We start from the raw sequence: 56,209 nt of genomic DNA on the forward strand, positions 1-56,209 counted from the left end.
ATGGACTTCTTAGAAGTCCATGCCGCCCATGCCGCCCATGCCGCCGCCGCCCATGCCGCCAGGCATGCCGCCGCCAGCCGAGTCCTTCTTCGGAGCTTCGGCGATCATGGCTTCGGTGGTGACGAGCAGGCCGGCGACCGAGGCCGCGTCCTGGAGAGCCGTGCGCACGACCTTGACCGGATCGACGATACCCATGGTGATCATGTCGCCATATTCGCCGGTCTGGGCGTTGTAGCCGAAGGTCGCGCCCTTGTTCTCGAGGATCTTGCCGGCAACGATCGAAGCTTCCGCACCAGCGTTCGACGCGATCTGACGGGCCGGAGCCTGCAGCGCACGACGCACGATGTTGATGCCAGCGGCCTGATCGGCGTTGGCGCCGGCCGACTTGATGTTGGCCGAAGCGCGCAGCAGGGCAACGCCACCGCCAGCAACGATGCCTTCTTCCACGGCCGCGCGGGTCGCGTTGAGGGCGTCATCGACGCGGTCCTTCTTTTCCTTGACTTCGACTTCCGTCGCACCGCCGACGCGGATCACGGCAACGCCGCCGGCGAGCTTCGCCAGACGTTCCTGCAGCTTCTCCTTGTCGTAGTCCGAGGTGGTCTCTTCGATCTGCTGCTTGATCTGGGCGACGCGGCCCTGGATCTCGGCCTTCTTACCGGCGCCGTCGACGATGGTGGTGTTCTCCTTGGAGATCGACACCTTCTTGGCGCGGCCGAGCATGTTGAGGCCGACGTTCTCGAGCTTGATGCCGAGGTCTTCCGAGATGACCTGGCCACCGGTGAGGATGGCGATGTCTTCCAGCATGGCCTTGCGGCGATCACCGAAGCCCGGCGCCTTGACGGCGGCGATCTTCAGGCCACCACGCAGCTTGTTGACGACCAGCGTGGCCAAGGCCTCGCCCTCGACGTCTTCCGAGATGATGAGCAGCGGCTTCGAAGTCTGCACAACGGCTTCGAGGACCGGCAGCATGGCCTGCAGGTTGGAGAGCTTCTTCTCGTGCAGGAGGATGTAGACGTCCTCGAGTTCGGCGACCATCTTGTCGGCGTTGGTGACGAAGTAGGGCGAGAGGTAGCCGCGGTCGAACTGCATGCCTTCGACGACTTCCAGTTCGGTCTCGGCGGTCTTGGCTTCCTCGACCGTGATGACGCCTTCGTTGCCGACCTTCTGCATCGCTTCCGCGATCATCTTGCCGACCGACTCGTCGCCATTGGCCGAGATCGTGCCGACCTGGGCGACTTCCTCGGAGGTCTTGATCTTCTTGGCGGCCTTGCCGAGCGCAGCGACCACTTCGGTGACGGCGAGATCGATGCCGCGCTTCAGGTCCATCGGGTTCATGCCGGCGGCAACCGACTTGTGGCCTTCCTGGACGATCGACTGCGCCAGAACGGTCGCGGTCGTGGTGCCGTCGCCGGCGATGTCGTTGGTCTTCGAAGCAACTTCGCGGACCATCTGCGCGCCCATGTTCTCGAACTTGTCTTCAAGCTCGATTTCTTTGGCGACGGTGACGCCGTCCTTGGTGATGCGCGGGGCTCCGAACGACTTGTCGATGACGACGTTGCGGCCCTTGGGGCCGAGCGTGACCTTCACCGCGTCGGCGAGGATGTTGACGCCGCGCAGCATGCGCTCACGGGCGTCGCGGGAGAATTTTACGTCTTTGGCAGCCATGTTTTAGCTCCTGGCAGGGGCTCGGATAGAGCCCGAAAAATTCAAGTTGAGGGTGAGGCCGATAATCAGCCGATGATGCCCATGATGTCGGATTCCTTCATGATCAGAAGGTCTTCGCCATTGAGCTTGACTTCGGTGCCCGACCACTTGCCGAACAGGATGCGGTCGCCCGCCTTGACGTCCAGCGGGACCAGCTTGCCAGCTTCGTCGCGGGCGCCGGAGCCGACGGCGATGATCTCGCCTTCCTGCGGCTTTTCCTTCGCCGTATCCGGGATGATGATCCCGCCGGCGGTCTTGGATTCGGATTCGACCCGGCGAACGACCACGCGGTCATGAAGCGGGCGGAACTTCGACTTTGCCATTTTTTCTTCCTCGAATGAGAACGGTGAGAACAGTTCCTCCGTCCGGCGGTGCCGGACACGTGGTTAGCACTCACCAATGGCGAGTGCTAACGTGGCGCTGAAATAGGCCGCCGACCCGCGAGAGTCAAGGCGCGCGCAAGTGCTCGATCGCGCGAAATTTTGCTCTCGCTGCATCGTGGCGAAGAATGCGGCGGTTACCGGTCGCAAAAGCGAAGAATTTCATTAGGTCGTTCAGCCCCTCGGCGACCGCAGCACCAGAAGCGGGCATCGCTCGGCGAGCCCGTAGCTGCCGGTTGGAACAATGCGGACGTTACTGAAGAACGCTTCCGCCTCGCTGATGAGCGCCATGGGCGGCGCAAAACTGTAGATGGCCGGCGAGTTCCGATAGACATCGATAGTGGCGATGACCGGCAATTCCCAGCCCGTACGCGCGGAAAGCTCCTGGCGGTCAGGGAAGAGTGCATCGAACCTTTCCGCGATCGTCCTGACTGGAATCGCATGGTCGGTAGCGCGGCCTGTCGCGGTCATGGCGACGCGCCATTTGAGCTCGTGGAAAGTGGAGACACCGCCAGAAAGCGCAAGCGCCTGCACCGCTGCCGGATCGTCCGGTGTCTCGGGACCGGCGAAGAGACGCAGGCCCGCGCGGCCATCAGGGCGCAGCACGCGGGCGATTGCCGCGAACAGCGCTCGGCGCGCGGTTGAAAGCCCGAGCACCGACAGGCAGCCGTCGCCGATCACCGCATCGACGCTTGCATCGGAAACCGGCAGGTCGAGCCAGTCGCCTTTGACAGCCTTTCGCGACGCAGTGTCGCCTGGCCAGATTCCAGCGATCATGTCGGAGGATTCGTCGACGGCCATCATGGTCGCGCCGAGCCCGGCGAGTTCCGGAGTCACACCGAGCAGAACGACATGCGCCTCCGAAAGGTCGAGCTCGCGATGGTAGGTTTCCACCGCTTCCGTGGGGGGGCGCAGCGGCGGTCCGAGCAACTTCCAGTGCCCTCGAATGGCATTCCAATGATCAGTCATCCCTGGCCCCAAGCCGGCATTGTATTCAAATGCATAATCGAGGACGCTAATGAAACCAAGTGCGGGGGGCGCATGACACGCATCGCGGTTATTACACATGAGTTCGACAGGTTCGAACGCCGGCGCGGCCCGCTGTTGCGCCGCGACAGTCCCTACATGCTCTTTGATTTGCTGGAAGAACTGAAACGGCGCGGCCATTCCGTCCGCATACTCTCAGGAACGTCGGCGAAGCCGGAGGCCGATATAGCGGTGCTGCATGTCGATGCGACCGTGACGCCACCCGAATATGTCGAATACGCGCGCGCTTTTCCCTTCTGCCTGAACGTTGGGGCAGCCGACATCTCCAAGCGCCGTGTCAGCGGCGCCGTGATCGGCAGGGATGACGACTGGCCAGGGCCGGTCATCGTCAAGAGCAATCTCAACAATCTGGGAATGCGTGAGCAGTCGCTTAACCGGCGATCGCGACGTGCCGGAAAGCCGGAGCCATTTCCCGGCGTCGAGCTTATCGAGGGCTACCACGTCTGTACGTCCCTTTCGGATGTTGCGCCTGCGGTGTTCGACCGAAGGGATCTCGTCGTCGAAAAGTTCATTCCCGAGCCGGAACCGGACGGCTTTGGCGCCCGCTTCTGGACATTTTGCGGGGAGCGCGAGCGCTGCACCCGCCATGTTTCGCCACAAAGCCTGGTCAAAGGCGACGACACGATCCGTCGTGAGCCGGTTCCGGTTCCCGAGGAGCTGCGCGCGCTGAGGCGCGAACTTGGCTTTGACTATGGCAAGTTCGACTTTGTCATGCACGAGGGCAGGGCGGTGCTGCTTGACGCCAACAAGACACCCGGCGGCGCCCGCAATCTTTCTGCCTTTCTCGCCGCCGGCAATGCCAATCTTGCCGACGGCTTCGAAGGCCTCATCCGCGAGTTTACATAACCGGCGTCCTGACATTCATGTCGGCAGTCACCCTCTTATTCGGCGTGGCTTCACGACGATCATCAGGGCTTACAAGAACACCCGCAACTGGGTGTGGATGATCGACCGGTAATCCTCGATCGTGCGCCGGCCTTCTTCCTCATCTTGCGTCAGGGCCAGGCGCACGACGCCGCCGGCAAGCTGGAAGATGAGAAAGACCAGGCGTGCGAATGCCTCGCGCTGCTCCGCCTGAAGCATCGGACCGACATGGTCGCAGAATATCTTCGACTGATGCCTCGTCTCGGCGATGTCGAGATGTTGCAGTGCCTTATCGGCCTGGATGGCATTCTGCAGGTCCTGAATGGCCGGGTCAGCCGCGACACGGCTGTAGTAGTCGTTGAGCAGGCGGTCCGCGGCGCCGGTCACGTCGCCCAGCCCCTGGATTTCGGCGATGATCGCGCCGAAGCGCGCCCGGCTGACCTCCGAGAACCGCTCATAGAGCATCGCCAGGATCGCCGACTTGTTGGGAAAGTAGTGGTAGACGGTGGCGATCGGCCCGCCCGCCAGCATGCCGACCTCCTTCATGGTGACGGCGTCGATGCCCTTTTCGCCGATCAGCCGCATGGTGGTCGACAGGATGGCGTCGATGCGTTCGCGGCTGCGCTCCTGCTTGGGTCTGCGCCTGGGCTCGGTGGCCGTTCGACTTGCTTCCGTCATGCACCGATCTTTCGCACGGGTTCCCGAATTCCGGTTGACAAAAAATATGATCAAGTATCAGTTTCTTAAATGCTGACAGATTGTCAGCTTTTCTGCCGCGCGGCAAGGACGTTGGGAGGCGCCTTTGACTTCGACAAGCACCGGTCTTCAGGGCGATGGTGACTGGCTGGTCGGCAATCCGACCGGCGGCCAGCTTGCCTCGGCCTTGTGGATCGGGTCGGTCGGCCTGCTCATTTTAGGTCTGCAGCCCGTCCTGCTCGGCGCGCTCTATACCGAGGGCCATGTCAGCGGCGACGAGCTGGCACTGGTCGCCACCGCCGAGATGATCGCTATCGCGATCGGCTCGGCGATCGTTGCGATGCTGCTCTCCGCCGGCAAGATGCACTGGAAAAGCGCGGCCCTCCTGCTGCTCCTGGCGTTGGCCAATGTCTGGACGGCCTATACCGCCGGCGCCAACACGCTGATGGCGGCGCGCGCTCTGGCCGGCCTTGCCGAAGGTGGCCTTGTCGCTGTCGCCACCGAACTGATCGCCCGTTCGCGGCGCGCCGAACGCATCGGCGGTTTTTTCGTCACCATGCAGACGCTGGCGCAATGCGCTCTTGCCTTGCTGCTGGCGCTCTATGTCATCCCCGCCGCCGGATCGGCGGGCGGCTTCCTCGTTCTCGCGGTCGTCTGTGTCGTGTCGTTGGTAATCGCCTTCGCGGTCCCCGCCGACTATGCCGACCTGCCGAAGGACGAGAACCTCGCCAATGTGCTGACGGGTCCCTCGATCACCGCGCTGTTGTCGGTCTTCTGCTACTTCATGTTCTTCGGCGCGGTCTGGGCGTTTTTGGAACCTCTCGGCGCCCAATTCGGCATCGATGGCCGCACCGTCGGGCTGATCGTCTCGGCCAGCCTCGCGGCGCAGGTGCTGGGCGCGATGACGGCGACCGTGTTCGAGGCGCGCATCGACTATCGCCTTGCCATCGCGGCGATCGGCATCGTCGCGCTTGCCGCCTCCCTCGTGCTTGCCAGCGGACCTGGCCTTACGACATTCTGGGTCGCCGCCCTGGTCATGGGTTTCATCCTGCTGTTCATCGTGCCCTACCAGATCCGGCTGGCGATCACCGCCGACGAGACGCGCACCGCCGTGCTGCTGGTACCGGCCGCCCAGCTTTTCGGACTGGCGATCGGGCCGGTCGCGGCGTCGCTGCTCATCGACGGCAAGGATTTTCGCCCGGTTCCGGCATTCGCCGCCGCGAGCGCCGTCGCCAGCGTGGCGCTGCTCGGCCTGTTTGTCCTCGTGGCGCGGCGTCGCCGGGCTATTGCGTGAGCGGCATGTCGAGCAGCTGGAGCAACTGGTCGGGCTTCGTCACCGCCGAGCCGCGGCTGCTTGCCAGCCCGGCCGATGCCGGCGAGCTCGGCGATCTCATTCGCACCGCGCCCGGTCCGGTCCGCGTCGTCGGCGCCGGTCACTCCTTCACGCCGCTGGTGAAGTCGCAAGGCACCATCCTGTCGCTGGAGAAGCTGGAAGGGCTGGTCTCGCATGACGCGAAAAAACATCAGGCGCGCGTGCGGGCAGGGACGCGGCTTGGTCCGCTCATGCACATCCTGCAAGGCATCGGCCAGGGCCTGCCCAACATGGGCGACATCGACCGCCAGGCGATAGGCGGAGCGCTGGGCACGGCTACTCACGGCTCGGGGCCGACGCTCGGTGCCTATCACACGCAGCTGGAAACGGTGCAGATCGTCGATGGGCTTGGCAAAGTCCGCGAGTTCAAGCGGGAAGGGGATCAGGAGACGATCCATGCCATCGGCGTCACGCTCGGTGCCTTCGGCGTCTTGAGCGAAGTGACGCTGAACAACATCGCGACCTACCGGCTGCGCCGCCGCAAATGGGTGCTGCCGATCGGCGACATGCTGCGCGATTTCGAAACGATGATGGCCGCGCATCGCTCGGCCGAATTCTACTACATTCCATTTTCCGGTTACGCGCAGTTCATCGCCAGCGACTTCAGCGCCGGGGCCACGACGACGCGCCCGACCGACGATGATGAGGGCTCGTTGCGCACGCTGCGCCGCTTGCGCACCGGGCTTGCCTGGCTGCCGTCGCTGCGCCGCCGGCTGATCCTGGGCGCGGTCGCCAAGGTGCCGGCCGAGGATTATGTGCAGGACTGGCTCAACGTCTATGCCAGCGACCGGCAGACCAGGTTCAACGAAATGGAATATCATCTTCCCTTCGACGAGGGGCCGAAGGCGCTGGCCGAGATCATCGAACTGACCGAGAAGCATTTTCCGGAAGTCTATTTCCCGATGGAGGTGCGGTCGGTGGCATCGGACGAATTCTGGCTCTCGCCCTTCCACAAGAGGCTCACCTGTTCCATCGCCATCCACCACGACGCGGCGAACGATCCGTTGCCATTCATGCGCGCGGCCGAGCCGATCTTCCGCAGATATGGCGGCAGGCCGCACTGGGGCAAGATGCACAGCCTGAAAGCGGCCGACCTGAAAAAGCTCTATCCGCGTTGGGACGATGCGATTGCGGTGCGCCGCGACATCGACCCGCACAACCGTTTCGTCTCGCCCTATATCGCCGATCTCTTCGGCATCGACCAATGAAAGCCTATTTCGCCTCGCTTTCGGATGCGCTGAAGCAGGCGGGCATCTTCCAACCCTGCCTGTTGCTCGACCGCGACCGGCTGGACAGCAACATCGCCCTGGTGAAGCAAAGGCTCGATCCCCGCCTCGCCGTGCGGCTGGTCGACAAGTCGATCGCTTGCCTGCCGTTGCTTGCCCATATCGGCAAGGCGCTTGGTACCCACCGCTTCATGACCTTCCACCCGCCGATCAGCGAGGCGGTGCTGAGCGCGTTTCCGGATGCGGACCTCCTCTACGGCAAGCCGATGCCGGTCGGCGCGGCAAGGGCGGCGCTTTCCAAGGGGAACGCAGCCGGGTCGAGGGTATGCTGGCTGATCGATACACAGCAGAGGCTGACGGAATATGGCGCGCTCGCCGACGAACTCGGCGTCGAGCTGCGCATTGCTTTCGAAATCGATGTCGGACTGCATCGCGGCGGCTTCGCCGAACCGGAAGCCCTCTCGCAGGCGTTGAAGGCGCTGCCGGCCCACAAACGGCTGCGCTGCGAAGGCGTCATGGCCTATGAAGCGCATGCGCCGCATATACCCGGCCTGTTCGGCGGGCCGGCGAGGGCATTGGCGCAAGCCTCGGAACGAGCCGCCGCTTTCGTGGCGCGCCTCGGCATGGACCAGCGCCATATCTCGAACATTGGCGGCAGCAAGACAGCGCTGCTTCATCATGGCGGCGCTGCCAATGAAGTGTCGATGGGCTCGGCCTTCGTGCTGCCCGGCGATTTCGACACGCCGGGCCTCGGTGGCTTTCAGCCGGCGGCCTTCATTGCGACGCCGATCCTGAAAGTGGTCGAGCCGATGCTGCCCGGCCCGCCGGCGGTTTCGCGTCTGCTCCAGGCGCTCGGCCGGTTTCCGCGCAAGGGTTGCTATCTCTATGGCGGCAAATGGATGGCCGAACCGGTGTTTCCCGAAGGCATGACGACGAACGACCTGCTTGGCCTGTCCTCCAACCAGCAATTCATGGGCCTGCCCGCCGAGGCCGTTGTCAGGCCCGGCGACCATGCGTTCCTGCGGCCGACGCAGAGCGAAGCCGTGCTGCAGCAGCTCGGACCGATCGCGGTGCTTTCCCGTGGCAGGATCGTCGACCGCTGGCCGGTGCTGCCGATGGGGTGACGTTTCGGCGTTCGCCATTGGCGCCTGCATTTGCGATGTCGTGATTCTAGGGGCTGCGCTCCTCTTCGCTCCTTCTCCTAGAATGACGAAGTTGTGAAGCGCCTCGTTGCAATGACTTTATTGACTAAGTCAACTAAATGATTGATCCTGTCCACGACAGGAGGACTGCCATGACGATCCACGACCACCCCGGCACGGAACGCATCGACGCAGTGCGCGCCTTCAACCGCTTCTACACCCGCCAGATCGGTGTGCTCGACGAAGGCTGGCTGAAAAGCACCTTTTCGCTTACCGAGGCGCGGGTGCTCTATGAGCTTGCCCATCGCGACGGGCTCGTCGCCAGCGACCTGGTGCGCGATCTCGGCCTCGACCCCGGCTATGTCAGCCGTTTGCTCAAAAAATTCGAAGAGCGCGGTCTGGTCGAGCGCGAAGCCACCGAAGCGGACGCGCGCCGCGCCTCGATCGCGCTGACGCCGGCGGGCAGGGAAGCCTTCGCGCCGCTCAACCAGGATTCGCACGACCAGGTGCGAGCGCTGCTCGATCGACTGGCGCCCGTCGACCAGGATCGGCTGGTCAAGGCCATGCGCATCGTTCAGGACCTGCTCGGCGACAGACCCGAACCCAGGGTGCCTTACATCCTGCGGCCGCTAGAGGTTGGCGACATCGGCTGGGTCACGCGCCGCCAGGGCATGCTCTACGCGCAGGACTATGGCTGGGACGAAACCTATGAGGCGCTGGTCGCTGAGATCCTCGGCGAGTTCGTGAAGAAATTCGATCCGAAATGGGAGCGCGGCTGGATCGCCGAGCGGGAAGGCGAGGTCGTCGGCTCGGTCTTCGTCGTGCGCAAGTCGGATCAGGTGGCCAAGCTGCGGCTGCTCTATGTCGAACCTTCGGCGCGGGGCCTGGGCATCGGCAAACGGCTGGTCGAGGAATGCATCGGCTTTGCCCGCGCCAGGGGGTACAAGACGCTGACTTTGTGGACCAACGACATTCTGACCGCGGCCCGGCACATCTACCAGGCGGCCGGTTTCAAGCTGACCGAGGAAGAGCCTCACCATTCCTTCGGCAAGGATCTGGTTGGCCAGAACTGGGATCTGGAGCTGTAGCGGCGCCTCTATGCCTTGACCGGCACCCAGATCTCCAGCCCGCCATTGCCGGTGCGGGCATCGAATTCGGGCCCATAGCGCTCGAATTCCGGCGCGTCGGCGATTTCATGGCCGGAGGCCGGGAGCCAGCTGTTCCAGATCGTGTTGATCGTGCGCCGGATGGTCGAGATGTGCTCGCGATGCGTGAAAACGGCGTATTTCCGCGCCGGCACATGCACCCGGTAGAATTCCTTCGGCAGGTCGGAGAAGTCCGACACCTCGACGCCGACGACATAGTCGAAATTGCCGGCATCGTCGCCATTGAGGCAGACACCGTAGAAAACGCCTGGGACTTCGCCGGGGATGTTGCCGATATAAGGGCTGAAACGCTGCCACTGCATCGGAATGCCGGCGCTCGATTCGCAGCTGTAGCGCTCGCCGAAGCCGGCGATGAGGAAGGCTCGGCTGGTCTCGAAGCGCGGTGGTTCAAGGCTGGTGAGCAGGGAATGGTCCATCAGGATAGGCTCCACGAGATCGAGTGTCTTGGTCGAACCTTGCGCGCGCACCAGTTCCGGCGTGGTGCCGAACTGGTCGCGGAAGGCACGGGTGAAAGCCTCATGCGAGTTGTAGCCGGCGTCGAGCGCGACGCACAGTATGTCGGGCGCGCCGCCGGCGAGCCTGCGCGCCGCCTCGGTCAGCCGGCGCGAGCGCATGTAACCCATGACGGAACGGCCGGTGGCGGCGCCGAAGGCGCGCGTCACATGAAAGCGCGACACGCCGCTGCTGTGGGCGACGTCGTCGAGCGTAACAGCCTCCGGCAGATGGCTTTCGACAAACCATAGCGCTTTCTCGGTCGGGTTCATGTGCTCCTCGCATGTGGCGTCTTCACTCTGGCGCCTCGTTGCCCGGCCAGTTTGATCGAAATTGCGCATGGCGCAAAATCGAAAACGGCAACGCTGACAGGCGTGGACGCAAAGTCCGTCCGCGCCCATGCCGACGGCAGGCTTGCTCGGGCCATGACGGCGGGCGCGGTGGCGCTCGTCGCTCTCGCGCTGCTGTCGATCGCTTATGGCTCGACGCTGATACCTCTGAGCGATGTCATTGCCGCCCTTGGCCGTGCCGTCGGACTGGACGAGCCTGAGATATCGGGCCCGGTCGGCAAGATCGTCGTCGACCTGCGGCTGCCGCGCACGATCCTGGCGATCTGTGTCGGCGGCGGGCTGGGCATCGTCGGCGCGCTTTTGCAGACGGTGACCCGTAACGATCTTGCCGACCCCTTCCTGTTCGGCCTGTCGTCGGGGGCCGCCGCCGGCGCGGTTTCCGTCATTACCGTGTTCGGCGACAGTTTCGGCATCTGGACCTTGCCCGTGGCTGCGTTCACTGGCGGCATCCTCGCCGCCTCCATAGTGCTTTTGCTGGTGGCGCGGGTGAGGGGGCAAGGTCCTGAGCGGCTGATCCTCGCCGGTCTTGCCGTTTCCTTCATGTTCACGGCCTTGACCAATTATCTGGTTTTTGCCGGTGACCAGCGCGCGGCTCATTCGGTCCTGTTCTGGACCATGGGCGGGCTCGGGCTGGCGCGCTGGGACAATGTATGGCTGGGGGCGGTGGGCGCCGGCACGATCGCGGCCTACGGGCTGTGGAGCCATCGCAGCCTGGACGCTTTCCTCGCCGGTGAGAGCGCCGCCGAGAGTCTAGGCGTGCCGGTGGCGCGCATGCGCAGGACGACTTTTCTCGTGGCCGCTTTCTCGACGGCAATCCTCGTCTCGGTCGCCGGCGTGATCGGCTTTGTCGGATTGATGATACCGCATCTGTCGCGGCCGCTGGCCGGTCCACTGCATCTGCGCCTGATCACAAGTTGTGCGCTGTTCGGGGCGGTGCTGCTGCTGGCAAGCGATCTCCTGGCCCGAACCTTGCTGCCGCCGCAGGAACTGCCGATCGGCATCATCACCAGCTCGCTCGGCGCGTTCTTCGTCGTCACCATGGTTGTCCGAAACCGCCTGTGAAGACGTGCCCTCCGAGCGTTGTTACGCACGGGTACACGTTCATCTGCCGCTAACCAGGATCGGATTGCAGGCCTGCCATGCGCATTTTGCCGGCTTTCATCGCGCTGTGGCATCTTGAATAGTAAGCACGCTTATTATATCTATCGCTCATGGTTTCAGATGGCATCGACAGATTGGGATTTTTGATCCACGACGTGCAGCGCCTGATGCGCAAGCGCTTTGAGGCGCGCGCCAGCGGGCTCGGCCTGTCTTCGGCGCAATGGCGGCTTCTGGTCCGCGTTGCCAAGGAGGCGGGCGTAGCACAGGCGCGGCTCGCCGAACTGCTCGAAATCGAGCCGATCAGCGTCTCACGCCTGGTAGACCGGATGGAGGAGGGCGGCTGGATCGAACGCCGCTCCGACGCGGCCGACCGGCGCGTGCGCATGATCTTCCCGACCGAGAAGGCGAACGCGGCCTATGCGGACGTCAAGAGCCTTGCTGGCGAGGTCTATGAGGAATCGCTCAGCGGCGTTTCGCCCGAAGATCGACGCGTCCTGATCCGGGCGCTGGATGTGATCGTACAGAATCTGACGGACGGCGAAGCATCGTCGCTCGAAAAGATCAAGAGTGCGGAAGGTGCGGCAGCATGAACGCGGTAGCCAAGGTCGAAGAAAACGCTCCCAAGGTGGAGATGGAAGCGCCTGCCCAGCCGGCCGCCGCTCCCGTCGCGGTCGCTCCTCCCGTGCAGCCGGCCCCGGCGCCGAAGAAGAAGCGCCGCATCGGCCGCTTCTTCCTGATGTTCGCCTTGCCGGCGGCATTGGTCATCGGCGGCGGCTATGTCTGGGTGACGGGCGGGCGCTACCAGGAAACGGAAAACGCCAATCTGCAGCAGGCCAAGGTGTCGATCGCCTCCGACACGGCCGGTCGTATCGTCCAGGTCGCCATATCGGACAATCAGACGGTGAAGAAGGGCGATCTCCTGTTCGCCATCGATCCCGAGCCTTACCGGATCGCGCTTGGGCAGGCCGACGCAGCGGTGGCTGCCGCGCGCCTCAATGTCGAGCAGCTGCGCGCCGCCTACAGCCAGGCGTTGGCGCAGGAAAAATCCGCCAGCAGCGAAGTTGCCTATGCGCAGTCGCAATATGACCGTGCCGCCGATCTTGCCCAGAAAGGGATCAATGCCAAGTCTTCGCTGGATGAGGCCAGGAATGATCTCGACAAGGCCAAGCAGCAGCTTGCCGTTGCCGATCAGGGCATCGTCAGCGCCAAGGCGGCACTTGGCGGCAATCCCGATATCGAGACGGACAAGCATCCGACCGTGATGTCGGCACTCGCCGCGCGCGACAAGGCTGCCTATGACCTGGCGCAGAGCACGGTAAGGGCGCCTGCCGATGGTCTTGTCTATCAAGCCGCATCCTTCAAGGTCGGCCAGTATGTCGGCTCCGGCACTCCGTTGTTTGCGCTGGTCGAGACCGGTGACACCTGGATCGACGCCAATTTCAAGGAAACCCAGCTCACCAACATGAAGCCGGGTCAGAAGGCGGAGATCGTGGTCGATACCTATCCGGGCAGGACCTTCGAGGCGACCGTCAAGGCTATCGGTGCCGGCACCGGCGCGGACTTCTCGCTGCTGCCGGCCCAGAACGCCACGGGCAACTGGGTCAAGGTCACCCAGCGCATCCCGGTCCGCCTGGAACTGACCGATCCCGACGCCAGGATGGCGCTGCGCACCGGCATGAGTGCTTCGGTTACCGTCGACACCGGCATAGCGCGCGGCTGGCCGTCGATCTTCGGCCACGCCACGGCCGGCGAGCCCGCGCGGTAAGACAGCGGAAGCCCGCAGGGACCGGGCGGGTCGAAGCGAGTTTGCAGGATTGGTCTGATGGAGGGGTGGGAAGGATCAGTGTTTGGGCGAGCCGCATGGCAGCTGTCCAAAGGTCTGAAATCTTCGACACGGTCCCGTCGGTCCTCAAGTTTCCGGGCGGCAGCGTCCGCTCAGCTGGAGACATTCGGTCGATGTAACCCCCACATCGACAATCGCGTCCCACCGCGATGAAGGTCTCTCGACGGAAGGCTTCGCCGCCCGGAAACCCGTTGTACACGTTTCTGTTACTGTCTGGAAGTTCTTCGCCATGAGCACGCCTGAACCGTTCAAAGAAGTGCCACATCGTGGCCTGATCACGGTGGCGCTCATGCTGGCGACGGTCATGCAGGCGCTCGACACCACGATCGCCAACGTCGCGCTCCCGACCATGACCGGCGATCTCGGCGCTTCGCCCGACAACATCAACTGGGTGCTGACCTCCTACATCGTCGCCGCCGCCATCATGACGCCGGTCACCGGCTGGCTCGCCGATCGCTTTGGCCGCAAGGAGCTGTTCCTGGCGGCGGTGGTCGGCTTCACCATCTTCTCGATGTTGTGCGGCCTGGCGTGGAGCCTGGAAACCATCGTGCTTTTCCGGCTGATGCAAGGTGTGTTCGGCGCCGCGATCGTGCCGCTGTCGCAGACCTTCCTGCTCGACATCAACCCCAAGGAGCGCCACGGCCAGGCGATGGCGATATGGGGCGCCGGCATCATGCTGGGCCCGATCCTCGGCCCCACCCTCGGCGGCTGGCTGACCGAGAATTTCAACTGGCGCTGGGTGTTCTTCATCAACCTGCCGGTCGGCATCCTCGCCTTCCTTGGCATGGCCGCCTATCTGCCGGCTGTTGCCCGGCGGGTGCGCAGCTTCGATTTCTTCGGCTTTGCCATGATATCGCTCGGCGTCGGCGCGTTGCAGCTGATGCTCGATCGCGGTGGCGAGGTCGACTGGTTTTCCTCGGTCGAGATCTGGATCGAGCTTGGTCTTTCGATCACCGGTTTCTGGGTGTTCATCATTCACACGGTGACATCGGAACATCCCTTCATCGATCCGAAGATTTTCCTCGACCGCAATTTTGTCACCGGGCTGGCGTTCATCTTCGTCATGGGCGTGCTGATCCTGGCCTCTATGTCGCTGCTGCCGCCAATGCTGTCGACCATCTTCGGTTATCCGACCGTCACCATCGGCATCGTCATCGGGCCGCGTGGCGTCGGCACGATGATTTCCATGCTTGTCGTCGGGCGCATCATGGGCAAGATCGATGCCCGAATTCTGGTCGTCATCGGCTTCCTCCTGACCGCGCAGTCGCTCTACACCATGGCCAGCTTCACCCCGCAGATGGACAACTGGCTGATTCTCAGCTCCGGCGTGATCCAGGGCCTGGGCATGGGAATGGTGTTCGTGCCGCTGTCGACGGTTGCCTTCGCCACGCTCGATGCCCGCTACCGCACCGATGCAACCTCGTTGTTCAGCCTGGTGCGTAATCTTGGCTCGTCGATCGGCGTCTCGGTCGTGACGGTGCTGCTGGTGCGCAACACGCAGATCAACCACGCCGAGCTTTCGGCCTTCATCAACCCGTTCAATCCCAATCTCTGGGCTGTCTCGCCGGCGGCCGCCGGCGGCGACCCGACGGCGCTGTCGCAGGTCGATCGCATGGTCAATCTCCAGGCGATGATGATCTCCTACGTCAACGACTTCAAAATACTGATGATGATGACGCTGGCCGCCATCCCGTTCGTGCTTCTGTTGCGCAAGCCGAAAACGGCACCGGCCGGCGGCGGCGCGCCTGCCGCCCATATGGACTGATGGAGCGGCCGCTCGCCAGGGGATGTCCGCCGGCGATATCTTTGCTACCTGCCGAGCACCAGCGACCAGTAGCGCAGGTTGGGGTCGCGGCCGTCGCGGACATAGGCAAGCCCGAAGCGGCTGAAGTCCGGATCGAGTATGTTGCGCCGGTGTCCCTGCGAATGCATCCAGATATCGAACAGCTTCTGTTGGTCGAAGCGGCCGGCCGCGATGTTCTCGGCCGCGGCACCGTGTACGCCGTTGTCCTTCATGCGCGAGGCGAAATCCTTGCCCCAGCCGGTGGTGTGGCTCATGTTTTCACGCTGCGCCATGTAGCCGGCCTGCTGGAGTGCTGCTTGCTCAAGCTGTGCGTCGGAAACAAGCGGCCCTAGCCCGGCGGTCGCGCGCAGGCTGGCCAGCGTGCCGGTTGCCGAGGAGGAGACCCCGGCGCCTTGCCCGGTCGGCAGCGAAACGGTGCCGCAGGCGGCCAGCCCGAGCAAGGCCGCGAGGCCGGCCGTCTTGAGCCAGGTGCGCCTATTCAGGTTTGCGGTCGGGTCGCTTTCGAGTCTTGAAATGGTCATGCCTGCCTGAGATAGTCGCGATCGTGGCTTTTGCCGGGCAGGGTGATGAAAATCTGAAATCGAATGGCGGTTAGCCGCTTATTTCACAAGCGTGATGAGGCGGCCGGCATACATCTCGCGATTTCCGAACACGGCCGTGCAGTCGGTTTTGATGGACGAGTTGCCTGTCATCTGCACGGTCAGGCCAACAAGCCTCAGACAGTCGCCCTGACCGCTCATATCCGAGTTGCCGGCAAAGGAAATGGCCGCGTCAGGCGCATAGACGAACCCGCTGATCACGGAATTCGCGCCGCCATTCAGCGTCAAGGCCGATGTGTTGCCATGGTTCTCGAAAATGGTGATGCCTGCATAGGGGCCGCTGGTGGCCGGGGAAAGGTCCACCTTTTCATTGGCATTTATGTAGATCTGTGCGCCCTCCATCAGGAATATGGTGACGCCGTGGCCGGTCAGGCTGCCGTTGCCGCCCGGTTTCAGGGTCACGCCGCGCAAAATGTAGACGCCCGGGTTGAGCGTGATATTTCCCGACAATGTCTTGTCGCAATAGGTGCCGGGCGACAGCGTGTAGGTTTTGCCGTTCGGGACCGGCAGGCAGAATGTGTAGGGGGGAGGCACGATGTCGGCCAGGGGATCGAAGGACGCATATTGATGTTCGAGCGGCGCGCCGCAGGCGAGATTGGCACTGGGCGGTAAAAGCCCGGAAGTGCCGCCGACGGTCGAGACGCAACCCGCCGAAACCTGAGCGGAACCGCCTCTGCTGACGGCATCGGACGCGTCCGAGTTTGCCGCGATCACGCAATTGCTCATGGCGACGTCGGTCGAGCCCTGCAGGCTTGCCGCGGCCGACGCATGCGGATCGAGCGCCAGCACGCAGGCCTGTGCGCCCGGGTGCATCTTGACCGTCGCCGACCGGCGCGCTGGCCAGGGGGCCGCGCCATTGATGAAGCTCGGACGGTTGATGCCTGACGAAAGCGAGATGTAATAGGCGCTCGGGTCGCCGCTGGCTGTGGCCGAAAAAGCGGAGATGCTGTCTGAATATTCCTGTTGATCGGCGACGCTCATATTGGCCGCAAAGAATGTCAGCCCAAGCCCTTGGACATCACTCGCGCTCATGCTGGGCAGGTACTTCGTGCCGACGGCAAGCCCAGCCGCGTCCAGCGAGTTCTGCAATTGCGCGGCGTCATCGCTCGTGCCTGTCAGGTCGAGGGTGCCGGCGACGACGGCCATTATCGGCAGCAGCGCTATGGCGGTCGCCATGGCAAAATTGCCGTGCTCCGAAGACCAGAAGCCCTTCAACGTGAACATCGCCCCTCGCCAAGGTTTGAAAAGCTCAGGTGATACACCTTGGGGTCTCTACGAGTAATTTAAGCAATAGCTAAAATGCATAGATTCTAAGATGAACTCGGTGGTTCGCCAAACCAAGGCCGCCCAGCAGGCATAACGAGACGCGGCGACAATCCCGGGAAGATCGGATATGATGCCAGCGTTCTTGAAGTGGCAGCTACGGGCGGCCACCCTAGGCGGTGACCGCCCCCCGAGAAAAACGGAGGTAGGTTATGGCCGGCTTTCATGTCATGGCGGACGCGCACGGGATGCATGTGCAACCCGCGGTCCGCCGCATTTCCACGCCAGACCTCTGGGACGCATTGAGACTTGGCGCCGAGGACTTCTGGGCCAAGCCCTCGCATTACGTGTTCCTGTGCCTGATCTATCCGGTTGTCGGCCTGATCCTAACGCGGTGGACCTCCGGCTCCAACGCCATCCAACTCGTCTATCCCTTGATGTCGGGCTTTGCCCTTGTCGGCCCGTTCGCCGCGATCGGACTCTATGAGATCAGCCGCCGGCGCGAGCTGGGCATGAACACCAACTGGCGGCACGCCCTGGATGTGCGCCGCTCACCGGCGCTGCCCTCGATAGCGGCCATCGGCATCATGCTGTTCGCGCTGTTCCTGCTGTGGCTGTTCACGGCGCAGTCGATCTACACCAGCCTTTTTGGCAGCGAGCCGCCGGCTTCGATCGGGGCCTTCCTACGCGATGTGCTGACGACCAAGAAGGGCTGGACACTGATCCTTCTCGGCAACGCGGCCGGCCTAGTCTTCGCGGTGGTCGTGCTGGCGACCACGGTCGTTGCCTTCCCGCTTTTGCTTGATCGTGACGTCGGCGCCGTTTCGGCGATTGAGACCTCGGCCCGGGCGGTCATGGCAAATCCGTTGCAGATGGCGCTCTGGGGTCTGATTGTCGCGGTGCTGCTGGTGATCGGCTCTATCCCGCTGTTTGCCGGTCTCGCCGTCGTCATGCCGATCCTCGGCCACGCGACCTGGCACCTCTACCGCAAGGTGGTCGAGCCCGCGCAGATCCGGCCCCCGCGCCGTCCGATGTGATGCCTCAACGCTGCGCGTCAGTCGCCATCTTCAGCGCCAGCGCCGTCAGCACGGTTCCCATCATCCAGCGCTGGATCACCAGCCATAGCGGCCGCCCGGCGAGGAAGGTGGCGATCGAGCCGGCGGTCAGCGCGATGATGGCATTGACGCTGAGGCTGATCGATATCTGCGTCGCGCCCAGCACTAGAAGCTGCGACAGGACATGGCCCTTGCCGGGGCTGATGAACTGCGGCAGCAGCGAAAGATAGAGAACGGCCACCTTGGGATTGAGCAGATTGGTCATCAATCCCATGGCGAACAGCTTGCGCGGCCGGTCCTTCGGCAGGTCGCGCACCTGGAACGGCGAGCGTCCGCCGGGTTTCACCGCCTGCCAGGCCAGCCACAGGAGATAGAGCACGCCGGCAAAGCGCAACACATCATAGGCATAGGGCACCGCGATCAGCAGCGCCGTGATGCCGAACGCGGCCGACAGCACGTAGAACAGGAAGCCGACCGCAACGCCGCCAAGCGAGATCAGTCCGGCCTTCGGCCCTTGCGACAGCGAGCGCGAGATCAGGTAGATCATGTTGGGGCCTGGCGTCAGCACCATGCCGAGGCAGACCAGCGCGAAGGCGAGATGGTTGGCGGTGTCGGGCATTGTTCGTTCCCCAGCGTGCCGCGATGGATGAGGGACCGCGCGGGCGGTCAATCTGTGCCCGTCACGGCGGCCGTCTGCAAGGGCTTGACGCCGCCAGGCGTTGCGCCAGGAACGATCCTGGTTAGCCGACCACGCGCAGGTTCGACAGTTCGTTGCCGATTTCCTTGAAATCGTTTGCCAGGCTGGCGCCGGTCGCATTCCAAAACAGCTTCGCCGGTTTGCTCGGATCCGTCGCATCCTTGCGGAAGCGCGAATTCGACGAGCAGGATTTCAGCGCATCGATCGCCAGCTTGTCGCTGGCCTTGGTCGTCGACAGGTCGAGCGCCACCGTCATCACCATGATGTTGGCTGCCTTGGCGTTGTTGCAAAGCGTGGCCATCTGCTCGTTGAGCGCGTTGGTGTAGTTGCCGTTCGAATAGTCCAACTGACCGATGGCGCTCGACGTTCCCATGAACAGGCGGCCGACCGAAGTGCCGTTGTAACCGGGGTTGAGATAGCCGTAGGACGCATAGGTCGATTTCGAATTGGCGGGATCCGAGTAGCCCAGCGAGGAAGGTGTATAATAGGTGTTGGCGCCGTCGGTCAGCACGATCACCACCTTGTCGTTGCCTCTTTCGGTTTCTGGGCGCCCTTGCGTGAACGGCTCTCCGCTCGAAACCACCCGCCAGCCCCAGGCCATGCCCTCGGGGACGTTGGTGCCGCCATTCGGCTGCATCAGGTCGATCGCCGCCTTGATCGAGGTGAGCCCGTCGGCGACGCTGACATCGGTCAGCGGCGTGATCGGGTTGGTGGTGCAGCTGTAATTCGGCCCGTTCCCGGCGGGCAGCGCCGGCGCATCGATCGGCCGCGGCTGGAAATACTTGGCCATGTTGCGCAGCCGCGATTGGCCGCTGCTGCTCGATGGATCGTCGTTCCACCAGCTGTTGACGGCGCCATAGGTTGCCGGCGCGGCCTCGTCGGGATCCTGGGTGAGCTTCCAGTGATTGCCCGGTTCGTCGGGGGCGAACATGGGCACGAACATCGTTGCCGGATCGCCGACGCCGATGCCGGTGTTGGCCGAGCCACCGGACGGCGTGGCGTCGTTGATGTTGTAGGGGTAGGGCCTGGCCTCGACGCAGCCTTGCCAACTGGCGAACGGACCATAGGAATCGATATAGTCATATTCGTCGTGGCTGCTTTTGCAGGTGTTGTTCGAATTGTATTGGTCGCACACGACCCGTTTGCTGTTGACGACCCGCTCGTGGTTGGTGACGACCTGCATGTCGCGGTAGAGCGAGAACCGGGTCAGCATCTGGCCTTCCCCGGTTCCCCAGCCGGTCCCGCGCTTGTACCAGATGCCGTTGGTTTGCTGGGCGTACTTGTTGGCGGCGTTCAGCGTCGACCAGTCGAAATTCTCGTTCGACACCGGCGACAACCCTTCGGTGTCCATCCACGATGCGTTGCCATTCCTGGGGCCGACATTGACCGAGGCGGCAAAAGGGACGAGGCCGAATTGCACCGGCTTGTCGACCTGCTTGATCATGATCGCCTGCTGGGCCAGCGTGTCGACCAGCTGCTTGGAGGCAGTCTTGAGAAGATCGATGCGCTTTTGCCCCGAGCCCGTGCCAAGCGTGGTCATCGATCCGGAATTGTCGAGCACCAGGGCAACTTCCAGCGTGTTCTTCAGCCGCACCTGCGAGGTGACGTTGAAGCTGAGCCTCTGGTTCGCATCGGTCGCCGATTTGCCGACGAATTGGGCGAAGGCGGGGTAGAAATAGGGTTTGTAGTTGAGCTGGGCGGTCATGGTGAGCAGGCCGCCGCCGCTGGTGTTGCTTGGCAAGATGACGTTGAGCGTGGCGCTGGCGGGATCGATATCGTTCAAATTGGCGTTGAAGAAGTCGAGCGCATAGGCTCTCAACTGGTCGTCGGTCGCACCTTCCGTCAGCCGGCGGGCCGTAGCGAAGTTGGCGGCGTCCAGCGCGTTCATCAACATCTGCTTTTCGCGGTTCATTTCCGTGAAGTCGACAGCGAGCGCCAGACCGCCCATCAGCGGCACCATCGCCACAACCGTCATAAGAGCATAGTTGCCGCGCCTGTCGCGGCGGAACTGACGCCAGATTTTATGCATGTCTTGAAGCGGCCCCCGCCGACGGATTCTCGGTCGGCGCGAGCTTCCCACAGAACGCTGAAGGACGGGTTTGGGAAACCGCTCTATTGCTTGGTTGGCGCTTCACCAACCGCTAACCAATCAAAGGCCGCGGCTTGCGCCGCAATTCGTGCCGATGCGGGTGAAAGCTGGTGACAGCATGGGCCGGTTCGGATAATTCGAACCGGCTGCGGCGAACCGTCGGCCGCCGCACCCGCAACGATCATACTGAAGGAAACGGCATGGCGGATTCGCCCGAAATCGTCGGCTCGCTCGAAGACGTGTCGAAAGCCTATTCGGCAATTCTCTGCGACGTCTGGGGCGTGGTGCACAATGGCGAGTGGCATTTTCCGGCGGCCGCGGCCGCGCTGGCGGCGGCAAGGGCGACCGGCACTCCTGTCGTTCTGATCACCAATTCGCCACGCCGCAGTGCCGATGTCGTGGCACAGATGAGCGTGATCGGCGTTCCGCCGTCAGCCTATGACCGTGTGGTGACCTCGGGCGACGTGACCCGCGACCTGATCGCGGAGGGCCCACGCAAAGTCTTCCACATCGGCGCCGACCGCGATTTGACCCTTTACGATGGCCTCGATGTCGAACTCGTCGAGGAATTCGAGGCCGCCGGCGTCGTGTGCACCGGGCTGTTCGACGACGAGGTTGAAAAACCCGAGGATTATGCCGACTTGCTGCGCCGGTTGCGCGCCAGGAACTTGCCATTCATCTGCGCCAATCCCGATATCATGGTTGAACGCGGCGAACGGATCATCTGGTGCGCCGGTGCACTCGCACGCGACTACGCGCAGCTCGGCGGCCGCACGCTGATCGCCGGAAAACCCTATGCGCCGATCTACGAGGTCGCGATGAAGGAGGTGGCCGAGATCCTCGGCCGGCCGGTTGAGCGTTCGCAAATACTGGCGATCGGCGATGGCATGATGACCGACGTCAAGGGCGCGGCCGACAATGGTTTCGACGTCCTCTATGTCTCCGGCGGCATTCACGCCCGCGACTACGGCGATCCATCCCGGCCGGATCCGGCAAGGCTTGGGCTCTTCCTGGAGCGGCACGGCTATCGTCCGGTGGCCGTCATCGCAAGGCTGCAGTAGGTGGCAATGGTCGCGTTCCAGCATCTTGCGACAACCGCGCCGCTGCCCGCCGATCTGCGAGGCGGCGTCGTTGCGATAGGCAATTTCGATGGCGTCCACCGTGGCCACCAGGCCGTTCTCGAACGGGCGTTGGCGGAGGCCAAGCGGCGTGGCGTGCCGGCCCTGGTGCTGACCTTCGAACCGCACCCGCGAACGGTTTTCAAGCCTGATTTGCCGCTTTTCGTGCTGACGCCGCCGCCGATGAAGGCGCGGCTCTTGTCGCTGCTGGGCTTTGCCGCGCTCGTCGAGCAACCTTTCACGCGCGATTTCGCCTCGCTGTCGGCGGAAGCCTTCGTCACCGATGTGCTGGAGAGGACGCTGGGCATCACCCATGCCGTGACCGGATTCGATTTCCATTTCGGCAAGGACCGCCAGGGCGGGCCGGCCTATCTGATGGCTGCCGGCGAGCGCCATGGCTTCGGTGTCACACTCGTCGACGCCTTTCGCGACGAAGGCGCCGATGTGGTTTCGTCGAGCCGCATCCGTGCCTTGCTTTGCGAGGGCGAGGTGGCCGGGGCCGCCGGTCTGCTCGGCTATCGCTTCACGGTGGAAAGCGAGGTTGTCGGCGGCCAACAACTCGGGCGAACGCTCGGCTTTCCCACCGCCAACATGAGGCTTCCGGCGGCAGCCACGCTCAAGGAAGGTATTTACGCCGTCCGCTTCCGGCGCGCCGCCGGCACGCTGCACGACGGCGTCGCCAGCTTTGGCCGCCGCCCGACCGTCGACGACAACGGCGCACCGCTCCTGGAAACCTTCGTCTTCGATTTTTCCGGCGATCTCTATGGCGAGACTTGCGAAGTGTCGTTCTTCGGCTTCCTGCGCAGCGAGATCAAGTTCGACGGGCTCGATGCGCTGGTGGCGCAGATGAAGCGCGATGAAGCCGAGGCACGCGCGCTGCTTGGCGGCGTCAAGCCGCTGTCCAGCCTGGACGCCGCGGTGGCGTTCTGAAGCATGACCCCGAAATGGGGAAGGCGAGTTCCTACCTCTTCAATGCAAGACCGACGGCGATGAAGGTCCAGCCCTGGAAGATCAGGTCGATCGCCAGGAACAGTCCGAGCACCCACAGGCTGTTGACCGGCCAGCCCATGGCGATGATCAGCCCCGCGAGCACGCTGATGAGACCCGCCGCGACAATCCAGCCCCAGCCGCGCTCCGGGCGGTGGCTGTAGCCGACCCAGGCCCGCAGCGCGCCGGAAGCGACGAGCGCGACGGCCAGCAGGAAGGTCAGCACCGCCGAGGCCAGCAGCGGATTGTCGAAAGCGAAGAATCCGGCGACCGCATAAAGCAGTCCGCTGAGCAGCCAGTAGAAGAAGCGTCCCCAGGTCTTGACCCCGAAAGCATGCATGATCTCGATGATGCCGGCCACCAGCATCAGCCATCCAACGACATAGACGGAAGCCACCGTGGCGATGAACAGATTGCCGAAGGCGATGCCGCCGAGGATCAGCAGCACCACGCCCAGGCCGACGAACCATCCCCATTTGTCGCGCGTCTGGCCGATCGCGTTCTTCAGAGTATCGCCGTGCAAGGTCATGTCCATGCCTCCATTGAGGGCCGCCAGCATGCAAGGACGTTACCCTCGGCGCCAACCCGCGTCCAGCCGGTCGCGGACGCGATGGTGCAGGCAATGCGAGCCGGTTGTCTCGTCCTTAAATCAAATTTTACCAAAGCCTCGTCAAAGCTGTCGCCGTATCGCGTTAGTGGAGTGGCCATGAGTCCGGTCGGGAAGATTTCTGCAGCCTTGGCTACCGTCATGCTGGCTACGTCAGGCGCGGCCGAGGCCGGCGATGGCGCTTTCGGCTGGCTGTCCGGCGATTGGTATCTGATGGTCGGCGCGACCGGCATGGTGGCGCCCAATTTCGAGGGCGGCAAGAAGTACATGCTGAGCGCCCAGCCCATCATTTCGCTGGGCAAGGCCGGTCCCCAGGCGCGTTTCACGTCCCGCAACGACAATATTTCGCTGGCGCTCGTCGACGATGGCGGCGTCCGCGCGGGCCTGACCGGCAAGTTCCTGTTCTCGCGTGACGATGGCGATGCCGACGAACTCAAGGGGCTGGACCCGGTGCGCTGGGGCGGCGAGGTCGGCGGCTTCTTCGAATTCTACCCGACGGACTGGATGCGCGCACGTGCCGAATTGCGGCACGGCATCCGTGCCCATAATGGCTTTGTCGCTGATATCGCCGCCGATGCTTTCTACGACGTCACGCCGACGGTCAGGATTTCGGGTGGCCCACGCGTGTCTTTTGCCTCGGCGAACTATTTCGATGCCTACTATGGCGTCAACGCGCAGGAAGCCGTGGCCTCGGGGCTGAGCCAGTACAATCCCGGCGGCGGCCTGAAATCCGTCGGCCTCGGCGGCGCCGTGACCTGGAAGGTGACCGATCCGATGACCGCCAGCCTGTTTGGCGAATATTCGCGCCTCGAAGGTCCGGCGGCCGATTCCAGCCTGGTCAAGGAGCGCGGCGACCGCAACCAGTTCATGGTCGGCGTGTCGACCACCTATCGCTTCGACTTCAAGATGTAAGTGAATCGAACGAGACGCTTTATTCCTGCGCTCTTCTCCGCTAAAAGCCCAGCAATGACGAGCTTTTCGCGCCTTCGCGCGCCGACGATACGAATTACCAGCCCGGTGTTCCCGGCAGCCTGAAGGCTGTTGGAGCAGCCGGGACTATTGCGCGCGGCCTCTCGCGCTTTTCCAGATCATCAAGGCATGTCGCCCAGAAGTGGCCCGGTTTGGGAAAACGGCATGCGTATAAAGTAAAATTCCAAGCCGCAAGCCACGTGGCCCGGCATGCACATGGCAGACCAATGACCGACCAAAACCAATTAACGATCGACTATTCCAAGACCCTTTACCTGCCGCAGACGGAGTTTCCGATGCGCGCCGGCTTGCCCGAGAAGGAGCCCGTGCTTGTCAAGCGCTGGCAGGACATGGACCTCTACCGCAAGCTGCGCGAGAGCGCGGCCGGGCGCACGAAATACGTGCTGCATGACGGCCCGCCCTACGCCAACGGCAACATCCACATTGGCCACGCGCTGAACAAGATCCTCAAGGATGTCATCACCCGCTCGTTCCAGATGCGCGGCTATGACTCCAATTATGTGCCCGGCTGGGATTGTCACGGCCTGCCGATCGAATGGAAGATCGAGGAACAGTACCGCGCCAAGGGCAAGAACAAGGATGAGGTGCCGGTCAACGAATTCCGCAAGGAATGCCGTGAATTCGCCGCGCACTGGATCTCGGTGCAGGGTGGCGAGTTCCAGCGGCTTGGCGTCATCGGCGACTTCAAGAACCCTTACACGACCATGGCCTTCCACGCCGAGTCGCGCATCGCCGGCGAATTGCTGAAATTCGCCATGTCTGGCCAGCTCTACCGCGGTTCGAAGCCGGTGATGTGGAGCGTCGTCGAGCGCACGGCGCTCGCCGAGGCCGAGATCGAGTACCAGGATTACGAGTCCGACACGATCTGGGCGAAGTTTCCGGTGGCCAATCTCGTCCTCGCCAGTGTTGTGGACGGGCAGCCGGCGGAGCTCGATCCGGACCTGAGCGGGCGCTCGCTTGACCTGCTGGATGCCCATGTCGTCATCTGGACGACGACGCCATGGACCATCCCTGGCAACCGCGCCGTCAGCTATTCGCCGCGCGTCGCCTATGGCCTCTACGAGGTGACGGCGGCCGAGAATGCGTTTGGCCCGCAGCCGGGCGAGAAGCTGATCTTTGCCGATGCCCTGGCCGAGGATAGCCAGGCCAAGGCCAAGGTCACGTTGAAGCGCCTTCACGGCATCAGCGCAGAACAGCTTGGAAATCTTGTGCTTTCGCATCCCTTCAAGGGCCTCGGTGGCGGCTACGAGTTCCCGGTTGCGATGATCGCCGGCGAGCATGTCACCGATGATGCCGGCACGGGCTTCGTGCACACGGCTCCCGGCCATGGCCGCGAGGACTTTGATGCCTGGATGGATGCCGCGCCGGCGCTGCGCCAACGCGGCATCGACACCGAGATCCCGTTCACCGTCGACGATGCCGGCTTCTTCACCAAGGACGCGCCGGGCTTTGGCCCGGACCGCGAAGGCGGACCAGCGCGCGTCATCGACGACAACGGCAAGAAGGGCAACGCCAACCAGGCGGTCATCGACGAGCTGATCAAGCGCAACGCGCTGTTCGCGCGCGGCCGGCTGAAGCACAGCTACCCGCATTCATGGCGTTCGAAGAAGCCGGTCATCTTCCGCAACACGCCGCAATGGTTCGTCTACATGGACAAGGACCTCGGTGATGGCACCACGTTGCGCAGCCGCGCGCTGAAGGCGATCGACGAGACGCGCTTTGTCCCGGCCGCCGGCCAGAACCGTATCCGCGCCATGATCGAGGAGCGCCCCGACTGGGTGCTGTCGCGCCAGCGCGCCTGGGGCGTGCCGATCGCCGTCTTCGCCGACGAGGACGGCAACGTGCTGAAGGACGAGGCGGTCAACCAGCGCATCATGGACGCCTTCGAGGCGGAGGGCGCCGACGCCTGGTTCGCGCCCGGCGCCAAGGAGCGCTTCCTCGGCAATCACGATGCCTCCAAATGGCGGCAGGTGATGGACATTCTTGACGTCTGGTTCGATTCGGGCTCGACCCATGTCTTCACCCTGGAAGACCGGCCCGACCTGAAGTGGCCGGCGGATGTCTATCTCGAAGGCTCCGACCAGCATCGCGGCTGGTTCCACTCCTCACTGCTCGAAAGCTGCGGCACCAGGGGCAGGGCGCCTTACGACACCGTCGTCACCCATGGCTTCACCATGGACGAGGATGGCCGCAAGATGTCGAAATCGCTCGGCAACACGGTCGTGCCGCAGGATGTGATCAAGCAGTCCGGCGCCGATATCCTGCGGCTCTGGGTGGTGACGACCGACTATTGGGAAGACCAGCGGCTCGGCAAGAACGTGCTGCAGACCAACATCGATGCCTATCGCAAGCTGCGCAACACCATCCGCTGGATGCTGGGCACGCTCGCCCATGACGATGGTGAGGACGTGCCCCTGGAGACGATGCCGGAGCTGGAGCGGCTGATGCTGCACCGGTTGGCGGAGCTCGACGAGGTGGTGCGCCAGGGCTACGACGCCTTCGAGTTCAAGCGCATCACGCGCGCACTGCTCGATTTCATGGTGGTCGAGCTGTCGGCCTTCTATTTCGATATTCGCAAGGACGCGCTCTATTGCGATGGCCCGTCGAGCGTGAAGCGCAAGGCCTCGGTCCAGGTGGTGCGCCATCTCTTCGACTGCCTGGTGAGATGGCTGGCGCCGATGCTGCCCTTCACCATGGAAGAGGCCTGGCTCGACCGTCATCCCGATGCGGTCTCGGTACATCTCGACCAGTTCCCGCACATCCCTGCGAATTGGAAGAACGAGGCGCTGGCGGAGAAATGGCGCAAGGTCAGGCAGGTGCGCCGCGTCGTCACCGGCGCGCTCGAGATTGCGCGTGCCCAGAAGGTGATCGGCTCCTCGCTGGAGGCTGTACCGGTGGTCACGATCAACGACGCGGCGCTCGAGGCGGCGATATCGGACGTCGACATGGCTGAAATGGCGATCACCAGCGATCTGGTCATTGCCCATGGCCAGGCGCCGCAAACCGCCTTTGCCCTCGACGATGTCAAGGGCGTCGCCGTGGTGGTCGAGAAAGCGGAGGATCGCGGACTGGTCAAATGCGCGCGTTCCTGGCGCTACACGGCCGATGTCGGGCAGGATCCGGAATTCCCGGATGTTTCGGCACGTGATGCCGCCGTGCTGCACGAGTTGAAGGCGCTGGGAAGGCTCTAGTGCCTGTCGCCCAAAAGTGCGTAGCGGTTTTGGGATAAACGACAGGCACCAGATCAAGCGCGTGCCTGTCGCCCAAAAGTGCGCAGCGGTTTTGGGATAAACGACAGGCACCAGATCAAGCGCGTGCCTGTCGCCCAAAAGTGCGCAGCGGTTTTGGGACAAACGACAGGCACCAGATCAAAGAAGTGCACAAATGCCACGCCGAACGGTGGAGATCCGGCCGCGCGTTGCCCTTAACGAGTGGTTGAGGTAAACACGCGAAACTCCGGAAGACAAATTGTCGCCGGATTTCCGTCGCAAGTGCTTGCAAGATGGGGACCGGATACAAAGCCGGTGCGATCGAGAGGCTGTCTAGAGTGGGACTTTTTGGCATGACCGAGAGATATAACGCGCGCCTTGCGCTGTTGGCGCCGCTTGTCGTATCGGGCCTCGCTTTGTCCGGCTGCATGGGCTCTCCGACCTATGGCACCGACAAGACCGCTGCCGAACAGTTGGCCGGCGATCTGACAGGCGCCGTGTCCTTCGCGCCGAAGCACAAGGACCCGATCGACTACAAGCCGCGTCCCACTCTGGTGAAGCCGGCACCCGGCCAGAAGGAAGCGCTGCCTGCCCCGCAGGAAAGCATTCAGACGGCGAACGCCGGCTGGCCCGAGTCGCCCGAGCAGCGCCGCGCGCGCCTGCGCGCCGACGCCACCGCGCACCAGAATGACCCAGCCTACCAGGCGGAGATCGTCGACGACGTGCAGACGGATCCGGCTTCGGTGAAAAGGGCGATGGCTGAATCAGGATCTAGCCACCCGCCGGCGTGGAAACCCGCCGATTCCGACAAGGGCCGCGCTGCCGAGATCCAGCGCCGCCTTGCCGAAAGCAAGCAGGGCGACCCCAATACGCGTAAATATCTCAGCGAGCCGCCATTGCCCTACCGTGTCGCCTCCGATGCCGCGCCGCAGAACGAACTCGGCGAAGACGAGTACAAGAAGGAGCGCCGCCTCAAGGCAAAGGCCGAGGGCAAGAAGGGCGGCTGGTTCGACTGGTTGCCGTCGCTGTAAGAACAGTCGCGCCGCCTTGTCGTGCGCGGCCTTGGCTCAGTCTCGACGCCCCCTGAAAAAATCCTTCAGCAGCAGGCCCGCTTCGGTTTCGGCCATACCCGGATAGATATCGGGTGTGTGATGGCAGGTCGAAGAAGTGAAGAAGCGTACGCCGTTGACCACGGCGCCGCCCTTTTCGTCGGCGGCGCCGAAATAGAGACGGCGCAGCCTGGCGAAGGAGATGGCTCCGGCGCACATGGCGCAAGGTTCCAGTGTCACATAAAGATCGTGGCCGGTGAGCCGCTCGCTCGAGAGTTTGCCGCAGGCTTCACGGATCACTAGCATCTCTGCGTGCGCCGTCGGGTCGGCAAGCTCGCGCGTGCGGTTCCCGGCACTGGCAATGACCGTGCCGCCATTGGCGATCACCGCGCCGACCGGCACTTCGCCGCGCAAGGCTGCAGCTTCGGCCTCCTGCAGCGCCAGCGCCATGAAATCCGGCCTCTTCAAGCGGTTTGTCTTCCCATTATATCCTCGCCACCCGGCGGTGATCCTGTTATGGAGCGCATCAACCCGAAAATCGGACTCGATTTTCGGGAATGATCATGCGCCAAATCAAAAATGCTACAGCGTTCGTTGCGCGCCGAACGGATGTGCCACGCTGTAGCAGCGCAAACGGACAAAGGCCACATGGACGACAACGACAAGAAATCTCCGCGCAAAGGCGGCCCGGGCAGGAGTGGCCCGAAATCGGCAGGTGCACGTGGCCGCGACGCCAGCAAGGGCGGGAAGCCGTCCTTTGGTACGAAAAAGCCTTATGCCCCGCGTGGCGATCGGCCGATGGCCGCCGATGGGGACCGGCCGAAGCGGGACTTCAAGGGCGGTGACAGGCCGTTCAGCAAGGGACCGCGCCCAGAAGGCAAGCCTTACGAAAAGCGCGAAGGCCCGCGCAAGCCCTACGCGCCTCGCGGCGACCGTCCGATGGCGGCCGAAGGCGAGCGCAAGCCTTATGAAAAGCGCGAGGGGCCGCGCAAGCCCTATGCCCCGCGCGGCGAGCGTCCGATCGCCGCCGAAGGCGAGCGCAAGCCTTATGAGAAGCGTGAAGGGCCGCGCAAACCCTATGCCTCGCGTGGCGACCGTCCCATGGCGGCCGAAGGCGAACGCAAGCCTTATGAGAAGCGTGAAGGCCCGCGCAAACCCTACGCGCCGCGCGGCGACCGTCCGTTTTCTGCTTCGGCCGACGGCGGCGAAAAGCGCTTTGACCGTCCCAAGCGTGATTTCACAGATCGTCCGAAGCGGGATTTTGCTGACCGTCCAAAGCGCGACTTTGGAGGCGACAGACCCAAGCGTGATTTCGGTGATCGGCCCCAGGGTGCATCGGGCGGTGGTTTCAAGCCACGTCCGCGACCAGCCGAAGGAACCGAAGAAGCCGGCGAGCGCATCGCCAAGCGGCTGGCACGCGCCGGGCTCGCCTCGCGCCGCGATGCCGAGGAACTGATCGCCGCCGGCCGCGTCAAGGTCAATGGCCGGGTGCTGGCCTCGCCGGCGTTCAACGTCATGCCCAATGACATCATCCATCTCGACGGCATGGAAATCCCGCCGATCGAACGCACGCGCCTGTTCCTGTTCCACAAGCCGGCCGGCGTCGTCACCACCAACCGCGACCCCGAAGGCCGCAAGACCGTCTTCGACGTGCTGCCGGCCGAGCTGCCGCGGCTGATGACCATCGGCCGGCTCGATATCAACACTGAAGGCCTGCTGCTGCTGACCAATGATGGCGGCCTGTCGCGCGTGCTCGAACTGCCGGCCACCGGCTGGCTGCGCCGCTACCGCGTGCGCGTCCACGGCAAGGTCGAGGAAAGCGCGCTCGCCGGCCTGCGCGAAGGCATTGCCGTCGACGGCGTCTTCTACGGCGCCATCGAAGCCAGCCTCGATCGCGAGCAGGGCTCCAACGCCTGGCTGACGATCGGCTTGCGCGAGGGCAAGAACCGTGAGGTCAAGAACATCCTCGGCGCGCTCGGCCTCGACGTCACGCGGCTGATCCGCATCTCCTACGGCCCGTTCCAGCTCGAGGATCTCCCCGAAGGTCATGTGCTGGAGATCAAGGGCCGAGTGCTGCGCGACCAGCTTGGCGAGCGCCTGGTCGAGGAATCCGGCGCCAATTTCGACGCCGAGATAACAAAACCGTTTTCCAACCAGCCCGTGCGGCGCACCGAAGTCCGCGAGGCCGAGCCCGAACGGCCGAAGTTTACGCGAGACGGCGAGCGACGGCCGATCGGCGAGGGCGGGCTGATCAAGAACCGCAAACGCCGGGAAGGCAGCCGCGACGAGGCGCTCGGCAAACTGTCGACGAGTCCCGACAGAGGCGAGAGAGCAGAAAAGAGCTTCGGCGATCGCGGTCCGCGACCGGAGCGTGGCGGCTTTGGCGATAAGCCGCGTGGAAGTTTCGGCGACAAGCCGCGCGGCGGATTCGGTGACAAGCCTCGCGGCGGCAAGAAATCCGAACGCGAGCAACGGCCGATCGAGCCGCCAGGCCAGCGCAAGGCCAATGTCTGGATGGCGCCGGGAGCCCGGCCGATCGGCAAGGGCAGGGCGGAGGCCGATGCGGCCAAGGCGGCCGAGAACAAAGCGCGCAAGGCCTCGTTCAAGCCGTCATATGGCAAGCCCGCCGACAAACCAGGCGGTGCGAAGCCATTCGGCAAGCCGCGTGGCGAGCGTCCAGGAGGCGCCGGTGGCGGTGAGCGGCCGCGCGGCGGCCCCAAGGGTCCCCGCACAAGATGAGAATCGTCGGCGGTGAGTTTCGCGGGCGTCCGCTGGCGACGCCCCGCAGCAGCGCTATCCGCCCGACGACCGACCGGACCCGCGAGGCCGTCTTCAACGTTCTGGCGCATCGCTTCGCCGGGCAAGTGGAGGGCGCGCGCGTGCTCGACCTGTTCGCCGGCACCGGCGCGCTTGGTTTGGAAGCCCTGTCGCGCGGGGCATCCTATGGCGTGTTCATCGAGGAATCGGCCGAAGGCCGGGGCCTGATCCGCGACAATGTCGAGGCCTTCGGCCTGACCGGACGCACCAAGATCTTCCGCCGCGATGCAACCGGCCTTGGCGAGGCGGGCACGCTGGCGCCGTTCGGTCTCGTCTTTGCCGATCCGCCCTACGGCAAGGGCCTTGGCGAGCGCGCCCTGCGGTCCGCCAAGGATGGCGGCTGGCTGCGCCCCGGCGCGCTCTGTGTGGTCGAGGAGACGGCGGCGGTTCCCTTCGAGCCAGGCCCGGGCTTTTCCGTGCTCGATGAGCGCAACTATGGCGAGACCGTCATCCGCTTCATCGAGGCTGCCTGACAGGACCGCTTCAGCAGTGGCCTCTTTGCCGCCGCCTTTGCCGGCAAGATGACCAACAATTCACTTTGCTTGTCGCCAGCGCCTTGCCTATCGTCGCTGCATGAAAACCGGAGCCATCGATGACATCCAGGACTGAATGGCTGCGGCCGGCGCTGCTGGCGACCTCGCTGGCCTTGTTCATCGCCGGCCCTGTCCTGGCCGACAGTTCTGCGTCGCCCAAGACTCTGCCGGCCGAGTTCAAGGTCACGGATTTCCTGCTCGACAACGGCATGGAAGTGGTCGTCATTCCCGATCACCGCGCGCCGATCGTCACCCATATGGTCTGGTACAAGATCGGTAGCGCCGACGAGCCGCCGGGCAAATCCGGCATCGCCCATTTCTTCGAGCATCTGATGTTCAAGGCGACAGCTCATCACGCGGCCGGCGAGTTCGATCGCGCCGTCTCCGACATTGGCGGCTCCAACAACGCCTTCACCTCCTATGACTACACCGCTTTCCACGAGACGGTGGCGCCGTCGGATCTCGAGCTGATGATGAGCTTCGAAGCCGACCGCATGCGCAACCTCATCCTCACCGACGACGTCATCAAGACCGAGCGCGACGTGATCCTGGAGGAGCGCCGCTCGCGCATCGACAACAATCCGCAGGCCGTGCTCGACGAGGAGGTCGATGCCACACTGTGGCAGAACCAGCCCTATCGTATCCCGGTCATCGGCTGGATGCAGGAGATGGAGCAGCTGAACCGCACCGACGCCGTCGCCTTCTACAACAAGTACTACCGGCCCAACAACGTCGTGCTGATCGTGGCCGGCGACGTCGAACCGGAAACGGTGAAGGCGCTGGCCGAGAAGACCTACGGCAAGGTGGCCCGCGGGCCGGATCTGCCGCCGCGGGTGCGCCCGGTCGAACCGGAGCAGAATACCAGGCGCACCGTCACGCTCTCCGACGCCCGCGTCAGCGTGCCGAGTTTCTCGACGCAATGGGTCGTGCCTTCCTATCACACCGCCAAGCCGGGTGAGGCCGAAGCGCTCGATCTGCTCGCCGAGATTCTCGGCGGCGGCAACCGCAGCCGGCTTTACCAGGCGCTTGTCGTCAAGCAGGGCATCGCTTCCAGCGCCGGCGCTTACTTCCAGGGCACCATGCTCGACGACACCAATTTCACCGTCTATGGCGCGCCGCGCGGCGACGCCAAGCTGGCCGACGTCGAAGCCGCGGTCGATGCGGAGGTGGCGCGCATCGCCAGCGACGGCGTCACATCGGATGAGCTCGAAAAAGCCAAGGACCGCTATGTCAGGTCGATGATCTTTGCCCGCGACAAGCAGGATTCCATGGCCAACATCTATGGCTCGACGCTCGCCACCGGCGGCAATGTCCAGGACGTGCAGCAATGGCCGGATCGCATCCGCAAGGTCACAACCGACGAGGTCAAGGCCGTTGCCGCGCGCTATCTTGTGCCGGCCCGCTCGACGTCAGGCTATCTCTTGCCGCAGCAACAGGCGGGGAATTGATGATGATGAACGAGCATCTCCGCGCTTTTCCTTCTCCCGCAAGGGGAGACGGGAAGGCCCTGCACGCCCTCGCGACCCTCTTTCTCTCCATCCTCTTCCTGGTCCTGCCGGCGCTTGCCGCCCGCGCCATGGAGATCCAGTCCGTCACCTCGCCGAAGGGCGTCACGGCCTGGCTGGTCGAGGACTATTCCGTGCCGGTTGTCGCCATCCGCCTCGTCTTCGGCGGCGGCTCGACTCAGGATCCGCCGGGCAAGGAAGGGCTGGCCAATCTGATGACCGGTCTGTTCGACGAAGGCGCCGGCACTCTCGATTCGGAAGCTTTCCAAATCAGGCTCGACGATGCCGGCGCCGAGATGAGCTTCGACGAGACCCGCGATGGCATCTACGGCTCCATGCGCATGCTGGCCGAACAGCGCGACGAAGCCTTCGACCTGTTGCGGCTGGCGGTCAACGAGCCGCGCTTCGACCAGGCGCCGATCGACCGCATCCGCGCCCAGGTCCTGTCCGGCATCATCGCCAACGAGAACGACCCAGACACGGTGGCGCAGAACCGATGGGCGCGCGCCGTCTATGGCGACCACCCCTATTCGCGCTCCGATCAGGGCACCAGGCAGAGCGTCGCCGCCATCACTCAGGCCGATCTCAAGGCCCTGCACAAGGCGGTATTCGCGCGCGGCGGCCTGCATGTCGCCGTGGTCGGCGCCATCGACGCCGAGACGCTGAAGAAGAAGCTGGACATGGTGTTCGGCGATCTGCCGCCGAACCAGGCGCTCGCCCCTGTCGGCGATATCGAGCCCAGGCTGGCGCAGCATATCGAGGTCAATTACGACCTGCCGCAGACTTCGCTGCAGCTCGCGTGGCCCGGCGTGAAGCGCACGTCGCCGGATTTCTTCCCGGCCGCGCTGATGAACGAAATCCTTGGCGGCGGCACCTTCACCTCGCGCCTGTTCCAAGAGGTGCGCGAAAAGCGCGGGCTGGCCTACAGCGTCAATTCCTCGCTGGTAAACCAGGACCACGCCGACGCACTGATCGTCACCACCGGAACGCGTTCCGACCGCGCCGCCGAGACGCTCGGCATCGTGCGCGACGTCGTCAAGCGGCTGGCCGAGGACGGCCCGACCGAGGCCGAACTGGCGGCGACCAAGAAATATCTGATCGGCGCCTATGCCATCAACAATCTGGATTCGTCGAGTTCCATCGCCGCGACGCTGGTCGAACTGCAACTCGACGATCTCGGCATCGACTACATGCAGCGCCGCAGCGGTTACATCAACGCGGTGACGCTGGATCAGGTCAAGGCGGCGGCGAAGAAGCTACTGACGGCGGAGCCGACCATCATGGTGGTCGGGCCTCCACTGGCGGGAGCAGGCAAGGGATGAGCCCCACCTTTGGCATAGCTTTCGGCGGCGGCGGCGCGCGCGGCCTGGCGCATATCCATGTCATCGAGGCGCTGGACGAGCTTGGCATCAAGCCGGTGGCGATAGCCGGCTCGTCGATCGGCGCCATCATGGGCGCCGGCATGGCCTCCGGCATGACCGGCAAGGATATCCACGACTATGCCCGCTCGATCCTTGGCCGCCGCGCCGAGGTGGCGAGCCGCATGTGGCGGGCGCGGCCGGGCACGATCGCCGAGGCCATGCAAAACGGCATCCGCGTCAGCCAGTTCAATGTCGAGCGCATCCTCAAGGCATTCCTGCCCGAGGCCATTCCTGAAACCTTCGCCGAATTGAAAATCCCGCTGAAGGTGACGGCGACGGACTATTTCGGCCACAAGCTCGCTGTCTTCGACGACGGCGACCTGCACTCGGCCCTTGCCGCTTCGGCCGCCATTCCCGCCGTCTTCCGCCCGGTGACGCGCGACGGCAGGCTGCTGATCGACGGCGGCATCTACAACCCCGTGCCGTTCGACCTGATCGAGAAGGATGCCGACATCATCATCGGCGTCGACGTGGTCGGCGCGCCGGAAGAGGCCGACCGCAAACAGCCGACCTCAGTCGACCTGATGTTCGGCGCCACGCAGCTGATGATGCAGTCGATCATCGCCAACAAGCTGAAACAGTGCCAGCCCGACATACTGGTCCGCCCGGCGGTGTCCAAATACCGGGTGCTCGATTTCCTGAAGATCGACGCCTTGATGAACGAGACGGCGGACATCAAGGATCGGCTGAAGCGGGAGGTGGAGAAGGTGGTGGAGGCGCGGCGCGGGAAGGGGAAGCGCGCGGCTGGGTGATACTTCTGGGAATGCGCCAGTCGGGCTCGAGCACAAGCGGCCGCTCAAGGCAGTGCGGGGCGCTCATTTATGAACATGCGCAGGCTTTTCCGGCTCGGTGCTCAACGCGCGAAGCGACGTTTAATGCGATCGACCACTGCACGTATGGGAGCGGATGCGCGCCAGGTCGTGCTGGATATTATGGCGGCCAAGTGGCTCTGCGCGTCCTGGCTTGCCTTTCGCATGCATTCAGTCTCTTCGATCAGCTTTGAGTTGTCAGAATTCAGCCGCTCTATTTCGGCATGGATTGTTGGAGAGTGCACCTTGGCAATGTGAGACCACAGCTGCCGTTGCGATCGATCCAGGTAGGTCTCCCGGTCCAATGCGTGAGGTTGAAGCCGATCTCGGACCGCAGATGCCAGACGGCCGAGGCCGATGACGGCGACTGTGTCGGGAAGGATTACTGTTTCGTGCGCGATGCCGAGATGATCGAGAAAGCGTTCCGCATTGACAATCGCGTCCGCGATCAGGTTAGCGTCGTGGAAGGAAACGATGCAGTCCGGCTTCATAAGTGGCAAAACGCCGACAAAGTCCGAAAAACAGGCCCTGGTCGTGTGCTCGCCGTCTATCAGCGCAAGCGTGGCCTTGGAGTCAACCGCGTCGGCGCGCACATCGGAAACGTCGCTGTCAATTGTGGTAAGCTTGGCCATCGCTGCGGAGGGGACATAGTCCGACAGCACGGAGATCATTCGAGCCGCCGAGTTTTCAGGATAGTGAAAAATCTGGGCGCGTTCGTCAGGCTGCGCCTTGGGTCGCGGGTCGACCGATATCACCGCCCTGCAGGCTGGATCCATCAGGTGCGGCACCAGGCTTCCCCCGAGGTGAGAGCCGATCTCGAGGTAGACATACTGGCCAAGCACCGACCGGGCGAAGTTCTGCACCCGCAGGAAGCTCTTGCGGTCACTGAGGGTGCTCTCGGTCTTGATCTGGAAAACGGCAATGTCGAGCGTTTCGATCATGCCCATCGCTTGATCGGCGGTTGGCATTGAGGTGGCTCCCTGGCACTGGGTTGCGGCTCGCTTGCTCGGTGCTATTGGCTGGACCGTCGCAAAATGATTATAGCTCCGTTGCACTTTCGCTCGAAGTCCGCAACAGCATATCTCGAAACACCTCGAAAGGTCGACGATGAACCGCCTTTATACAGATCTGCTGATCAAGATCATTGCCAATACAATTTATGGCTCCGGTTCGCAGGTCATGGATCCCTCGAAGGTTGGCCAGTCGACACCGTTCAATCGCGAGGATCGGCTCAACGGCCGCGATTGGCCGACGGTTGCCCATTCGATGGCGGGCATCAAGCGGCTGACCAATCTACGTGACCTCGTCCAGCGCGCCATCGATGAGAACGTCCTTGGTGATTTCATCGAGGCCGGGGTCTGGCGCGGCGGCTGCTGCATCCTGATGCGCGGCGTGCTGGCCGCCAACGGGATCACGGACAGGAAGGTCTATGTCGCCGACTCGTTCGATGGTCTGCCGCCGCCCGATCCTGAGAATTTTCCCGCCGACCGGGGCGACAGGTTGCATGAGTTCCGCCAACTGGCGATCGACCAGGGACAGGTTGAAGCGAATTTTGCCGCCTATGACCTGCTGGATGACCAGGTGGTCTTCGTCAAAGGTCTGTTCGGCAACACGCTGCCGGGTCTGGAAGCCGGTCCCTTCGCCTTGATCCGGCTGGACGGTGATCTATACGAGTCGACGATGGACAGCCTTGAAGCGCTCTATCCAAGGCTGTCGCCAGGCGGTTTCGCGATCATCGATGACCTGGCACTTCCGACCTGCCGGCAAGCGGTCGAGGAGTACCGCGCACGCAACCACATCACCGCGCAGATGCACGAGATAGACTGGACAGGCGGTTGGTGGCAAAAGTCAGTTGCCGACACCTGAGCCACGGAGGCGCGATGAAGCAGGACCTCGTGTCAGTCGTTGTTGTTGCCTACAACATTCCCCGAGAACTACCCCGAACGCTGCTTTCACTCGCATTGCCCTATCAGCAAGGCGTGACGGCCGACGACTACGAGGTCATCGTCGTCGACAACGGATCACCATCTGCGGTCAGCGAAAGCCTTATCGCGGAATATGGGCCGAACTTTCGCCTGCTGCGCATGGATGACGCGTCACCCTCGCCCGCGGCAGCCGTCAATCGTGGAATTATGGAGGCGAGGGGAGACAAGATCGGCGTGATGATCGACGGCGCGCGGATGGTGACGCCGGGTTTGGTACATTTCGCTCGCATAGGCCTTGGGATGGCGCCGACGGCGGTCGTGGCCGCGCCTGGCTGGTATCTTGGAAGCGACGTCCAGGCGAACGCCGCCGGGAATGGCTATACAAAAGCCATTGAGGATTTGCTCCTGCAGTTCGATGGCCAGAAGATGGGTATCGGTTGTTCGAGATCGGGACCATGGATGAATCGTCGGTCGATCCATGGTTCTCGCCAATAGCCGAAGCCAATGCTCTCTTCATGAGTCGGGACAACTGGCAGGCGATCGACGGCATGGACGAGCGCTTCGGCCATCCGGGCGGCGGCCTTGTCAACCTCGACACGCTCGAGCGTGCGATGGGGTTGCCGCACGCTAAGCTGATCCTCACCCTCGGAGAGGCCACATTTCACCAATTGCATGGCGGGGTGTCCACCAACGCAACCATTGAACAACAGCGCAAGAACTGGACCGCCTGGAAGGCCGAAAGGGATGCCCTGCGGGGACCGGGAGACCTTACCCTTCATGTTCCTTCGGCATTCGTGGGCTCGCTGCCCCAATCGATTCTGCCGCACCTTGCGCGCGCTACAATTGCGACCCCATTCCGGGCCGCGCCTGCCGTTGCCGCAGGCTTCAGGGCGCAATTAATGCCGTTGGAAGAAGACGTGCCGACGGACCACACAGCAGCAACGCTGGTCGGTTTGGCCAAAGGACAATTTCAGCTCGGGAATTACCGAGCGGCAGCGGACATCCTTCGCATGGCAAGCGCCACCTCGCCTGTCGAGCTTGGAGCGTCGCGCCTTCTTTCGTTCGCCGGCATTCTTGCCCGGCATGACCCGGTTCGAGACGCGGCCTATTTTACCGCCATCGGTGATGCGTACCTTGCCATTGGCGAGAACGAGAAGGCTGAGGTTCAGTACCGCAGGGCGTTGGACCTCAACTCCAATGCCATAGGCGCCCATACCGGACCTGCCGGCATGCGGATGGAGGGGCCTTCCTATCATGACTGGCTGGAGCGTCTTTACGCGGAGCTGAAACCCGACATCGTGATGGAGATAGGCATCTGTAACGGCATGTCGCTTTCCAGTATCAAGGCTCCGACGCTCGCAATCAGAATCGATCCCAATCCGCGCATTACGGCAACCCTCAGTGCGGAAACACATATCGTTCCGGAAACCAGTGATGCCTTCTTCGAGCGCGGCGGAGCGGATGCGTTGCTGGCTGGCCGCCCGGTCGCCATCGGGCTCATCGACGGCTTGCACAGTTTCGACCAGGGGTTGCGCGACTTTGCGAACCTCGAACGCCACTGCGACCGTGGCTCGGTGTTGCTCCTGCATGGTGCGGCTGCGTTGGATGAAGCGCCGCAACAGGTTCCACCAGTCACCCAATTCCACCGTGGTGATGTCTGGAAATTGGTTTCGGCCCTAAGGGCTTTTCGCTCCGAACTTGACGTCTTCACCATCGCCACGCCGGGGACCGGCCTCACCGTGGTGGCCGGCTTTGGGGGCGGCAGATACGATCGTTCATGGATCATCGAAGCGGGCAAACATTTTGCAAACATGGATTCTCCCGAGATCGAGGCAAATCCAGCGGGTGCGCTTTGCTTGGTTGCAAATGAATGGGAGCCGGTAATCGCGCGGCTCAAGACCAACTTAGCCGGAAAAAAGAGCAGGAAACCACGATCAAAACAGGTGGCGGCATTAAATCGCGAGGTCGAGGAGGTCACAATGGGTGGATTCTTACATCAGTACTTTTTGAATAACAGCGGCAAGGAAATGTACAAATGGATGCACTATTTTGACGTGTACGAACGTCACTTCGAGAGGTTCAGGAATAGACAGCCGGTCGTTGTTGAAATCGGCGTCTACAAAGGAGGCTCGCTCGAGATGTGGCAAGCTTATTTCGGCGAAGGGGCGCGGATTGTTGGAGTCGACATCGACCCTGCCTGCAAGACACACGAGTCGGAGCAGATTGAAATTTTCATCGGCAGTCAGGACGATCCCGATCTACTCGATCGCGTCGTCGAGAAATATGGCTCCATCGATATCGTCATCGATGATGGCAGCCATATCATGGACCACGTTATCGCGACGTTCGAGCACCTCTACCAGCACGTGCAGCCGAACGGAGTGTATTTGGTCGAAGACACGCATACGAGCTATTGGGAAGACTATGGCGGCGGGCTTCGCAGGCCAGGTTCGTTTATGGAATTCGTCAAGGGAAAGCTCGACGAGATCAATGCCCACCACGTGCGCGGCGAGATGCCAGCGAATGCGTTCACCAATTCAACGAATTCAATCTCCATCTATGACAGCATCGTCGTGTTTGAAAAACGGCCGCAAGCCAAACGACAGTCCCTGACGACCGGCAAGGCGTAGGGTCGCGCCTGACTGTGAGTCAGCAACGGCTTTTCGTCCGAAATTGCATCGAAGAACAGATGAAGCGGTTTCCGTGAATGATTGAACGGCCGGGTCTGAGCAGGGCAGGGCACTCCGGTCCGATCAAACTCCCTCAGTCCTTCGCCCGCTCCACATAGGACCCGTCGGCGGTCATCACCACCACGCGGGTGCCAGGCGCGATGTGCGGCGGCACGGTGGTGCGCACGCCGTTGGAAAGCACGGCCGGCTTGTAGGAGGACGACGCCGTCTGGCCCTTGGTCGTCGGCTCGGTGTCGACCACTTCGAAGGTGGCGCGCTGCGGCAGCACCAGGGCTATCGCGATGCCGTTGAACTGCGACACCTGCACCGGCATGCCTTCCTGCAGATAGGGGGCTGCGTCGCCGACCACGGCTTCCGTCACCGCCACCTGGTCGTAGGTTTCCGGGTTCATGAAGTGATAGCCTTCGCCGTCGGCGTAGAGGAAGGTGTGCTCGCGCTCCTCGACATAGGCACGCTCCACCTGCTCGGTGGTGCGGTAGCGCTCCGACACCTTCACCCCGTCGCCGATGCGCCGCATGTCGAGCTGGGTCACGGGCGTGCCCTTGCCTGGGTGAATGTTTTCGGCAAAGAGGATCACATAAAGCTTGCCGTCCTTGTCGACGACATTGCCTTTGCGGAGCGAACTGGCGATGACTTTCACCACGGTTTTAAATCCTGCAAGAGTTGACTGGCGTTTGCCGGCTTGTGCGGCGCTGGATGGGGGCCTAGCGCATCTTGGCGCGAACCGCCAGCCCCCCAATGCGAACTGGCATGGGGCGAACTGGCATGGGGCGAACTGGCATGGGGGGCGAACTGACATGGGGCGCACCGCCATGCCTTCAATCCGCTCATGACCGCCGCGTCGCCCTGGTGGACGCCGCATGTCCACGCCGATCGCCGCCCGCGCCTTATGCTGCGCAACAAGCTGACGGCGGCCTTGCGCGACTGGTTCGCCGGTAACGACTTCATCGAGGTGGAGACGGCGGCGCTGCAGGTCTCGCCCGGTAACGAGGCACATCTGGCGGCTTTCGCCACGGAAGCGGTAGGGCCGGATGGCGTCCGCTCGCCGCTTTATCTCCACACCTCGCCGGAATTCGCCTGCAAGAAACTGCTTGCCGCGGGGGAGCAGCGCATTTTCAGCCTAGGTCCGGTCTACCGCAACCGCGAGCGCGGTCCTTTGCACCATCCCGAATTCACCATGCTCGAATGGTACCGGGTGGGCGAAACCTACGAAAGCCTGATGCGCGACTGCGCCGATCTGCTGGCGCTGGCCGCGACACGGGCAGGGGCCACGCGCTTTTCCTTCCGTGGCCGCGATTGCGATCCGTTCGCCAAACCGGAGCGGCTGACCGTGGCGGACGCCTTCAGCCACCATGCCGGCATCGATCTGCTGGCCACGGTCGCCGTCGACGGCGGCACGGACCGGGACGCGCTTCATGCCGCGCTGGTCCAAGCCGGCCTGCGCACAGCGCCCGACGACACCTGGGCGGATTTGTTCAGCCGCGTGATGGTGGAAAAGATCGAGCCGTTCCTCGGGCAGGGGCGGGCGACCATCCTGTGCGAATATCCGGTCGCCGAGGCGGCGCTCGCCCGTCCGAGCCCCGGGGATCCACGCGTCGCCGAACGGTTCGAACTCTATTGCTGCGGTGTCGAGCTCGCCAACGGCTTTGGCGAGTTGACCGACGCGGCCGAGCAGCGCCGGCGCTTTATCATCGAGATGGACGAGAAGGAGCGCATCTATGGCGAGCGCTACCCGCTGGACGAGGATTTCCTGGCTGCCCTTGCCATCATGCCGCAGGCCAGCGGCATCGCGCTCGGCTTCGACCGCCTGGCGATGCTGGCGACCGGCGCGCAGAAGATCGAGGACGTTATCTGGACACCCGTCGCGGCATCTTGAACGAGAGCCGCTACCAGGCTCTCTTTTCAATGCGCGAAAACCTGCTCCAGTGAGCGAAAACCCTTGAATTCCAGGGCGTTGCCTGATGGGTCACGAATGAACAGCGTCGCCTGTTCGCCGGGCTCGCCCTGGAAACGGACCATTGGCCGCTCCAGCCAGTCTATGTCGTCGCGCGCTTCCAGCCGCGTCGCCAGGCGCTGCCAGTCATCCATTAAGAGCACGGCGCCGAAATGCGGAATCGGCACCAAAATGCCGTCGACCTTGCCGTCACTGGCGGCTTGCGCGGCCTGCGGCCGCAGATGCGCCGACATCTGGTGGCCATAAAGGTCGAAATCGACCCAGGTCGCCGACGAGCGGCCGATCGCGCAGCCCAGCACCTCGCCATAGAAAGTTCGGGTTTCATCGAGATCACGAACCGGAAAGGCAAGATGGAAAGGCGTCATGGCGAAGGCTCCAGATAGGCAAAAGCTGCGGCGTCCGCTCCTGGCGGGCGCTTCGATGGCGATTTGGTCGCGACATCCTGATTGCCCTTCTGCCATTGCACAAGCGGCATTGGAACAATAGATGGTGCGGCAGCACCTGCCTTCCGGACAGGCTGAAGAAACAGGATCAAGTGCATGACCGACAAGCTCGACGCCGCGAAATTGACGGACCGCGTCGCGGCCCTGGTCGAGGCCGCCAAACGCGCTGGCGCCGATGCCGCGGACGCCGTCGCGGTGCGTGGCCGCTCGACCGGTGTTTCGGTGCGGCTTGGCAAGGTCGAAAACACCGAAGCATCCGAGGGCGACGATGTTTCGCTGCGGGTCTTCGTCGGCCAGCGTGTGGCCAGCGTATCGGCCACCGCCGCGTCCGATCCGAAGGCGCTTGCCGAGCGTGCCGTTGCCATGGCCAAGGTGTCTCCCGAGGATCCCTACCAGGGTCTTGCCGACCCTGCGCTGCTCGCCAGGCAGACGCGCGACCTGGACCTGTTCGACGCGACCGAAGTGTCGGCCGACCAGTTGAAGGAAGCGGCCCTTGCGGCCGAAGCGGCGGCTCTCGCCGTCAAGGGCGTGACCAATTCGTCCGGCAGCAATGCAAGCGCCGGGCTGGGCGGGATGGTTCTGGCCACCTCGCACGGTTTTGTCGGCCAGTATGTCGCCTCGCGCTTTTCGCGCTCGGCCAGCGTCATTGCCGGCGAGGGCACCGGCATGGAGCGCGACTATGAATTCTCCTCGCGCCAGCATTTTGCCGATCTCGACGCGCCCGAGGATATCGGCCGCATGGCCGGCGAACGGGCCGTGCGTCGTCTTGGCGCGCGCAAGGCGGCGACCGGACCGGTCGACGTGGTGTTCGACCCGCGCGTCGCGCGCGGCATTGCCGGCCATATCGCCGGCGCCATCAACGGTGCTTCCGTTGCGCGAAAAATCTCGTTCCTGCGCGACATGATGGGCAAGCAGGTGGCCGCTGCCGCCATCACCGTCACCGACGAGCCGTTGCGGCGCCGTGGCCAGGCCTCGCGTCCATTCGATGGCGAAGGCGTCGAGGGCGAGAGGCTCCTGATGATTGAAAAGGGTGTCCTCAACCACTGGTTCCTGTCGACGTCGGCGGCGCGGGAGCTCGGCCTTGTCACCAACGGTCGCGGCGCGCGCGGCGGCTCCTCCGTCTCGCCGTCGTCGACGAACCTTGCCATCGAGGCGGGCGAGCGCTCGCCGGAGGATTTGATCGGCTCGCTCAAGACCGGCTTCTACGTCACCGAAGTGTTCGGCCAAGGCGTGGACATGCTCACCGGCGAATACAGTCGCGGCGCCTCGGGCTTCTGGATCGAAAATGGCGCGCTCGCCTATCCGGTCGCCGAAGTCACCATCGCCTCGAACCTGAAGACGATGTTCCTCAACATGGTGCCGGCCAATGACCTCGACCGCAATTTCGGCACCGCGGCCCCGACGCTCCTGATAGAAGGCATGACCCTTGCCGGAGCATGACCTGACCACTGCCGGTGCCGATCAGGACCTGCCGCTGCTGCGTGACGCCGCCCGCGAGGCGGGTCTTATTGCCATGCGCTACTTCGGCAACAATCCGCAGGTCTGGATGAAGGGCGGCACCTCGCCGGTCAGCGAAGCCGATCATGCCGCCGATGCGTATCTGCGCCAGACGCTGCTTGCGGCACGGCCGGACTATGGCTGGCTGTCGGAAGAGACGGCCGACGACCCCGCACGGCTTTCGGCGCGCCGCACCTTCGTTGTCGACCCGATCGACGGTACGCGCGGCTTCCTCGAAGGCCAGCGGACATGGTGCGTCAGCGTTGCCGTCGTCGAGCACGGCCGCACGCTCGCCGGCGTGCTCGAATGTCCGGCGATGGATGAGACCTACTCGGCGCTGCCCGGCCAGGGTGCCTTCCGCAACGACAGGCGCATCGCGGTGCGCAAGGCTGGGGACAAGGCTGAAATTTCAGGATTGAAGCAGTTGATCGACCTGGTGCCTGCCGGCTGGCAGAAGCGGCTGCAGCGGGCACCCTACATCCCCTCGCTCGCCTACCGCCTGGCGATGATCGCCAACGGGACGCTCGACGCAACGTTCGTCAAGCCGAACGCGCATGACTGGGACATCGCAGCCGCCGATCTCATTCTGCGCGAGGCGGGCGGCCAGCTGCTGGATCCGAATGGCCGGGCGCCGCTCTACGCCGGCGAGGTGATCCGCCACGGCGCGCTCGCAGCCGGCAGCGGGGACCTGCTGGCGGTGCTTGTCGATGTCATCGCCGGGCTGGATGCCTGAAAGCGTTTTCGAAGGTTCCAAAGTCGGCGGCTTTGGTCTAGACCTGTCACAAACTCACGATATGTGAAGGACCGACATGGCCGCGGAAGACGGAAAGAAACAGCTTTTGCATCTGGTGTTCGGCGGCGAACTCAAGAAGCTTGGCGGTACCGAGTTCAGGGATCTCGACGCGCTCGACATCGTCGGCGTCTATCCCGACTATCAATCCGCGCACACTGCGTGGAAAGCCAAGGCGCAAGCCAGCGTGGACAATGCTCATATGCGTTATTTCGTCGTTCATCTGCACCGCCTGCTGGATCCTGATAGCAAGGCCGCCGGTTGACCTCGATGGAGCATGATCTGGCGAAACAGCCAGCCAGCGAGGCCGCGCCCACGGGCAGGGGCGGCAGCCGCACGACCAAAGCCTTCTGGCGCCGCATTCGCGAGCCGCTCGCGCAGTCCCGATTCGTCAAGAACGCCATTGCCAGCCTGCTCGCGCAGTTCGTGCGGCTGGTTCGCCTGACCAGCCCCCTGGTCGCCGGATCGGCGCGCTTTTCGGGTGGCGCCTACGCCGAGTTCGAGCCGGGGATCATTGCTCTGTGGCATGGCCAGCATCTTTTGACACCGGCTTATTACCCCAAGCGCAAGCCGTTGGTCGCCATGGTGTCGCGCAGCGCCGATGCCGAGCTCAACGCGCTGATGCTTGAGAAGTTCGGCATCGAGGCGGTGCGCGGTTCGGGTGGACGTGACAATGCCAGGCATCTGGACAAGGGCGGGGCCAAGGCGCTCATCGCCCTCAAAAAGTCGCTCACCGCAGGCAAGAACGTCGCCATGATCGCAGACATTCCCCACGGTACCCCGCGCGATGCAGGGCTCGGTATCGTTCTCCTGGCTCGCCTCTCCGGCCGGCCGCTCCTGCCCGTCGCGATCGCCACCAGCCGCCGCAAGGTGCTGGAAAAGAGCTGGGACAAGACCACCATCAACCTGCCCTTCGGCCGCTCCGCCGTGACCATCGGCGCGCCGATCTTCGTGGCGGCGGATGCCGACGACGCCGAAATGGAACGCAAGCGCCTGGAAGTGACGGCCGCCCTCAACGCCGCGACCGCCGAGGCCTACCGTCTCGTGGACGGTCCTCGATGAGCGGCCGCTGGGCCCGCACCATGCTGTCGGCATATCGATTTGCCGGCGCGGCCGCCTATCCGCTGGTCGGACCCTATGTCGCCTGGCGCACTTCGCGCGGCAAGGAAGACCGCAACCGCCGCCGCGAGCGCTACGGCGTCGCCGGCCGGCCGCGCCCCGAGGGGCCGGTGATCTGGATCCATGCCGCGAGCGTCGGCGAGACCTTGGCCGTCGTGCCGCTGGTCGAAAGCATCCTCGACTACGGCGTCAACATCGTGCTGACGACCGGCACGGTAACCTCCGCCCAGGTCGTCGACGAGCGGCTCGGCGACCGCATCATCCACCAATATGTGCCGCTCGATCTGAAGCCGGCGGTCAGCCGCTTCCTCGATCACTGGAAACCGGATCTGGCGATCATCGCCGAATCCGAGATCTGGCCGATGACCATCCTCGAACTCGGTGCTCGCCACGTGCCGCAGGTGCTGGTCAATGGCAGGCTCTCCGATCGCTCGTTCACGTCGTGGAAGAAGCGGGCCAACATCGCCGAGGCGCTGTTCGAGAATCTGGCCCATGTCGTTGCCCAGTCCGACGTCGACGGCGAGCGGTTTCGCGCGCTCGGCGCCCGGCCGGTCACGGTGTCGGGCAACCTCAAGGTCGACACCAACCCGCCTCCGGTCGACGATCGCGCGCTCGGCATTTTGCAGCGGCAGATCGGCGATCGGCCGACCTGGGCGGCGATCTCGACCCATGATGGCGAGGAAGTGGTCGCGGCGGAAGTCCACGCGACGCTGCACAAGCGTCACCACGGCCTTTTGACGATCGTCGTTCCGCGTCACCCCGATCGGGCCGAAGCCCTTGCCGCGCAGATTTCCGGCATGGGGCTGAAGGTCGCGCGGCGCAGCAAGGGCGACCGTATCGGACCCGACACGGATATCCTGCTTGGCGATACGATCGGCGAAATGGGCTTGTACCTCCGCTTGACCGAAATCGCTTTCGTCGGCCGCTCGCTGACCTCCGAAGGCGGCCAGAATCCGCTCGAGCCGGCCATGCTCGACACCGCCGTTTTGGCCGGGCGCAACGTGCAGAATTTTCGCGAGGCCTATCAGCGCCTGCTCGACAGCGGCGGCGCCAAGCTGGTGCGCGACCGCGACATGCTGGCTGGCGCCGTCAATTTCCTCCTGACCAACGAAGTGGCGCGCCACGAGATGATGGCGGCGGGGATTGCCACCGTCGACGAGATGCGCGGCGCACTGGCACGTACGCTCAAATCGCTCGAACCCTATATCCAGCCGCTGGTGGTCAAGGCGCGCCTGAAAGGCGCGAACGGGCGTTAGCGTGGCCACCGAGGCACCGCCATTCTGGTGGGAAGAGCCGGACTGGAAGGTCCTGGCGCTGTCCCCGCTGTCGGCTGTCTACGCGCTGGCCGCTGGCCGCGGCATGCGCAGGGCCCGGCGAGAGAAGATCGACGCGCCGGTTTTGTGCGTTGGCAATTTCACCGTTGGCGGCACCGGCAAGACGCCGGTGGCGATCGCGCTCGCCCAACAGGCCAGGCGCATGCAGCTGAAGCCCGGTTTCCTGTCGCGCGGCCATGGCGGTTCCTTCGCCGAACCGCACGTCGTCGATGCCAACCACGATAGTGCCAAGCATGTCGGCGACGAACCGCTGCTGCTGGCCGAACATGCTCCGGTGGCGGTGACGCCCAATCGTGCCGCCGGCGCCCGGCTGCTGCTGGAAAAACACGGCTGCGATTTCCTGATCATGGACGACGGCTTCCAGAGCGCGCGCATCCATATCGATTATGCGCTGGTCGTCGTCGATGCCCGTTACGGGATCGGCAATGGCCGCGTCATCCCGGGCGGTCCTCTCAGGGCCAAGATCGTCGACCAGCTGGTCTTCACCAGCGGGCTGCTCAAGATGGGCGAGGGCACCGCTGCCGATGCCGTGGTCCGCCGGGCGGCGCGTGCCGGCCGGCCGATCTTCGAGGCCCACACCGAGCCGAGCAGCAAGGCCGGGCTTGCTGGAAAGCGGTTTCTGGCCTTTGCCGGTATCGGTCATCCCGAAAAGTTCTTCGACACGGTGCGCGAGGCCGGCGGCGAAGTGATCCTGTCCAGGCCCTTTCCGGATCATCACTTCTACGCGGAGGACGAGCTCGCCGAACTGGCCGCGACGGCGCGGGCCGAAGGCCTAGGGCTGATCACCACCGCCAAGGACGCCGCCCGGTTGCGCCACGGCGCCCCGCGGGATTTTCTCGACCGTCTCGACGTACTGGAAATCGACACCGTGTTCGAGCTTGATCACGTGCCCGAACGCATCATCGAGGAGACGCTCGATGCCTGGCGGCAGCGCAAGCTGAAAGGCTAACCCCGTTTGCGCAACTCCGGGTGCATCTCGATTTCGCGGCGCAGCGAGGCAGTGGCGTTCACATAAGGCTCCTGCCTGGCGACGCTCCAATATTTCAGCTCGTCCAATGGGATGTTTTCGCCCGTCACCGCGCAGCGCACGAACGAGCCGGGGCTGGTGACCTGGAAATCGCCATCGAGGTAGCGGATGCGGGCTTCCTTGCCGCCGGGGCCTTCGAAACGGTTCATCATGCAATGGCACTTGAGTTCATCGGGATTCAATCGCCATAAATCGTCGGCAAGGTCAAGCTTGGCGCAATGCTCATGTAATATTGCCCTATGGCACAATGGTTGTCAGGAAGCGCCATGGACATCGCCAATGCAAGCGTGCCGTCTTTGCTGAAAGAAGCGCTCACGCCCCAGCCGGTTCCTTCGCCCAAGGCCGATCCGGCGACCGCGGCGCTGGTCAAGGAGCTCGTCCAGCCGCCGGCGCCCGCTATGGTGCAATCGGCGCAGTTCGCCACCCAGGTGCTGCAGAGTTCGCTGCCGCGACCGGCCGCTCAAACCTCGCAACGCCTGTCGTCCTCCGAGATCGAGGATGCTTACCGGGCCGTCATGGAACCTGACGCCGTCCACCATGCACCGGCCCGAGCCTCGGCGGGTGGGGCAGGGGCGGATACCGATCAGGCTTCGCGCGGCTTCGCGCCGTCGCAGACAACGGCCACCGACAGCACACCCAAACTGGCGCCGGCCCTGTCCACATTTTCGCCGGCCGTCGCTTCCGCGGCGGTCCTGGTCGCGGCCAATGCCAACGCGCCGCAACCGCGCGGCGCCTCCATCCGTCCGGCTGGCCATGCGCCACGATCCGAGCCAGCTCCGTTGTCGCTGTGGACCATATCGATCGTGACGGCCATCGTCTCGGCCGTGACCACCATGATCGTGCTCTTGCTGTTCCGTTAGGCAGGGTTCACGCGATTTCCGACAGGGAGCCGCCACGCATTTTCCCCTGGGGAATTGCACTGAAGTACATATGTCCTGAAAGCGGGCCGGCGATGGCCGGATGCCTTCGAGCCTAATCGTCATCCTGCAGGAAAGCTTCCAGCCTTGCCGAAGCAAGCCCGGCCTGTTCGGCAATGCGCCTGGCGAGATCGGCGGCGGCCGCGCGCGGCCGGCCGACCGGACGATCCAGCCAGTAGGAAACCGGATTGAGCGTGGTGCGATCGTCGACGGCGACGAGGCGCCCCGATTCTATCTGGTGCTCGGTGAGCGGCGGCCGGGCCAGCGCGATGCCGAGGCCATGGGCTGCTGCATCGAGTACCAGATTGTAGTCCTCAAAGCGGCGGTCCTGCGGGCGCGGCCGGTAGTCCACGTCCTGCGCGGCGAACCAGGCACGCCAGCCCGACGCGTCGGAATCGTTGATCAGCGGGAATTTGAGCAGCCGGGCCGGGTCACCACCGCCGATCTCCCGTGCAAGGTCTGGCGAGGCGATCGGGAAGAGATGTTCCTCGAACAGTTGCACCGAGACGCGGCCCGGGATGCGGCCGCGACCGCAGCGGACCGAAAGATCGATGCCTTCGTCGGCGAGATCGGCCTGACGGTTGTCGACGTCGAGCACGATGCGCAGGCGGGTAGGGTCGTTTTCCAGCGTTGCCATGCGCGGCATCAGCCATAGGCCGCTCACCGATGGAATGGAGGCCAGACGCACCACCGCGGTGCCACGCGGCTCCACCCAGCGGTCCGAATCGACCGAGATCAGGGCGAAAGCTTCGGTGGTCCTGAGATGCAGGCGATTGCCTTCGTTGGTCAGCGTCACGCCGCGCGCGCCACGTTCGAACACCTTCAGACCAAGCCAGTCCTCGAGCTTGGCGATCTGCCGGCTGACGGCGCCATGGGTAAGGTTGAGCTTTTCGGCGGCGGCCGAAAAGCTTCCCGTGCGCGCCGCGGCGTCGAAGGCGCGCAATGTCTCCAGCGGCAGCATAGTGTTCGAGCTGTGATCCATGCTCACAGGTGACCCTCGATTTGGTCGTTTGTCAATCGACCCGGAAAGGCGTTTTCTGCTCTCGAAACTCGAAGATTCCGAGGGCACAGAGATGAGCACGACGACAGGCACGTTGAATTCGACACAGCGGATGGACACCACGGCCGCCATCGCCGTGGCGCTGACGGTGATCGGCTGGGCTTCCGCCTTCCCGGCGATCCGTGCCGGACTCGCCACCTTCCAGCCGCTGGAGCTTGGCGCCCTGCGCTTTGCTATCGCCGCCGTGCCGGCGGCGATCTACCTTGCCGTCAAGCGCCCGGCACTGCCCCGGATCGGTGATTTGTGGCGCCTCGCCTTCGGCGGCGCCATCTTCGTCGCGCTCTACACCGCGATGCTCAATTTCGGCGAACTGACCGTCTCGGCTGGAGCCGCCGGCTTCATCATCAATGTCAGCCCTATCTTCACCGCCATCATGGCGATGGCGCTGCTTGGCGAGCGTTTCTCTGGCATAGCCTGGATCGGTACGGTCATTTCCTTCGCCGGCATCGGCATCATTGCCATCGCCGACGGGCATGGCCTGCATTTCAATGCCGGCGCGCTGCTGGTGCTCGGCTCGGCACTCTGCTCGGCCGTCAACACTATCGTCCAGAAGCCGCTGTTTGCCCACCATCATCCGCTGACCATCGCGGCGTCCAACATGGTGCTCGGCGCGCTCTGCCTGGCGCCCTTCCTGCCCGCCGCTCTCCAGCAAGCCGCCGTCGCCAACACCGCCGGCCTCGGCGCCGTCATCTATCTCGGCATCGTGCCAAGCCTGATCGCCTATGCGGCCTGGGCGACCGCGCTGTCGCGCCTGCCCGCGGCGCGTGCTTCGAACTTCTTGTACCTGGTCTCGCCGATGTCGGCGCTGATCGGCTTCTTCTGGCTGGGCGAAGTGCCGACGCTGCTCGGCATCCTCGGCGGCGCGCTGGCGCTCGGCGGCGTTATCGTGGTGAATTTGAAACGCTAAATCAAAAGGTTGCGGTCTTTCCCTGACTCGTATCAAGAACCGCGGATTTCATCGCCAGTTGACGGCCGCCCCAACGCAAGGCAACCGTCACGTGGTCTTGGCGGATTGTCATCGCGGAGCGCAGCGAGGTTGGGATGGGAAGACGTTTTATCTCAACGGTCGTTTGCTTGTTGCTGCTCAACGCAAAAGCCGTTGCGGGTTGGTATCACGTGGAAAACTACGAGGGTTTCCTCGGGTCGTCTCCTATCCATTTCTCCATACAGACATATGACAGCTTGGGCAGCGCGCCAAGGGTCGATGGAAGCTACTTCTACGACGCGAAGCAAATCCCGATTGCGCTGTATGGCATCGTCAGCGGTACCAGGTTCGTACTGTGCGAGATTACAGACGATAAGGAGCTTTATCGGATAATGGTGCAGGGACCGAGACCCCCTGTCGACACCACGAGGTGCCCGTTCTCCCTTGACCTCAATGAAGGCGTTGCGACAGGAAGCTGGAGCAAGGGCACGGATAGATATCCCGTCACCCTCAAGAAAATTGCGAGCCTGGATGACACCGGCGAGGGAAAGATCGACGGCACCGTCGAGATTCCGTTCTGGGCGCAGACAGCCACCGACAGGTTCTCGGGAGTTTACACGAATACCAGCGCCGGCCTTTGCATGGAAAAAATGCAGGTCATCAAAAAGAGCAGCCGCAAGGTTGTCCAGGAAATTGCCTTCGCCGATGACGACGCTTGCAGTGCCGGCATGCTGATGACGACCATCTACATGAACGTCGAGAAATGGGTGGAGCGAGGCAAGGACATTATTTCCGTGAATTTTCGAGGCGGCGGCGCCGGAACCGCGGTCGATTACGTCTTCAATTCACGAACAAGGAAATATCAGCAGAGCAAGTGAGGACTGGGCCGTTGAAACCGGTTCACCGCCGCCCGAACAGCCGCTCGATGTCCGCCAGCTTGAGTTCGATATAGGTCGGCCGGCCGTGGTTGCAGGTGCCCGAGCCGGGCGTCGCCTCCATCTGGCGCAGCAGCGCGTTCATCTCCTCGGCCTTGAGCAGCCGGCCGGAGCGCACCGAGCCGTGGCAGGCCATGGTGGCCGCGATCGTGTCCAGCCGTTCCTTGAGTGTCTCGACCGTATCGTTGTCGGCGATTTCGTCGGCGAGGTCGCGCACCAGTTGACCGACATTGGTTTCGCCCAGCATCGACGGCGTCTCGCGAACGGCAACCGCGCCCGGGCCGAAACGCTCGATGCCGAGGCCGAAGCGGGCGAGTGTTTCGGAATGCATGGCGAGGCGCTCGGCGTCCTCTTCCGGCAGGTCGATGATCTCGGGCAGAAGCAGCATCTGCGAGGGCACCGGCCGCGAGTGGAGGGCGTTCTTCAGCGCCTCGTAAACCAGCCGTTCATGCGCCGCGTGCTGGTCGACGATGACGAGTGAATCCCTGGTCTGGGCGACGATGTAGTTCTCGTGCACCTGGGCGCGTGCCGCACCCAGCACCGCGCCGAGCAGCGTCTCGGTTGCCTCATTCTGCCCCGCACGCGCATCGGCGCTGGCGAGCGGGCCGGCATCGAATGCCGCCTGGTCGCTCTCGCCGAAGCCGCCGGTTCTTGCGTTGCCGCGTTCAAAGCCTGCGCCTGCGAATTGCATGTCGAGCGGCCGCTGCGGCGAGCGCGAAGGGTCGAAGCCCGTGGGGCCGGACGCATGGAAAGCCGCTTCGTAGCTGCGATGGCCATTTGTCGGGCCACCGTGATCATAAGATGCGGCGCCCGGACGGAACGCAGCCATCATGCCGGCTGCACCCGTGGTGGCGGAGCGGATGCCGGCCTCGGCCAACGCCTGCCGGATTGCGCCGACGATCAGCCCGCGCACGAGACCCGGATCACGGAAGCGGACATCGGCCTTGGCCGGATGGACATTGACGTCGACGATGGCCGGGTCGAGCGAAAGAAACAGCACGGTCACGGCGTGGCGGTCGCGCGGCAGGACATCGGCGAATGCGCCGCGAATGGCGCCGGCGATCAGCTTGTCGCGCACCGGCCTGCCATTGACATAGGCATATTGCTGCAGCGCGTTGGCGCGGGTGAAGGACGGGATCGACACATGGCCGGTCAGATGCACGCCTTCGCGCATCGCGTCGATGGCAATGGAATTGTCGGGAAAGTCGGCGCCCATCACCTGCGCGACACGACGCAGGCTGCCGTCCGCGCTGTCCTCGGCCGCCGGCAGGTCCAGCGTCGTGCGGTCGGATCCGGCCAGCGTGAAACGCACCGTGGGGAAGGCGATGGCGATGCGCTTGACGATGTCGCTGATGGCCGAGCTCTCGGCGCGTTCGCCTTTCATGAATTTCAGCCGCGCCGGCGTGGCGAAGAACAGGTCGCGCACCTCGACCGTGGTGCCTCGATTGGCGGCCGCCGGCTTGACCGGCAGGACGCGGCCGCCGTCGATGCCGATCTCGGCGGCGCTGTCGCCCGAAGCGGTGCGCGAGCGGATCGACAGTCGCGACACCGAGCCGATCGACGGCAATGCTTCGCCGCGAAAGCCGAGCGAACGGATGTCATGGATATCCTCGGCGAGCTTGGAGGTGCAATGGCGCGCGATGGCCAGCGCCAGTTCCTGTTCGGGAATGCCGAAGCCGTCATCGGTGACTCGGATCAGGTTCAGCCCGCCGCCCGCTGTGACGACCTCTACCTTGCTTGCACCGGCATCGAGCGCGTTCTCGACCAGTTCCTTGACCACGCTCGCCGGACGCTCGATGACTTCGCCGGCGGCGATCTGGTTGATCATCGTTTCGGAAAGCTGGCGGATGGGCATGACGATAGTATAGGCGGATTCGTGTCGTGCGGGCGAGGGCGAACTGCGGCCGAAACGGTGAAACGACTTCACGCCTGCGCCAGCAGCCAATCCCTTACCTTGCGCGCATTGTCGCTGAGCTCGCGGTTCTTCGGCCAGATGACGTAGAATGCCGTGCCTGTCTTCATAACGTGGTCGGTGACCGGCACAAGCAGCCCCGTCGACAGCAGCCGCTCGACAAGGTGGCGCCAGCCGAGCGCGATGCCTTGCCCTTCCATGACGGCCTGGATCACAATCGCATAATCATTGATGCGCAAGCCACGCTCGGCATTGCGGAGACTGGCTCCGGCCGACTGGAACCATTCGTCCCAGTTCGGGGCCTCGCGATATGGCTCCTCCAGATGAATGAGGCGGTGTGTCGCTAGTTGTTCCACGGTCTCGGGCCTGCCGAATTTCGCCAGATAGCTGGGGCCGGCGACCGGAAAGATCTCTTCGTCCGAGAGCGACAGCGAATGATAATCCGGCCAGTCGCGCGGCACGCCGCCGCGCACCCCGAGCGGAATCCCCTCGGCGATGATGTCGAGGTCGCGATCGGCGGTCTGGATGCGCAGATCGACGCCCGGCAGTTCGTCGCGGAACTGCTGCAGGCGCGGCATCATCCAGAACGAGCCGAAGGCGGTCGAGGCAGCTAAAGTCACATGGCCGCCGGTCGCCTGCAGGCGAAGGTCCTCCGCGGATTTGCGGATATGCGACAGGCCGAGCGACACATCGGCATGGAAGCGCTCGCCGGCCTCCGTCAGGAGCACCTGGCGATGGCGGCGCTGGAAGAGCTGGGCGCCGAGCTGTTCTTCCAGCCCGCGCACCGCATAGGAAACGGCGGCCTGGGTCATGCCGAGCTCGCGCCCGGCGGCAGTGAAACTCGACAACCGGCCTGCCGCCTCGAAGACGATCAGGCTGCCGGCGGAGGGCAATAGATGGCGCAGGCTTCGCATAAGCACAGCTTATACAAGAGATCAGGATTTTCCAGCGTCACATCTATATTTCCCCTCGCTAAGTTGATCAGGATCGAAGGGATGGAGGCTCCATGAACGCACCGGCCGCTGAATTGACCGAACAGACCCACCGCCGTGGCGGCGGCCGTCTCGGGCGCAAGGCGCTCCGCAGCGCACCAATTGCCTCCTTTCCGACCCTGGTACGGCAGATTCCCGTCTATCAGATGGTTCCGGACGAGGCGGTGGAACTGATCCATGAGGAGTCGCTTTCGATCCTGGAAGAGGTCGGCTGCGAATTCCGCGACGACGAGGCCATTGCCTTATGGAAGGCGGCCGGCGCCGACGTCCGGGAAACGCGGGTCCGCATCGATCGCGCGCTGCTGATGGAACTCGTCGCCAAGGTTCCCTCCGAGTTCACGCTGAACGCGCGCAATCCCGAGCGCACCGTGCGCGTCGGAGGCAAGAATTCGATCTTCGTGCCGATGTATGGCGCGCCTTATGTGCGCGACCTCGACAACAACAGGCGCTACGGCACGCTCGCCGACCTCAATAATTTCCACAAGCTCGCCTACATGGCCCCGGCGCTGCACTCGTCGAGCTCGATCATCTGCGAGCCGATGGAAATTGCCGTGCCCAAGCGGCACCTGCACATCATCCATTCGGCGCTGAAATATTCCGACAAGCCGTTCATGGGCATCGTGACCTCCAAGGAGCGGGCGGAAGATACCATGGCGATGGCCGGCATCGTGTTCGGCGAGGAGTTCGTCCGCGACAATCCGGTGCTGGTGGCCATCACCAACTGTAATTCGCCGCTGGTCTGGGACGCCACCAT

52 protein-coding genes (1 of these 52 cut by a window edge) are annotated in these 56,209 nt (G+C 63.7%); 34 read left to right on the forward strand and 18 right to left on the reverse strand.

Features of this window, described 5'->3' with window-relative positions:
- Window positions 1–9 precede the first annotated feature (9 nt).
- The 3 genes from groL to EN808_RS06250 form a co-directional block, all read right to left on the reverse strand.
- Window positions 10–1,665, reverse strand: coding sequence for a chaperonin GroEL (gene groL / locus EN808_RS06240; protein ID WP_135915382.1), 1,656 nt, complete (start codon window positions 1,663–1,665; stop codon window positions 10–12).
- Between the two features lie 65 nt (window positions 1,666–1,730).
- Window positions 1,731–2,027, reverse strand: coding sequence for a co-chaperone GroES (groES, locus tag EN808_RS06245; protein ID WP_006203049.1), 297 nt, complete (start codon window positions 2,025–2,027; stop codon window positions 1,731–1,733).
- 231 nt (window positions 2,028–2,258) lie between these two features.
- The gene (locus tag EN808_RS06250) at window positions 2,259–3,251 is read right to left on the reverse strand and encodes a class I SAM-dependent methyltransferase (RefSeq protein WP_245520710.1); all 993 of its coding nucleotides are present in this window, start codon (window positions 3,249–3,251) and stop codon (window positions 2,259–2,261) included.
- On the opposite strand from EN808_RS06250, the gene EN808_RS06255 reads away from it, so the two are divergent.
- Window positions 3,210–3,977 carry a hypothetical protein gene (locus EN808_RS06255; protein WP_245512025.1) on the forward strand — a complete coding sequence of 256 codons (768 nt, stop codon included), beginning with the start codon at window positions 3,210–3,212 and terminating at the stop codon, window positions 3,975–3,977. The genes EN808_RS06250 and EN808_RS06255 overlap by 42 nt on opposite strands.
- Window positions 3,978–4,046: 69 nt before the next feature.
- Here EN808_RS06255 and EN808_RS06260 read toward each other — a convergent pair whose 3' ends face one another.
- A complete protein-coding gene (locus EN808_RS06260) occupies window positions 4,047–4,673 on the reverse strand; it encodes a TetR/AcrR family transcriptional regulator (protein ID WP_127280207.1) in 627 nt (208 codons plus the stop codon).
- Between the two features lie 124 nt (window positions 4,674–4,797).
- Between EN808_RS06260 and EN808_RS06265 the strand changes: the two genes are divergently transcribed.
- The 4 genes from EN808_RS06265 (at window position 4,798) to EN808_RS06280 (ending at window position 9,519) form a co-directional block, all read left to right on the forward strand.
- Window positions 4,798–5,985: an MFS transporter gene (locus EN808_RS06265; protein WP_135915383.1), complete on the forward strand. Its 1,188-nt coding sequence runs from the start codon at window positions 4,798–4,800 to the stop codon at window positions 5,983–5,985.
- A 5-nt stretch (window positions 5,986–5,990) separates the two neighbouring features.
- Window positions 5,991–7,271 (forward strand): D-arabinono-1,4-lactone oxidase, encoded by a 1,281-nt coding sequence (locus tag EN808_RS06270; protein WP_135915384.1) that lies wholly within the window; start codon window positions 5,991–5,993, stop codon window positions 7,269–7,271.
- Entirely contained in the window at window positions 7,268–8,413 is a 1,146-nt protein-coding gene (locus tag EN808_RS06275; protein WP_135915385.1) for a DSD1 family PLP-dependent enzyme, read from the forward strand. The genes EN808_RS06270 and EN808_RS06275 overlap by 4 nt, the downstream gene beginning before the upstream one ends.
- Window positions 8,414–8,583: 170 nt before the next feature.
- On the forward strand, window positions 8,584–9,519 hold the full coding sequence (locus tag EN808_RS06280; protein WP_135915386.1) for a helix-turn-helix domain-containing GNAT family N-acetyltransferase: 936 nt from the start codon (window positions 8,584–8,586) through the stop codon (window positions 9,517–9,519).
- 8 nt (window positions 9,520–9,527) lie between these two features.
- Here EN808_RS06280 and EN808_RS06285 read toward each other — a convergent pair whose 3' ends face one another.
- Window positions 9,528–10,361, reverse strand: coding sequence for an AraC family transcriptional regulator (locus EN808_RS06285; protein WP_135863895.1), 834 nt, complete (start codon window positions 10,359–10,361; stop codon window positions 9,528–9,530).
- Window positions 10,362–10,514: 153 nt separating this feature from the next.
- Here EN808_RS06285 and EN808_RS06290 point away from each other — a divergent pair, with 153 nt between their 5' ends.
- The 4 genes from EN808_RS06290 (at window position 10,515) to EN808_RS06305 (ending at window position 15,148) form a co-directional block, all read left to right on the forward strand.
- Complete coding sequence (locus EN808_RS06290) at window positions 10,515–11,501, forward strand: iron ABC transporter permease (RefSeq protein WP_135915608.1); 987 nt, start codon at window positions 10,515–10,517, stop codon at window positions 11,499–11,501.
- Between the two features lie 149 nt (window positions 11,502–11,650).
- Entirely contained in the window at window positions 11,651–12,130 is a 480-nt protein-coding gene (locus EN808_RS06295; RefSeq protein WP_127281245.1) for a MarR family transcriptional regulator, read from the forward strand.
- Window positions 12,127–13,305 (forward strand): HlyD family secretion protein, encoded by a 1,179-nt coding sequence (locus EN808_RS06300; RefSeq protein ID WP_127869701.1) that lies wholly within the window; start codon window positions 12,127–12,129, stop codon window positions 13,303–13,305. The genes EN808_RS06295 and EN808_RS06300 overlap by 4 nt, the downstream gene beginning before the upstream one ends.
- A gap of 307 nt (window positions 13,306–13,612) precedes the next feature.
- A complete protein-coding gene (locus EN808_RS06305) occupies window positions 13,613–15,148 on the forward strand; it encodes a DHA2 family efflux MFS transporter permease subunit (RefSeq protein WP_127278892.1) in 1,536 nt (511 codons plus the stop codon).
- 44 nt (window positions 15,149–15,192) lie between these two features.
- On the opposite strand, the gene EN808_RS06310 is transcribed toward EN808_RS06305, so the two are convergent.
- On the reverse strand, window positions 15,193–15,708 hold the full coding sequence (locus EN808_RS06310; RefSeq protein WP_135883590.1) for a CAP domain-containing protein: 516 nt from the start codon (window positions 15,706–15,708) through the stop codon (window positions 15,193–15,195).
- 78 nt (window positions 15,709–15,786) lie between these two features.
- Window positions 15,787–17,010 carry a TadE/TadG family type IV pilus assembly protein gene (locus EN808_RS06315; protein WP_135915387.1) on the reverse strand — a complete coding sequence of 408 codons (1,224 nt, stop codon included), beginning with the start codon at window positions 17,008–17,010 and terminating at the stop codon, window positions 15,787–15,789.
- A gap of 251 nt (window positions 17,011–17,261) precedes the next feature.
- Here EN808_RS06315 and EN808_RS06320 point away from each other — a divergent pair, with 251 nt between their 5' ends.
- Window positions 17,262–18,086 (forward strand): DUF2189 domain-containing protein, encoded by an 825-nt coding sequence (locus tag EN808_RS06320; RefSeq protein WP_135915388.1) that lies wholly within the window; start codon window positions 17,262–17,264, stop codon window positions 18,084–18,086.
- A 4-nt stretch (window positions 18,087–18,090) separates the two neighbouring features.
- Here EN808_RS06320 and EN808_RS06325 read toward each other — a convergent pair whose 3' ends face one another.
- Window positions 18,091–18,723, reverse strand: a complete 633-nt coding sequence (locus EN808_RS06325) for a LysE family translocator (protein WP_127278888.1) — start codon at window positions 18,721–18,723, stop codon at window positions 18,091–18,093.
- Window positions 18,724–18,844: 121 nt separating this feature from the next.
- Window positions 18,845–20,830 (reverse strand): TadE/TadG family type IV pilus assembly protein, encoded by a 1,986-nt coding sequence (locus EN808_RS06330; protein ID WP_189524069.1) that lies wholly within the window; start codon window positions 20,828–20,830, stop codon window positions 18,845–18,847.
- Between the two features lie 260 nt (window positions 20,831–21,090).
- Here EN808_RS06330 and EN808_RS06335 point away from each other — a divergent pair, with 260 nt between their 5' ends.
- The gene (locus EN808_RS06335) at window positions 21,091–21,951 is read left to right on the forward strand and encodes a TIGR01459 family HAD-type hydrolase (protein ID WP_127281228.1); all 861 of its coding nucleotides are present in this window, start codon (window positions 21,091–21,093) and stop codon (window positions 21,949–21,951) included.
- Between the two features lie 6 nt (window positions 21,952–21,957).
- On the forward strand, window positions 21,958–22,938 hold the full coding sequence (locus EN808_RS06340; protein ID WP_135915610.1) for a bifunctional riboflavin kinase/FAD synthetase: 981 nt from the start codon (window positions 21,958–21,960) through the stop codon (window positions 22,936–22,938).
- 31 nt (window positions 22,939–22,969) lie between these two features.
- Here EN808_RS06340 and EN808_RS06345 read toward each other — a convergent pair whose 3' ends face one another.
- On the reverse strand, window positions 22,970–23,524 hold the full coding sequence (locus tag EN808_RS06345; protein WP_127869696.1) for an HdeD family acid-resistance protein: 555 nt from the start codon (window positions 23,522–23,524) through the stop codon (window positions 22,970–22,972).
- A 177-nt stretch (window positions 23,525–23,701) separates the two neighbouring features.
- On the opposite strand from EN808_RS06345, the gene EN808_RS06350 reads away from it, so the two are divergent.
- The 3 genes from EN808_RS06350 (at window position 23,702) to EN808_RS06360 (ending at window position 28,832) form a co-directional block, all read left to right on the forward strand.
- Window positions 23,702–24,514 carry a MipA/OmpV family protein gene (locus EN808_RS06350; RefSeq protein ID WP_127869695.1) on the forward strand — a complete coding sequence of 271 codons (813 nt, stop codon included), beginning with the start codon at window positions 23,702–23,704 and terminating at the stop codon, window positions 24,512–24,514.
- 284 nt (window positions 24,515–24,798) lie between these two features.
- Window positions 24,799–27,783: an isoleucine--tRNA ligase gene (gene ileS, locus EN808_RS06355; RefSeq protein WP_135915389.1), complete on the forward strand. Its 2,985-nt coding sequence runs from the start codon at window positions 24,799–24,801 to the stop codon at window positions 27,781–27,783.
- A gap of 371 nt (window positions 27,784–28,154) precedes the next feature.
- Window positions 28,155–28,832 (forward strand): hypothetical protein, encoded by a 678-nt coding sequence (locus EN808_RS06360; RefSeq protein WP_127276750.1) that lies wholly within the window; start codon window positions 28,155–28,157, stop codon window positions 28,830–28,832.
- 36 nt (window positions 28,833–28,868) lie between these two features.
- Here EN808_RS06360 and EN808_RS06365 read toward each other — a convergent pair whose 3' ends face one another.
- Window positions 28,869–29,318, reverse strand: a complete 450-nt coding sequence (locus EN808_RS06365) for a nucleoside deaminase (protein ID WP_127276748.1) — start codon at window positions 29,316–29,318, stop codon at window positions 28,869–28,871.
- A 180-nt stretch (window positions 29,319–29,498) separates the two neighbouring features.
- On the opposite strand from EN808_RS06365, the gene EN808_RS06370 reads away from it, so the two are divergent.
- The 5 genes from EN808_RS06370 to EN808_RS06390 all read left to right on the forward strand — a co-directional run bounded on the left by EN808_RS06370 (window position 29,499) and on the right by EN808_RS06390 (window position 35,878).
- Window positions 29,499–31,589 carry a pseudouridine synthase gene (locus tag EN808_RS06370; RefSeq protein WP_135915390.1) on the forward strand — a complete coding sequence of 697 codons (2,091 nt, stop codon included), beginning with the start codon at window positions 29,499–29,501 and terminating at the stop codon, window positions 31,587–31,589.
- Window positions 31,586–32,140 carry a 16S rRNA (guanine(966)-N(2))-methyltransferase RsmD gene (gene rsmD / locus EN808_RS06375; RefSeq protein ID WP_127276744.1) on the forward strand — a complete coding sequence of 185 codons (555 nt, stop codon included), beginning with the start codon at window positions 31,586–31,588 and terminating at the stop codon, window positions 32,138–32,140. The genes EN808_RS06370 and rsmD overlap by 4 nt, the downstream gene beginning before the upstream one ends.
- A gap of 119 nt (window positions 32,141–32,259) precedes the next feature.
- Entirely contained in the window at window positions 32,260–33,648 is a 1,389-nt protein-coding gene (locus tag EN808_RS06380; RefSeq protein ID WP_127276741.1) for a pitrilysin family protein, read from the forward strand.
- A gap of 2 nt (window positions 33,649–33,650) precedes the next feature.
- Window positions 33,651–35,027, forward strand: a complete 1,377-nt coding sequence (locus EN808_RS06385; RefSeq protein WP_135915611.1) for a pitrilysin family protein — start codon at window positions 33,651–33,653, stop codon at window positions 35,025–35,027.
- On the forward strand, window positions 35,024–35,878 hold the full coding sequence (locus EN808_RS06390; protein ID WP_135915391.1) for a patatin-like phospholipase family protein: 855 nt from the start codon (window positions 35,024–35,026) through the stop codon (window positions 35,876–35,878). The genes EN808_RS06385 and EN808_RS06390 overlap by 4 nt, the downstream gene beginning before the upstream one ends.
- A 101-nt stretch (window positions 35,879–35,979) precedes the next feature.
- Here EN808_RS06390 and EN808_RS06395 read toward each other — a convergent pair whose 3' ends face one another.
- On the reverse strand, window positions 35,980–36,903 hold the full coding sequence (locus EN808_RS06395) for a class I SAM-dependent methyltransferase (RefSeq protein WP_135883601.1): 924 nt from the start codon (window positions 36,901–36,903) through the stop codon (window positions 35,980–35,982).
- Between the two features lie 139 nt (window positions 36,904–37,042).
- Here EN808_RS06395 and EN808_RS06400 point away from each other — a divergent pair, with 139 nt between their 5' ends.
- From EN808_RS06400 to EN808_RS36755, 3 genes are read left to right on the forward strand one after another with little or no spacing between them, the layout of a single operon-like run.
- Window positions 37,043–37,801: a TylF/MycF/NovP-related O-methyltransferase gene (locus tag EN808_RS06400; RefSeq protein ID WP_135883602.1), complete on the forward strand. Its 759-nt coding sequence runs from the start codon at window positions 37,043–37,045 to the stop codon at window positions 37,799–37,801.
- Between the two features lie 14 nt (window positions 37,802–37,815).
- Complete coding sequence (locus tag EN808_RS06405; RefSeq protein ID WP_135915392.1) at window positions 37,816–38,355, forward strand: glycosyltransferase family A protein; 540 nt, start codon at window positions 37,816–37,818, stop codon at window positions 38,353–38,355.
- Complete coding sequence (locus EN808_RS36755; protein ID WP_210235449.1) at window positions 38,316–40,490, forward strand: CmcI family methyltransferase; 2,175 nt, start codon at window positions 38,316–38,318, stop codon at window positions 40,488–40,490. The genes EN808_RS06405 and EN808_RS36755 overlap by 40 nt, the downstream gene beginning before the upstream one ends.
- A gap of 133 nt (window positions 40,491–40,623) precedes the next feature.
- On the opposite strand, the gene efp is transcribed toward EN808_RS36755, so the two are convergent.
- Window positions 40,624–41,193, reverse strand: coding sequence for an elongation factor P (gene efp, locus EN808_RS06415; RefSeq protein ID WP_127276735.1), 570 nt, complete (start codon window positions 41,191–41,193; stop codon window positions 40,624–40,626).
- Between the two features lie 186 nt (window positions 41,194–41,379).
- Here efp and epmA point away from each other — a divergent pair, with 186 nt between their 5' ends.
- Window positions 41,380–42,426 carry an EF-P lysine aminoacylase EpmA gene (gene epmA, locus EN808_RS06420; RefSeq protein ID WP_135883604.1) on the forward strand — a complete coding sequence of 349 codons (1,047 nt, stop codon included), beginning with the start codon at window positions 41,380–41,382 and terminating at the stop codon, window positions 42,424–42,426.
- A 26-nt stretch (window positions 42,427–42,452) separates the two neighbouring features.
- On the opposite strand, the gene EN808_RS06425 is transcribed toward epmA, so the two are convergent.
- Window positions 42,453–42,869 carry a VOC family protein gene (locus EN808_RS06425; protein WP_127276730.1) on the reverse strand — a complete coding sequence of 139 codons (417 nt, stop codon included), beginning with the start codon at window positions 42,867–42,869 and terminating at the stop codon, window positions 42,453–42,455.
- Window positions 42,870–43,043: 174 nt separating this feature from the next.
- Here EN808_RS06425 and EN808_RS06430 point away from each other — a divergent pair, with 174 nt between their 5' ends.
- The 6 genes from EN808_RS06430 (at window position 43,044) to lpxK (ending at window position 48,636) form a co-directional block, all read left to right on the forward strand.
- Window positions 43,044–44,387, forward strand: coding sequence for a TldD/PmbA family protein (locus EN808_RS06430; RefSeq protein ID WP_135915393.1), 1,344 nt, complete (start codon window positions 43,044–43,046; stop codon window positions 44,385–44,387).
- Window positions 44,374–45,177, forward strand: a complete 804-nt coding sequence (locus EN808_RS06435; protein ID WP_135915394.1) for a 3'(2'),5'-bisphosphate nucleotidase CysQ — start codon at window positions 44,374–44,376, stop codon at window positions 45,175–45,177. The genes EN808_RS06430 and EN808_RS06435 overlap by 14 nt, the downstream gene beginning before the upstream one ends.
- 76 nt (window positions 45,178–45,253) lie before the next feature.
- Window positions 45,254–45,499 (forward strand): DUF4170 domain-containing protein, encoded by a 246-nt coding sequence (locus EN808_RS06440; protein WP_015318348.1) that lies wholly within the window; start codon window positions 45,254–45,256, stop codon window positions 45,497–45,499.
- Window positions 45,500–45,504: 5 nt separating this feature from the next.
- On the forward strand, window positions 45,505–46,296 hold the full coding sequence (locus EN808_RS06445) for a lysophospholipid acyltransferase family protein (protein WP_127280825.1): 792 nt from the start codon (window positions 45,505–45,507) through the stop codon (window positions 46,294–46,296).
- Window positions 46,293–47,609, forward strand: coding sequence for a lipid IV(A) 3-deoxy-D-manno-octulosonic acid transferase (waaA, locus tag EN808_RS06450; protein ID WP_127869690.1), 1,317 nt, complete (start codon window positions 46,293–46,295; stop codon window positions 47,607–47,609). The genes EN808_RS06445 and waaA overlap by 4 nt, the downstream gene beginning before the upstream one ends.
- 1 nt (window position 47,610) lies before the next feature.
- Window positions 47,611–48,636, forward strand: coding sequence for a tetraacyldisaccharide 4'-kinase (lpxK, locus tag EN808_RS06455; RefSeq protein WP_135915395.1), 1,026 nt, complete (start codon window positions 47,611–47,613; stop codon window positions 48,634–48,636).
- Here lpxK and EN808_RS06460 read toward each other — a convergent pair.
- Window positions 48,633–48,866: a DUF2093 domain-containing protein gene (locus EN808_RS06460; RefSeq protein ID WP_127278225.1), complete on the reverse strand. Its 234-nt coding sequence runs from the start codon at window positions 48,864–48,866 to the stop codon at window positions 48,633–48,635. The two genes, lpxK and EN808_RS06460, sit on opposite strands and share 4 nt — an antisense overlap.
- Before the next feature lie 114 nt (window positions 48,867–48,980).
- Between EN808_RS06460 and EN808_RS06465 the strand changes: the two genes are divergently transcribed.
- Window positions 48,981–49,574: a hypothetical protein gene (locus EN808_RS06465; RefSeq protein WP_127278226.1), complete on the forward strand. Its 594-nt coding sequence runs from the start codon at window positions 48,981–48,983 to the stop codon at window positions 49,572–49,574.
- Window positions 49,575–49,686: 112 nt separating this feature from the next.
- Here EN808_RS06465 and EN808_RS06470 read toward each other — a convergent pair whose 3' ends face one another.
- Window positions 49,687–50,613, reverse strand: a complete 927-nt coding sequence (locus EN808_RS06470; RefSeq protein WP_127278227.1) for a LysR substrate-binding domain-containing protein — start codon at window positions 50,611–50,613, stop codon at window positions 49,687–49,689.
- Window positions 50,614–50,704: 91 nt separating this feature from the next.
- On the opposite strand from EN808_RS06470, the gene EN808_RS06475 reads away from it, so the two are divergent.
- Both EN808_RS06475 and EN808_RS06480 read left to right on the forward strand, forming a co-directional pair.
- Entirely contained in the window at window positions 50,705–51,598 is an 894-nt protein-coding gene (locus EN808_RS06475) for a DMT family transporter (RefSeq protein ID WP_127869688.1), read from the forward strand.
- A gap of 134 nt (window positions 51,599–51,732) precedes the next feature.
- Window positions 51,733–52,494 carry a hypothetical protein gene (locus EN808_RS06480; RefSeq protein ID WP_127869687.1) on the forward strand — a complete coding sequence of 254 codons (762 nt, stop codon included), beginning with the start codon at window positions 51,733–51,735 and terminating at the stop codon, window positions 52,492–52,494.
- A gap of 22 nt (window positions 52,495–52,516) precedes the next feature.
- Here the strand turns inward: EN808_RS06480 and mutL are convergent, their stop codons facing one another.
- Together mutL and EN808_RS06490 are read right to left on the reverse strand one after the other, a co-directional pair.
- On the reverse strand, window positions 52,517–54,406 hold the full coding sequence (mutL, locus tag EN808_RS06485; protein ID WP_127278230.1) for a DNA mismatch repair endonuclease MutL: 1,890 nt from the start codon (window positions 54,404–54,406) through the stop codon (window positions 52,517–52,519).
- A gap of 68 nt (window positions 54,407–54,474) precedes the next feature.
- A complete protein-coding gene (locus EN808_RS06490; protein WP_127278231.1) occupies window positions 54,475–55,377 on the reverse strand; it encodes a LysR substrate-binding domain-containing protein in 903 nt (300 codons plus the stop codon).
- A 92-nt stretch (window positions 55,378–55,469) separates the two neighbouring features.
- On the opposite strand from EN808_RS06490, the gene EN808_RS06495 reads away from it, so the two are divergent.
- Window positions 55,470–56,209, forward strand: partial view of a trimethylamine methyltransferase family protein gene (locus EN808_RS06495; protein WP_127278232.1) — the beginning only. It continues 811 nt past the right edge of the window; only the first 740 of its 1,551 coding nucleotides appear in the window; its start codon is at window positions 55,470–55,472; the stop codon falls past the right edge of the window.

Source organism: Mesorhizobium sp. M8A.F.Ca.ET.165.01.1.1 (genome assembly GCF_004792065.1).
GTDB lineage: Bacteria > Pseudomonadota > Alphaproteobacteria > Rhizobiales > Rhizobiaceae > Mesorhizobium.

Excerpts from the sequence above, each read along its gene's own strand:
- EN808_RS06430 (WP_135915393.1), top strand. The coding sequence starts at position 43,044 with ATGACCGACAAGCTCGACGCCGCGAAATTGACGGACCGCGTCGCGGCC.
- EN808_RS06445 (WP_127280825.1), top strand. The coding sequence starts at position 45,505 with ATGGAGCATGATCTGGCGAAACAGCCAGCCAGCGAGGCCGCGCCCACG.
- EN808_RS06460 (WP_127278225.1), bottom strand. The coding sequence starts at position 48,866 with ATGATGAACCGTTTCGAAGGCCCCGGCGGCAAGGAAGCCCGCATCCGC.
- EN808_RS06340 (WP_135915610.1), top strand. The coding sequence starts at position 21,958 with ATGGTCGCGTTCCAGCATCTTGCGACAACCGCGCCGCTGCCCGCCGAT.
- EN808_RS06425 (WP_127276730.1), bottom strand. The coding sequence starts at position 42,869 with ATGACGCCTTTCCATCTTGCCTTTCCGGTTCGTGATCTCGATGAAACC.
- epmA (WP_135883604.1), top strand. The coding sequence starts at position 41,380 with ATGACCGCCGCGTCGCCCTGGTGGACGCCGCATGTCCACGCCGATCGC.
- EN808_RS06315 (WP_135915387.1), bottom strand. The coding sequence starts at position 17,010 with ATGTTCACGTTGAAGGGCTTCTGGTCTTCGGAGCACGGCAATTTTGCC.
- mutL (WP_127278230.1), bottom strand. The coding sequence starts at position 54,406 with ATGCCCATCCGCCAGCTTTCCGAAACGATGATCAACCAGATCGCCGCC.
- EN808_RS06400 (WP_135883602.1), top strand. The coding sequence starts at position 37,043 with ATGAACCGCCTTTATACAGATCTGCTGATCAAGATCATTGCCAATACA.
- EN808_RS06470 (WP_127278227.1), bottom strand. The coding sequence starts at position 50,613 with ATGGATCACAGCTCGAACACTATGCTGCCGCTGGAGACATTGCGCGCC.
- EN808_RS36755 (WP_210235449.1), top strand. The coding sequence starts at position 38,316 with ATGGATGAATCGTCGGTCGATCCATGGTTCTCGCCAATAGCCGAAGCC.
- EN808_RS06440 (WP_015318348.1), top strand. The coding sequence starts at position 45,254 with ATGGCCGCGGAAGACGGAAAGAAACAGCTTTTGCATCTGGTGTTCGGC.
- EN808_RS06290 (WP_135915608.1), top strand. The coding sequence starts at position 10,515 with ATGACGGCGGGCGCGGTGGCGCTCGTCGCTCTCGCGCTGCTGTCGATC.
- groES (WP_006203049.1), bottom strand. The coding sequence starts at position 2,027 with ATGGCAAAGTCGAAGTTCCGCCCGCTTCATGACCGCGTGGTCGTTCGC.
- groL (WP_135915382.1), bottom strand. The coding sequence starts at position 1,665 with ATGGCTGCCAAAGACGTAAAATTCTCCCGCGACGCCCGTGAGCGCATG.
- EN808_RS06385 (WP_135915611.1), top strand. The coding sequence starts at position 33,651 with ATGATGAACGAGCATCTCCGCGCTTTTCCTTCTCCCGCAAGGGGAGAC.
- EN808_RS06330 (WP_189524069.1), bottom strand. The coding sequence starts at position 20,830 with ATGCATAAAATCTGGCGTCAGTTCCGCCGCGACAGGCGCGGCAACTAT.
- EN808_RS06260 (WP_127280207.1), bottom strand. The coding sequence starts at position 4,673 with ATGACGGAAGCAAGTCGAACGGCCACCGAGCCCAGGCGCAGACCCAAG.
- EN808_RS06350 (WP_127869695.1), top strand. The coding sequence starts at position 23,702 with ATGAGTCCGGTCGGGAAGATTTCTGCAGCCTTGGCTACCGTCATGCTG.
- waaA (WP_127869690.1), top strand. The coding sequence starts at position 46,293 with ATGAGCGGCCGCTGGGCCCGCACCATGCTGTCGGCATATCGATTTGCC.
- EN808_RS06320 (WP_135915388.1), top strand. The coding sequence starts at position 17,262 with ATGGCCGGCTTTCATGTCATGGCGGACGCGCACGGGATGCATGTGCAA.
- EN808_RS06370 (WP_135915390.1), top strand. The coding sequence starts at position 29,499 with ATGGACGACAACGACAAGAAATCTCCGCGCAAAGGCGGCCCGGGCAGG.
- EN808_RS06270 (WP_135915384.1), top strand. The coding sequence starts at position 5,991 with ATGTCGAGCAGCTGGAGCAACTGGTCGGGCTTCGTCACCGCCGAGCCG.
- EN808_RS06475 (WP_127869688.1), top strand. The coding sequence starts at position 50,705 with ATGAGCACGACGACAGGCACGTTGAATTCGACACAGCGGATGGACACC.
- EN808_RS06295 (WP_127281245.1), top strand. The coding sequence starts at position 11,651 with ATGGTTTCAGATGGCATCGACAGATTGGGATTTTTGATCCACGACGTG.
- EN808_RS06285 (WP_135863895.1), bottom strand. The coding sequence starts at position 10,361 with ATGAACCCGACCGAGAAAGCGCTATGGTTTGTCGAAAGCCATCTGCCG.
- EN808_RS06465 (WP_127278226.1), top strand. The coding sequence starts at position 48,981 with ATGGACATCGCCAATGCAAGCGTGCCGTCTTTGCTGAAAGAAGCGCTC.
- EN808_RS06280 (WP_135915386.1), top strand. The coding sequence starts at position 8,584 with ATGACGATCCACGACCACCCCGGCACGGAACGCATCGACGCAGTGCGC.
- EN808_RS06275 (WP_135915385.1), top strand. The coding sequence starts at position 7,268 with ATGAAAGCCTATTTCGCCTCGCTTTCGGATGCGCTGAAGCAGGCGGGC.
- EN808_RS06480 (WP_127869687.1), top strand. The coding sequence starts at position 51,733 with ATGGGAAGACGTTTTATCTCAACGGTCGTTTGCTTGTTGCTGCTCAAC.
- EN808_RS06300 (WP_127869701.1), top strand. The coding sequence starts at position 12,127 with ATGAACGCGGTAGCCAAGGTCGAAGAAAACGCTCCCAAGGTGGAGATG.
- EN808_RS06395 (WP_135883601.1), bottom strand. The coding sequence starts at position 36,903 with ATGCCAACCGCCGATCAAGCGATGGGCATGATCGAAACGCTCGACATT.
- EN808_RS06345 (WP_127869696.1), bottom strand. The coding sequence starts at position 23,524 with ATGACCTTGCACGGCGATACTCTGAAGAACGCGATCGGCCAGACGCGC.
- EN808_RS06490 (WP_127278231.1), bottom strand. The coding sequence starts at position 55,377 with ATGCGAAGCCTGCGCCATCTATTGCCCTCCGCCGGCAGCCTGATCGTC.
- EN808_RS06250 (WP_245520710.1), bottom strand. The coding sequence starts at position 3,251 with ATGGCCGCGCCGTTTCAGTTCTTCCAGCAAATCAAAGAGCATGTAGGG.
- ileS (WP_135915389.1), top strand. The coding sequence starts at position 24,799 with ATGACCGACCAAAACCAATTAACGATCGACTATTCCAAGACCCTTTAC.
- EN808_RS06390 (WP_135915391.1), top strand. The coding sequence starts at position 35,024 with ATGAGCCCCACCTTTGGCATAGCTTTCGGCGGCGGCGGCGCGCGCGGC.
- EN808_RS06360 (WP_127276750.1), top strand. The coding sequence starts at position 28,155 with ATGACCGAGAGATATAACGCGCGCCTTGCGCTGTTGGCGCCGCTTGTC.
- EN808_RS06255 (WP_245512025.1), top strand. The coding sequence starts at position 3,210 with ATGCTCTTTGATTTGCTGGAAGAACTGAAACGGCGCGGCCATTCCGTC.
- EN808_RS06335 (WP_127281228.1), top strand. The coding sequence starts at position 21,091 with ATGGCGGATTCGCCCGAAATCGTCGGCTCGCTCGAAGACGTGTCGAAA.
- rsmD (WP_127276744.1), top strand. The coding sequence starts at position 31,586 with ATGAGAATCGTCGGCGGTGAGTTTCGCGGGCGTCCGCTGGCGACGCCC.
- EN808_RS06325 (WP_127278888.1), bottom strand. The coding sequence starts at position 18,723 with ATGCCCGACACCGCCAACCATCTCGCCTTCGCGCTGGTCTGCCTCGGC.
- EN808_RS06405 (WP_135915392.1), top strand. The coding sequence starts at position 37,816 with ATGAAGCAGGACCTCGTGTCAGTCGTTGTTGTTGCCTACAACATTCCC.
- EN808_RS06305 (WP_127278892.1), top strand. The coding sequence starts at position 13,613 with ATGAGCACGCCTGAACCGTTCAAAGAAGTGCCACATCGTGGCCTGATC.
- EN808_RS06310 (WP_135883590.1), bottom strand. The coding sequence starts at position 15,708 with ATGACCATTTCAAGACTCGAAAGCGACCCGACCGCAAACCTGAATAGG.
- EN808_RS06380 (WP_127276741.1), top strand. The coding sequence starts at position 32,260 with ATGACATCCAGGACTGAATGGCTGCGGCCGGCGCTGCTGGCGACCTCG.